The organism is Deinococcus seoulensis, assembly GCF_014648115.1.
GTDB lineage: Bacteria > Deinococcota > Deinococci > Deinococcales > Deinococcaceae > Deinococcus > Deinococcus seoulensis.
The window spans coordinates 1-57,671 of record NZ_BMQM01000008.1; the positions used below are offsets into that span (position 1 = coordinate 1).

The following is a 57,671-nucleotide window of genomic DNA, read 5'->3' on the forward strand; positions in this document are numbered from 1 at the left end:
GCAGCATTCCCGTGACCATCCAGGCAAGGGTGTGGACGTTGCGGACGTCATTCCACAGGGCACCCTGGAGATGCGGGAGGATGGCTTGGTAGAGTCGTGGGGCGTCCCCGGTGGCATTTTCGGTCTTCACAAACAGAAAGTGTCCCCTATCGGGGACGCTTTCTCATAATTTCTGTCAGGCGGTCAGCGCCTGGGCCTCAGCGTGGACGCTCTGCGGGCGCTGCGGGTCTCCCTGGACGCCCTGCGGCGCTGAATCCCTGCTGGCAGCCTACCGGTCCGGCGTGCCCCGCTGCCGGCCGGCGCGCAGATGGCCGAACACGTCTTTCAGGAGGCGGGCAGCCTCGTGGGCACGGACGCCGCCCGTGACGGTCGGGGTGTGCCCCCAGTGCGCGGCGAGCAGGTCGGTCAAGCCGCCCAGCGCACCGGCCTTGGGGTTCGCGGCGCCGTACACGACGTGCCCGACGCGCGCTTCGAGGGCCGCGCCCAGGCACATGGGGCAGGGTTCGAGCGTGACGACCAGCGTGCAACCGCTCAGGTACGGCGTGCCGAGGGTGCGGGCGGCGTCCCGCAGGGCGGCCAGTTCGGCGTGGCGGGTCATGTCGCCGTGCTCGCGGCTGGTGTTGCGGCCCCGTCCGACCACCTGCCCATCTGGGCCGAGGACGACCGCGCCGACCGGGACTTCCTGCGCGCGGGCGGCGTCGTGCGCCTGGGCCAGGGCCTCACCCATCGCGGCGTGCAGCGGGTCCGGGGGCTGGGCGGCCGCCTCCCGCGCCCCGACGGCCCAGACGGGCGGCTGAACGCCCACCCACTGCACGCCCTCGCCGCTGACCAGCAGCGGCACGCGGTCCCGGTCGGCGCGCGGCACGTGCCGGTCGGTCAGGACGTCGCTGAGCTTGCGCGTCCCGCCGGGCAGGGTGATGCGGTCGCCCCTCTGCCGGGTGCGCCTCTCCCAGCCGCCGGGAATCGGGAAGTCCGGTGCCGGGTACGCCTGCGGCGTCAGGTGCAACCGGCCCCCGGTGACGGTCACGTCGCGCCCGCCGGGCAGGGTGACGTGCGCGGTCTCCCCTGCCCGCAGCGCCCCGGCCAGCCGTTCCAGGTGCGGCGCGTGTACGTCCAGTCCGGCGCGGCGCACCTCGGCGCGCACCCAGCGGCGCAGCACGGCCGGTGGGACGTTGCCGCGCGGGGCGTGCGCGCTCAGGCGGGCGGCCTGATCGTTCAGCGCGGCGTCGTCCTCGGCCTGCATGCCCGCCACGCGGGCCAGGGCCTCCCCGGCGGCCGGGTAGCGGGCGGTCAGGACCGGCATGACCTCCCGGCGAATCCAGGCGCGGGTGTACGTGGGGTCGTCGTTGGTGGGGTCCTCACGCCAGTCCTGACCCTGCGCCCGCAGGAACGCCTCGATGTCGGCGCGCGGCACGTCCAGCCACGGGCGGCGCACCCGTCCCCGCGCGGCGGGAATGCCATGCAGGACTGCCTCGCCGCGCAGCAGGGCCGCCAGGACCGTCTCGGCCTGATCGCGCCGCGTGTGCGCCGTCAGGATCAGCTGCGCCGCGTGCGCCTTTGCCGTGCGGGTCAGGAAGTCGTACCGCAGGCGCCGGGCGGCGTCCTCGGTGTTCCAGCCGCGCCGCGCCGCGACCCCCGCCACGTCCACCCGCGTGGTCGCGAACGGCACGTCCAGCCGCGCCGCGAGCGCCTGCACCCACGCGGCGTCCGCCGCCGAGTCCGCCCGCAACGCGTGATCCAGGTGCGCCGCGACCGGCCGCGCCCCCGCCAGCCGCAGCGCCCGCAGCAGCGCCACGCTGTCCGCGCCGCCCGACACGCCCACCACCACGACCTCCCCCGCATAGGGACGCAGGGGCCGCAGCAGAGAATCAGCAACGTCAGACACCGGCGCATTGTAGGGCGGCGCGTACAATCGGGCGCATGAGCCTCCAAGTCGGACAGCCCGCCCCGGACTTCACGCGCCGCAGCGACGACGGCCGCACCGTCTCCCTGCAAGCCCGGCGCGGACAGTGGACGGTGCTGTACTTCTACCCGCGCGCCAGCAGCGCCGGATGCAGCATCGAGGCGCAGCGCTTCGAGGCGGCCCTCCCGGAATTCGAACGACACGGCGCGCAGGTGATCGGCGTCAGCACCGACACCGAAGCCCGGCAGGCCCGGTTCCGCGACACCTGCTCCCTGACGTTCCCCCTGATTCCCGACAGTGACCGCAGCCTCGCGCAGGCGTACGGCGTGATCGGCGGCCTGAGCGGCCTGCTCGGCATGACCGGCCGCGCCACGTTCCTGATCGACCCGCACGGCACCATCACCTGGATTCACCGCAGCCCCAACCCCATGACGCACGTCACAGGCGCCCTGAAAGAACTGGAAGCCGCGCCCCGCACCAGCGCGGCCACCAGCTGAAGGACTGCCACCACCCAGAAACCGAAAGTCATTCCCGAGGTCGGCTGCGCGTGGGTTCCGGGCAGTTTTCGCCCGTCCTGAAAGCATTCCGGCCCCTGCGGCATGATACGGGTTCCGTTTATTTCGTTGACAACCCGGAAGGACGCCGGGTTGCCAACTCCACGTCCGGAGGGGCGCTTCGACTCCTACTCGCTCTGCTGCGCCGCTCTCCGAGTCCGCTCGGATTGAGCGGCTTGCGACGGCTTACAGAGCCATTCAATCGGAGTCCGTATGGCCCGGCGCGCAGAGCGGTCACGGTCCGGTCACTGTTCGGCTGGCACCCTGCACTCACCCCAGGGGGAGACGCCGCGCGGGCCGGGAGTTCCAGCTCCGGGCGGTCACATGGGGCATGGAGGGAAACCATGAATCGAGCGCCACCTCTGACCGGCTGAACACGTCCGTTTCACAGCTGTCCTGACGCTGCCTGCGGGCGCGCGGACGTTCACGGTGCCCCGTTTCCGGGTGGGGCGCGTCCTGCCTGCTGTGCCTGCGACGTGCAGGCCGGGCCGCAGGGGCGCCGCGCGGCAACGGAAAGCACCCGACCAGACAAGGAGTGTTCATGCCGAGATTTCGATTGCTGCTGCTGAGTGCGGCGCTGCTCACAGCCTGTGGTGGGCCGGGCACGCCGCACACCACACCGCCGCCCGGCCCGTCCCCGACACCCGCACCCTCTCCAGCGCCCGCGCCCGCCAAGCAGTCGCGGCCCTTCCGGGTGACGGTCATGGGCCTGGGGTCGGGAGCGCCCACCGCGCAGGTCACGCGGCCCGGCCTGAGTACACAGGCGCTGAACGGACTGGATCAGGTGGAGATCGGGGACGTGCTGGTGCGCGCCACGACCGACCTGGTGCCGCCGGGACAGGCGCGCACGGCGGGCGCGCGGTACGTGTTCGTGACGCTGACCGTGAAGAACGGCGCGTACAACACCGTGCCGAACCTGACGGTGATCCCGGCGGGCCTGGACACGAACACCGCGCAGTCGGCGTTCACGGACCTGCAACGCTACCCCGGACTGCCCGCGTACTCGGCGGCCGAGGCGCAGGCACTGGCGCTGAGTATCCACCCGGCCAGTCCGGTCACGCAGGACCCCCTGACGCTGCAACCATCCCTGCTGCCCGGCGAGGAGGACACCCTGCAACTGTTCGACGAGTCCGAGGTGTCACTGCTGGGCATCGCGAACGGGTTCGGCGGCGAGAACCTGCCGTACGGCTTCGTGGCGCACAACCGCAGCAGCCGCACCATTCCGGGTTCCGACGGAACGAATCCGGGCGTGGGGACGGTCACGCTGGGCTTCCGGGTACCGTTGCAGGCGCAGGCGAAGGATGACCTGTACAGCCTGAGCGGCTGGTTCACGTTCGCGCAGGACACCGTCACGAGCGCGACCGAATCCCTGGAAGCGCAGCTGCCGGGGAACCGCGCGGCGTTCGACCGGATGCTGTCGCAACTGTTCCGGCAGTACGAGCAGCGGGAAGTGCGGGTGCTACCCGGCACGGCGCGGCGAAGCTACCGCGATCCCTTCGGTTACTCTCATGTGAACGTGAAGCCGGTGTGCGGCGTGCGCCTGGGCGGCACGGCCGCGAACCCCACGGGCCTGATGCTGAACGGCCCGGCCGTGTTCGCGCCGGACGGCCCGCGCCTGGGTCAGTCCTCGCCGCTGTCGCTGGCACTGTGCCGTACGAACCTGCTGGACGACACGTCGGTAGACGGCGTGACGGTCGTGAACCACTGGTCGCAGAACGCCCCGTCGCGCGGCACGCCGACCGTGGTGGGCAACCGCGTGACCGTGCCGGTCTGGACGGACAGCAACGGAAATCAAAATGGCGGCTTCACCTCTGGTCAGACGGTGGACGTAACGCTGACCGCTGGCGTGACTGCCGGGGGGCAACCCGCGCCGGGCCTGCCGTTCGTGTACCGCACCCGCGTGCAGACCGCACCCGCCAGCGGCACTTATGCCGATTACTACGGCTCCCAGGTCTACGATCCCACCAACAGTCAACAGCTGACCAACCTCTCTGCGATTGCCCTGGCTGACCTGAGCGGTGCGGGGGGTGGAGGCAATCACACGCTGATCACCAGTCGCACCGCAAACAGACTGTGGCTGGCATCCGGCAGCGTCTATGCCGTCGGTACGGCTCCCAGTGACGTGGGAACCGGTGACCTGAACGGCGACGGGCAGATGGACGCCTTCACCAGCAACGCGGGCAGCGGGGACGTCTCGATCCTGCTGGGCAACGGGGACGGCACGCTGCAACCCGCCACGAGTGTCGTGGTGGGGGCCGGGCCGGAAAGTATCGACCGGGCCGACCTGAACGGCGACGGGCAGCTGGACCTGATCACCGCCAACCGCACGGCAAACAGCGTGTCGGTGCTGCTGAACAGCGGCGGCACGTTCAGCGCGCAGCCTGCGGTCAGCGTCGGCGCGCAGCCGTCCGACGCGGTCACGGCGGACATGAACGGCGACGGGCGCATGGACCTGCTGGTCGCCGCGACCGGCGGGAACGCCGTGAACGTACGCCTGGGGGCCGGGAACGGCACCTTCAGCGCGGCCGCCGACATTCCGGTCACGGCCCCGATCCGCGTGGCGAGCGGGGACTTCAACAATGACGGCCGCGAGGACGTGGCGGCCCTGAGCAGCGCCGGTGTCCATGTGGCGCTGGGGAACGGGGATGGCACCTTCGCCGCGCCCACCACCCTGGGTGTGGGCAGCGACCCGCGCGACCTGCTGGTCGGGGACGCGAACGGCGACGGCTGGCTGGACGTGCTGACCGCCGATTACGGCAGCAGTTCCCTGAGCGTGCTGCTGGGCGGGGCGAACGGGTTCACCGCGCAGGCTCCCACGGCGCTGACGAAGGCTCCGAACCGACTGGCTCAGCTTGGAGGCTCTTACTACTACGGCAATCGCCTGATCCCCTACACGCTCGGTGACGACACGTACACGCAACTCACCCCCCAGTGACCACCGCAGTGACCGGCCCCCACCAGGGCAAAGGACCACGCATGAAACGACCCCTTCCGTTCCTGCTGACCACGGCGCTGCTGCTCGGCGCGTGTGCTCAGCCCGCCCACACCAGTACGCCCCCACCTCCCACCGCCAGCGTGCCCGGCGGTCCCGTGATGCCCGCCGGGGCGGCGTTCACGCTGCGCTTCAGCGGGCTGGGCACCCCGGACTTCGCGGCCAGCATCGAGCCCACGCTGGGCGGACAGGCCCTGACCAGCGAGCAGGGCAACGTGACGCCTGTGCGGGTCGTCTCGCGCGGCACCATGGATGTCCTGCCCGCCGCGGGCCGCCCGCGCACCGAGGGCTACCGGTACATCTACGCGGTGGTATCCGTCACCAGTCCCAGTGCGCTTGAGAACGTGTCGTTCCTGGGCGTGCGGACGCCCGGCACGCTGCCCGCCGCCACGCACGACACGGCGATCAGCACCTTCGTGCGGGCGCCCGGCGGGGCCGCGTACACGGCTGCCGAACTGGACGCCCTGGCCCTGAGTGTGCGGCCCGCGCAGGCCAGCGCCCTGAACACGGCCACCATGCGCCTGAGCACCATTCCCGGCAGTGACGACAGCGTGCAGTTCCTGCCGGAAGACGAACTGACCTTCACGCCGCCCGGTTTCGTGGGCCTCCTCCCGTACGGGTTCACGGTCCTGAATCCGCAGGGGGGCCGCACGCTGGCGACCGGCACGGAAGCGAACCGCATGATCGTCGGCATGCGCCTGCCGCTGCAGGCCACCCCGCAGGACGACCCGTACGGCTTCGCGTTCACGGCCGTACCCGTGCGCGACAGTACCCGCCGCGTCACGCAGACACCCGAGGGACTGCGCAGCGGCAACAGCCTGAACGTGCGGCAACTGGCCGCCAGCCTGAACGCCACGTTGCAGGTGCAGCCGTTCAGCCCGGTGCCGGGTGACCCCATGTGCAGCGTGCGCAGCGCAGGCAGCGCCGCCGCGCCCACCGGCACGGTGTTCACCGCGCCGCCCCTGGCGGTACCGGGCGCGAACGGGCACGCGGTGGGCCTGAATGACACCCTGACCGCCCGTTTCTGCGGCGTGACCCTGGACTCCGCCAGCGCGCAGGCGACCAGCGTCAGCGTGCGCCCCAGCCAGAGCGCCCCGGCAGCCAGCACGCCCAGCGCCACCGGTGACCGCCTGCTGATTCCCGCCCGGACCGGCGGCTACCACGCGGGAGAACAGGTCGAGGTGACGCTGCACAACACCCTGACCGCCGGGGGCAGCGCCGCGCCGGGCACGCCGTTCGTGTTCTCGTTCCGCGCCGCGACCGCGCCCGCCACCGCGACCTTCACGGATCAGACCGAACGGGCCGCCGGTCAGGACATACGTGACCTGCTGGCCGCCGACGTGAACGAGGACGGCAAACTGGACGCGATCAGCACCGACAGCAGCGCCAACACTGTCAGCGTGTTCCTCGGGAACGGGGATGGTACCCTACAGGCCCGCACCGCGTACACCGCCGGAACAGGTCAGGCCCCGACCGACCTGGCGGCCGCCGACCTGAACGGCGACGGGCGGCTGGACCTGACCGTACGCCGCAACGACGGTACGCTGGGCATCCTGATCAACAAGGGCCTGGGCAAGTTCAACCCCATGACCAGCCTGGAAATCGAGCCGGGTGTGACGGGGATGCTCGGGTACAGCCTGAAGGACGTAAGCGGCGACGGGAAACCCGATCTGGTCACCTGGATACAGGACGCCAGTTACGCCAGCTCCCGTCTACGCACACGCCTGGGCAACGGGGACGGCACGTTCGCCCCTGCCATCGACGCCCTGCCCAACTTGAGCAACCCCGCGTACTATTACGCAACCTACTCAGCGCCTCCACTGGCTGACCTGAACCATGACGGTCGCCTGGATCTCGCTGTCGGCTCGGGGCAGTTGTACGTCATGTCCGGCAACGGCGACGGGACCTTCGCCACAGAGGTGGCCGCCAGTGGGCTAGCAAATCTGTACAACAACGAGCTGATCTCAGCGGATGTCAACGAGGACGGGCACGTGGACCTGTACTCGCGTCAAACCTACACGCTGCTGCTCGGGAACGGGCGGATGGGCTTCACCGTCACGCAACTGGACTCCGGCGGCGCCGCTCTGGCCGACCTGGATGGTGACGGTCACCTGGACCTGATCAACAGTGGACAGCTGATGCGGGGCTTCGGGAACGGCACCTTCGACCGCACGCCAGCCAACATGAACTTCTACAGCAACACCGTTCAGCACAAGTCTCTCGGGGACTTCAACGGGGACGGCAAACTCGACGGCCTCATCAACAAATACTCATACACCCTGAACAGCCCCGCCGTGTCCGTCTCCCTCAACCAGTAAGTCTTCTCTCTGCACGTACAGGAGCGCACCATGAAACGAACGGCACTGATCATCACCGCCCTGCTGGGCCTGTCCGCCGCCGCCCACGCGCAGGAAGTCATCCCCACGCCCGCCGGCATGACCCTGACCTCCGCCGACGAAGGCAAGATCGTGATCGTCCGCAACGGGCAACTGGTCCTGATCGACCCGCGCACCGCACCCGAACTGAAAGTCATCCAGGGGCCAGCCGGTCCTGCTGGTCCTGCCGGTCCTGCCGGGCCGAAGGGTGATACGGGCGCAGCTGGACCCGCTGGACCCGCCGGAGCTAAAGGCGACAAGGGCGACACCGGCGCAGCAGGAGCCGCAGGCGCGAAAGGCGACACCGGACCCGCTGGACCCGCCGGAGCCAAAGGCGACAAGGGTGACACCGGCGCCGCAGGAGCCGCCGGCGCGAAAGGTGACACCGGACCCGCTGGACCCGCCGGAGCCAAAGGTGACAAGGGCGACACCGGCGCAGCAGGAGCCGCCGGACCCGCAGGTGCGAAAGGTGAGGTCGGCGCGACTGGCCCGATCGGTCCCATCGGTCCGCAGGGCGTGAAAGGCGACAAGGGTGAAGTCGGCGCCGTCGGACCGGCCGGTCTGACTGGTCCAGCCGGTCCTATCGGTCCGCAGGGCATCAAGGGTGAGGTCGGCGCGGTCGGACCTCAGGGTCCCATCGGCCTGACCGGTCCCGCCGGTCCCATCGGTCCGCAGGGCATCAAGGGCGAGGTCGGTGCTGTCGGCCCCATCGGTCTGACTGGTCCCGCTGGGCCCATCGGACCGCAGGGCATCAAGGGCGAACTCGGCGCCGTCGGGCCTCAGGGTCCCATCGGCCTGACCGGCCCCGCCGGTCCCATCGGACCGCAGGGCATCAAGGGTGAACTCGGCGCCGTTGGACCTCAGGGTCCCATCGGCCTGACTGGACCCGCTGGTCCTATCGGTCCGCAGGGCATCAAGGGCGAAGTCGGTGCTGTCGGCCCCATCGGCCTGACCGGCCCCGCCGGTCCCATCGGACCGCAGGGCATCAAGGGTGAACTCGGCGCCGTTGGACCTCAGGGTCCCATCGGCCTGACTGGACCCGCTGGTCCTATCGGTCCGCAGGGCATCAAGGGCGAAGTCGGTGCTGTCGGCCCCATCGGTCTGACTGGTCCCACTGGGCCCATCGGACCGCAGGGCATCAAGGGCGAACTCGGCGCCGTCGGGCCTCAGGGTCCCATCGGCCTGACTGGACCCGCTGGTCCTATCGGTCCGCAGGGCATCAAGGGTGAAGTCGGTGCTGTCGGCCCCATCGGTCTGACTGGTCCCGCTGGGCCCATCGGTCCGCAGGGTATCAAGGGTGAGGTCGGCGCCGTCGGACCGGCCGGGGCGACCGGACCTGCCGGGGAGAAGGGTGACGCCGGACCTCAGGGGCCGCAGGGCGTGAAGGGTGAGGTGGGCGCGACCGGCCCGATCGGCCAGACGGGACCGGCTGGGCCGCAGGGGGTGAAAGGCGACAAGGGTGATACCGGATCGGTCGGACCCGCCGGGGCGACCGGACCTGCCGGAGCGAAAGGTGACGCCGGACCTCAGGGGCCGCAGGGCGCGAAGGGCGACAAGGGGGACAAGGGCGATACCGGCCCGACCGGCCCGCAGGGACCTCAGGGACCCCAGGGACCTCAGGGGCCGGCTGGTCCGTCCGTGGTTCCGCTGACGGAACGCCGTGAGCAGGAGATGACTGGCCTGATCTGAACTCATACGGACTCCGATTGAATGGGCTGCAAGGCCCTTTCAGTCCGAGCGAAGCGAGTGGGAGCCATACGGGTTCCGGACGTGGAGCCGGCAGGGACGGTGAAGTTCCGGATTGTTGGCGAAACAAACGGTAGTCCGTATCACGTCCAGTCATGAACAGAGGACCGCACGCTCCGGCTGGAGGTGCGGTCCTCTGCGTGATCGGCGCAGCACCCGTGATCGGCGGCGGCTGACCGTGCTATTTCAGGTGGGTTACTTCAGGGTGCGCAGCGCGTCCCGCATGATGTCCAGGCCTGTCGCGGCTTCCTCGCGCGTGAGGATCAGGGGCGGTGAAATGCGGATGACGGCTTCGCCGCAGTCGAGGTTCAGCAGGCCGCGTTCGAACATGGCCATGCTGGCCGCATCGCGCAGTTTCCCGTCGGGGCTGCCGTCGGGTTTCACGAATTCCAGCCCGATGAACATGCCCGCGCCGCGCACGTCCCCGATGAACGGGAATTCCGCCTGCATGGCTTTCAGTTCGGTCATGATGAACTCGCCGACCTGCGCGGCGTTCTCCATCAGGCTGTCGCCGCAGCCGGGGTGCTTGACCACGCCTTCGAGCAGGTCCAGTGTCGCGTGTGCCGCTGCGGCCGCCACGGGGTTCCCGCCGTACGTGCTGCCGTGCGATCCGACCGGCCACGTCATGACGCTCTCTTTCGCCAGCATGGCGCTGATCGGCATGCCGGACGCGATGCCTTTGGCGACCGTGATGATGTCCGGCTGGCAGTTCATGCCGTTCTGCCCGTCGAAGTGCTGGAAGGAGTACATCTTCCCGCTGCGGCCCATTCCGGCCTGCACCTCGTCGAAGATCAGCATGATCCCGTGCCGGTCGCATAGCGCGCGCAGCCCCGGCAGGAAATCGGCGGGCGGCACGATGTACCCGCCTTCGCCCTGCATCGGCTCAATGATGATGGCGGCGACCTCGTCTGCCGGGATGATCGTCTGGAACAGGCTCTCGATGTGATCCAGGACGGCCTGACCGCACGTTTCCGGCGTGCTGCCCAGCGGCGGCCGGAACGGGTTCGGGTACGGCACGTGCGACACGTTCGGCAGCAGCGGCCCGAAGCCCCGCTTGTACTTCGTCTTGCTGCCCGTCAGCGTGATCGCCCCGTACGTCCGCCCGTGGAACGACCCGATGGTGCTGATGATGTGCGACCGCCCCGTATGGTTGCGGGCCAGTTTCACGGCCGCCTCCACGGCCTCCGCGCCACTGTTCCCGAAGAACACGCGCCACTTCTCACCGGGTTTCTCGACGTGCCGGACCATGCGCTCGGCGAGACTGGTGGTGATCTCCTGCGGGTAATCCGTCAGGCACACGTGCGTAAATTTCGTGATCTGCTCCTGCACGGCCTTCACCACATGCGGATGCGCGTGCCCGGTCGTGCTGACCGCAATCCCCGCAAAGAAATCCAGCATGGTGTTGCCGTCCACGTCGGTCAGCCACACGCCCTCCCCGTGATCCGGCACGAACGGATAAGGCCGCATGTACGAGGTCGAGAGGTGCTGGGCGTCGCGCTCCATGATCGCGGCGGTCTTCGGGCCGGGGAGCGAGGTCTTCAGTTCAGGCTGACGGGGTTTGGGAAGGGTGGTCATTGGGGTTCTCCTGGGGGTGGGACGGCAGAATCGCGGACGACCCCTCCGCCCCTTCGGGGCACCTCCCCTCAAGGGGAGGCGTGGTGTCTGGCTCCCCTTGGGGGAGCTGGCCGCGCAGCGGACTGGCTGGTACCCCTGCGAAGCAGAGGGGTTGCCCCTGCGCTCAGTCGCCGCTGACGGGTTGCGCTGCCTGCACCATGCCGTCGGGCGCGGTGTCGGTGACGGGCACGTCCAGGCCGATGCCGTGGGCGGCCCATTTGTCTTCGCGGCTGTTCAGGCGGTGCTTTGTGGCGCCTGGGCGGTTGCGGCTTTCGCTGAATTCCTTGGGTTCGATGCTGATGCGTTCGCCTTCCATCAGGCCGTAGATGCCGCTCTGGCCGGGTTCCTTACGCTGCCACTCCTGGGGGACGAGCATGTCGGGGCCCGCATAGTCGGTGGGTTCGCTGTACGCGGCGATGTAGCCCTCGAAGTTGCGCAGGATCAGTTTTTCGGGGCTGTGGCTCAGGACGTAGTTGGGGGCGACGGGGATCTTGCCGCCGCCGCCGGGCGCGTCGACGACGTAGGTGGGCACGGAGTAGCCGCTGGTGTGGCCGCGCAGGCTTTCCATGATTTCCAGGCCCTTGCTGACGGTGGTGCGCAGGTGCCCGGCGCCGTGCACAAGGTCGCACTGGTAGATGTAGTAGGGGCGGACGCGGATCTTGACGAGTTCCCGCACGAGTTTCTGCATGATGACGGGGTGGTCGTTCACGCCGCGCAGCAGCACGCTCTGGTTGCCCAGCGGCACGCCGGCGCGCGTCAGGCGGTCGCAGGCGTCGGCGACTTCGGGGGTGATCTCGCGGGGGTGGTTGACGTGGATGTTCATCCAGACGGGGTGGTTCTCGGCGAGGACGTCGCAGAGTTCCTGCGTGACGCGCATCGGCATGAACACGGGCACGCGCGTGCCGATGCGGATGATCTCGATGTGCTCGATCTTGCGGAGTTCCGCGAGCAGGCGGCCCAGGACTTTCGGGGCGAGCGTGAGGGGGTCGCCGCCACTGAGGAGCACGTCGCGCACCTGGGGCGTGTTGCGCAGGTAGTTCAGTTGCGCCTCGTACTCGGCGGGGTTGAAGGTCTCGCTGGGGTCGCCGACGATGCGGCTGCGGGTGCAGTAGCGGCAGTAGCTGGCGCACTGGGTCGTGACCAGCATCAGCACGCGGTCCGGGTAGCGGTGCACGAGGCCGGGCACGGGGCTGTGCTTGTCCTCGGCCAGACTGTCTTCCATCATGGACGTGAACGGTTCGAGTTCATGGTGGGTGGGGATCACCTGTCGCCGCACCGGGCAGGTGGGGTCCGTGGGGTGCATCAGGGACGCGAAGTACGGCGTGATGTCCAGCCGGAAGATGCCCTTGGCGCTGGCGCCCTGGCGTTCACTGTCGGTCAGGCGGATGACCGATTCGAGTTCCTCGACGGTGTTGATGCGGTTCTTCAGCTGCCATTTCCAGTCGTACCACTGCTCGTCGGGCACGTCGGCCCAGCGGGGCGCGCGGTGGTTGCGGGGAAGCATGGTCTGGCTGTCGGTGGTGGCGTTCGGGTGAATGGGCATGGCAGCCTCCGGGGTGCTGGGGGGCGAAGCGTGAATTGGGTGCCCGCCTATTGTCCTCGCCGGGCGACCCACTTTGGAATGTGCGCGCACCCCGCCTGCGGGCAGGTTTTGCCCACACAAAACTCTCAAACGCTACCCCTGACCTTCCAAATGCTAGGCTGGGGCCATGAGACAGTCCGGCGGCCACCTTGACCCCCTCGATCACAGCATCCTTCAGGAACTCCAGACCGACTCGCGCCTCAGCATGCGCGAACTCGGCCGCCGCGTCGGCCTGAGCGCCCCCGCCGTCACGGAACGCGTCCGCCGCCTCGAGGACGCCGGCGTGATCCTCGGCTACGGCGTGCGCGTCGCCAGCAAACCCCTGGGCCGCACCATCACCGCGTTCATCGGCGTGCAGGACTCGGGACGCAACGACCCCACCCTGGTCCGCTGGGCCACCAAACACGACGGCGTGCTGGAATGCCACTCCGTCACCGGGGACAACTCCTGCATCCTGAAAGTCGCCGTGCCCGACGTGGGCGCCCTGGAAAACATGCTGACCGAACTGATCAACATGGGCTTCACCTGCGACACCAGCATCGTCCTGAGCACCCCACTGGAAGGCAAACTACTGCTGCCGCCCCGCTGACCGATGCCCGCCCGGTAAGCTACTCGCATGCTGCCTGAATTGCGGGATCTGTTCGTGCGGGACCTGGAGAAGTTGACGCTGGAACTGGAGGCGTACCCGGACGAGGCGTCGGTGTGGGCCGTACCGGACGGCGTGCTGAATTCGGGTGGGACGCTGGCGTTGCACCTGATCGGGAACCTGTCGCAGTTCGTGGGCGCGGACCTGGGTGGCGTGGCGTTCGTGCGGGACCGGGTGGCGGAGTTCGCGCGGCGGGACGTGCCGCGCGCCGAGTTGATCGCGAGTCTGCGGGGGGTATCGGCGCTGGTGGCCAGTACGCTGGACCGGCTGGACCCGGCCGCGCTGGACGCGCCGCACCCGGCGCAACTGCCCGGTTTTCCGCAGGGCATGAGCACGCGGTTCTTCCTGGTTCACCTGTACGGGCACCTGAACTGGCACCTGGGGCAGGTGAATTACCACCGGCGGATGGTGGCGGCGGGCTGAAACCTCCTCTTGCCACAATTACGCTAATAACATAATATATGGGTATGACTCAGAGTCACCCGGCCTTTCTGCTGATCCGCAGACTCGCGCAGTTCAACGACGAGTGGTACGCCGACCACACGCTATCGCTGGAGGGCGTGAACCCAGCGGGCCTGTACGCCTCGCGCGAGGAGGCCGAGGCCGCCGCCCGCCGCCTGAGCATCCAGGCCATGCGCGGCGCGAACTTCGACGACCTCGAGGTGGACGAGGACGCCGACGCGGCCCTCACGGCGCTGCTGGACACGCCGGGCCGACTCGACCCGACCCTGCGGGCGGCGTACCGGGGATTCCAGTCACGGCAGCGTCCCCTGCCAGCGTGGCTGACCGACGAACAGCTCGGCGACCTGCTCGACCGGACCGGGCTGACCCTGTTCCACATCATCGACACGCGCGTACCGGCCTTCGAACTCGCCCTGGCGCAGTCCCTGCTGGCCCTGACGCCCGGACGGCCACCCATCGACCTGACCTTCGATCACGAGGACGACACCGGCGCGGAACTGGACGTGCCCCGTCAGGTGATCGAGGACAGTGACGACCCGGCCGTGCAGCGCCTGAACCGCGTGACGCGGCTGTTCGGGCGGCGCTACGCCAGCGGGCTGCCGATCTGACATGGCGCACCCCTGGCACCACGCGCAGAGCAGTGCCCGCCGTTTCGGGGGCGTGCCCGACGATTACCTGGCCGTGCACGGCTGGTTCGACCAGACCAAGGGGCACTGGGCCGACGCCCGGCACCGCGCCGTGCTGCACAGCACATTCGGGATCTTCCTGTGCGAGCAGTTCTTCGGGCCGACCGTGGTCCGCGCCAGCGACGGCCGGCACGTACCCACCCGCCTGATCGGCGAGCAGCACGTGCTCGAAGACCTGGGCCGCATTCCGACCGTGCAGGACTGGCTGGAGGGTCTGCTCATGCAGGGCTGGATGCTGCGCAACGCCTCCGCCCTGAGTCGGGAGAACTGGCAGGGGGAGGACGACCCGGCGGCCCCCTCCCCCACCGACCACGGCTGACGGTCAGTCCAGCAGTTTGTCCACGGTGATGGGCGTGCTGCGGATGCGTTTGCCGGTCGCGTGGTGGATGGCGTTGGCGATGGCGGCGGCCGTGCCGACAATGCCGAGTTCACCGGCGCCGCGCGCGCCGAGGGCGCTGGTGTGGAAGTCCGGGTGGCCTTCCAGGGTGATGGCGCGGACCTCGCGGATGTCGGCGTTCACGGGAATGTGGTAGTCGGCGAGGTTGCTGTTCAGCAGCAGGCCCGTGGCGGGGTCGGTCTCGCCCTGTTCGTGCAGCGCGGCGGACACGCCCCAGATCAGGCCGCCGGTCAGCTGGCTCTCGGCGGTCTTGGCGTTCAGGACCTGCCCCACGTCGAACGCGCCGACAATTCGGGACACGCGGGGCGTCATGAAGTCCGGGTCGACCCGCACCTCGACGAATACCGCGCCGAAGGAGTAGCGGGCGTGCGTGTCCGTGACGGCCTGGATCATGCCGTCCTGGCCTTTTTTCAGGGCGTCGAGTTCCTTCTGGCCGCCGCCGTTGGGGATGATCTCGCGGTACGCCTCGTGCTGGGTTTTCCCGGCGCGGGTCAGGACGGCGCTCAGGGTGTCGGTGCGGGTTCCGGCGTGCAGCGCGCCCTCCCGCGCCTCGATGTCGATGGGCGCCGCGCCGTGCAGGGGGCTTTCGGGGTCGTTCACGGCGAGGTCCACGAGTTCCTGCCGCAGGCCCTGCGCGGCGGCCAGGACGGCGCTGCCGACGCTGCCTGCGGTGCGGCTGCCGCCGCTGTACCCGTTCTTGGGCAGGCGGCTGTCCCCGAGTTTCACGGTCACGCGGTCCAGGTCCGTGCCGAGCGCGTCGGCGGCGATCTGCGCGAGGATGGAGTACGTGCCGGTCCCGATGTCGTGCGATCCGGCCTCGATGTCTATGCGGCCGTCGGCGTGCAGGCGGGCGCGGGCGGTGGCGGCGCTGGCGTACACGGGGTACGTGGCGGTCGCCATGCCCCAGCCGATCAGGGTGTCGCCGTCTTTCATGCTGCCCGGTTCGGGCGTGCGGTCCTGCCAGCCGAACGCCCCGGCGGCGCGGTCGTAGCATTCGAGCAGGTGCTTGCTGGAGAACGGTTTGCCGCTTTCCGGGTCGGTGTCGGCGTGGTTGCGGCGGCGGAATTCCAGGGGGTCCAGTCCGGCAGCTTCGGCCAGTTCGTCCATCAGGACTTCCAGGCCGAAACTGCCGCTGGCCTCGCCGGGGGCGCGCATCATGATGTTCGGCCCGGCGTTCGTCTGCACGAGCGTCTGCCTGAACTCCATGTTCGGGGTGTCGTACAGCATCTTGGGGACCGTCCCGACCTGCTCGGGGAACAGGTCGGCAGGGCCGGTCTGGGTGTGGGCGTGCAGTTCCAGCGCGCTGATGCGGTCGCCGTCCAGCGCGGCCCGGTACTCGCTGCGGGTGGCGGCGCGGTACCCGACGGCCGCGAACATCTGCGCGCGGGTCAGGACCAGTTTCACGGGGCGGCGCAGGGTGCGCGCGGCGAGCGCCGTGACCAGCAGGTGCGGCCAGCTGGTCGCCTTGCTGCCGAACCCCCCGCCCACGAACGGACTGACCACATGCACGTTCTCGGCTTCCAGGCCCAGCGCGGCGGCCAGGGTGCCCTGCGCGGACTGCATCCACTGGGTGGGTTCGTAGATCGTGACGCGCTCGTCGCCGTCCCAGTCGGCGATCACGGCGTGCATTTCCATGGGGTTGTGATGCTGGGTGGGCGTGTCGTACGTGCGCTCCGTCACGTGACCGGCCCCCTTGAGCACCTTCCCGGCGTTCCCGCGCGAGTGCCCCAGCGGCGGCATGGGCTTGCGGGCCAGCAACGGGCCGTCCAGCGCGGCCTGCAACGTGGCGTGGTGCGGGCGCTGCTCGTACTCGATCTCGACGAGCAGCGCGGCGTGCCGGGCAGCTTCCAGCGTCTGCGCGACGACCAGCGCGACCGGCTCGCCCCGGTACGAGATCTCCGGCCCCTGGAACGGCAGGAGGCTGGTCCCGGCCGGACCTTTCGGGTAGCCCTTGAGCTTGTTCATCTTCCAGCTGTCCGACTGGTAACTGAACACGTCCAGCACGCCCGGCACCTGCCGCGCCGCCTCCGTGTCCAGGCGGCTGATGCGGCCGTGCGCGCACGCGGCGCTGATCAGGACGGCGTGCAGCGCGCCGGGGATGTCATGCTCGGCGGCGAAGGTGGCCTCGCCGCGCACCTTGGCGGGGCCGTCCACGCGGCTGACGCGCGCACCCACGTACTTCTTCTGCTCTCCGGCGGTCATGCGGTTCCTCCCTGATCGGTACTCTGGCCGTCGCCGTGCCCGTCGGCCGGTTCGCCTGCCAGTGCGGCCAGCAACGCGCGGACGATCACCTTCGCGGTCAGCGTGACCTTGAAGGCGTTCTGCTCCAGCGGGGTCGCCCCGGCCAGCGCGGCGCGGGCGGCCGCCTCGAAGGTCTCACGGATGGCGGGCTGGCCGGTCAGGGCCGCCTCGGCTTCCGGGGACCGCCAGGGTTTCGTGCCCACGCCGCCCAGCGCCACGCGGGCCGCGCGGATCACGCCACCCTGCACGTCCAGCAGGGCCGCGCAGGAACTCAGCGCGAACTCGTAACTCTCGCGGTCGCGGACCTTCAGGTACACGCCGTTCCCGGCGGGCGGGGCGGGCAGGTTGAGCGCGGTGATCAGTTCGCCTTCCCGCAGGTCGTGTTCCAGGTGAGGCGTCTGACCGGGCAGCAGGTTGAAGTCCTGCAAACTCACCTCACGCTCGCCGTCCGGGCCGCGCAGGGTCAGGGTGGCGTCGTACGCGACGAGCGCCACGCTGGCGTCCGACGGGTGCAGGGCCACGCAGGCGTCCGACGTGCCCAGAATCGCCTGCTTGCGGTGGTTCCCTTCGATGGCGCCGCACCCGGACCCCGGCTCGCGCTTGTTGCACGCCGTGAACGACGTATCCCGGAAGTACGGGCAGCGGGTGCGCTGCATGACGTTCCCGCCCATGCTGGCCATGTTGCGGATCTGCTGCGACGCGCCCGCCAGCAGCGCGCTGCGCAGCGCCGGGTACCGCGCCGCGATCAGCGGGTGATCGGCCACCTGCGCCATACTCGCCAGCGCCCCGATCCACACGCCACCGCCGTGCTCGGCAATGTCCGCCAGGGGCAGCGCCGTGATGTCCGTCACCTGCGCCGGGCGTTCCACGTCCAGTTTCATCAGGTCGATCAGGGTCGTGCCGCCCGCCAGGAACCGACCGGGCTGCCCGGCCGCCTCGCTGAGCTCCTGCGCGCGGACGTACGCGAAGGGTCTCACTGGGCCGCTCCGGCGGTGCCTGCACCCTGAGCGGACTGCCCGGCCACGTCCTGAATGGCCGCCACGATCTGCGGGTACGCCGCGCAGCGGCACAGGTTGCCGCTCATGAACTCGCGGATGGCGTCCGCGTTCCCGGCCTGCGCCTGCTCCACGCACGCCACGGCACTCATGATCTGGCCCGGCGTGCAGTACCCGCACTGGAAGGCGTCATGCTCGATGAACGCCGCCTGCATCGGGTGCAGTTCCCCGCCCGCCGGAGCGAGGCCCTCGATGGTCGTGACCTCGCGGCCCTCGCAGCTCAGGGCCAGCGTCAGGCAACTCAGGTGCGTCTGACCGCCGACATGCACGGTGCACGCACCGCACTGCCCGTGATCGCAGCCTTTCTTCGTGCCGGTCAGGTGCAGCCGCTCACGCAGCACGTCCAGCAGGGTCGCCTGCACGGGAACATGGACTTCCTGCCGCTCGCCGTTCACCGTGAACGTAAGAGCCCGGTCGGCGCCGGGCGGGGTGATGCTCTGGGACATGGGGGTTCCTCCGACCCCCACGCTAAACGCCGCCCGCAGGGGCCGGAACCGGCGGGCATTCAGCCGGTGTTAACGCACGCCCGGCAGCCCCCGTTTCCGGCCGGACGTGTCACCAATGGTGCGGACACTGTTCGGGCGCCAGAGGGGAAAAGCCTGGAACACGTCTTCTGTAACGCCATTCCGGCTCACCCCCTCCCAACCTCCCCCCTCAAGGGGGAGGGGTAAACACTGCCTGTTCATCGCTGGTCTGCCCTGAAGTGATGAACCTGTCCTCACCATTGGTCATACGGACTGCCGTTTATTTCGCCCTCCACCCGGGACAGCGCCGCCCCCGCCAACTCCACGTCCGGCGCCCGCTTCGGCTCCTCCTCGCTCTGCGGCGCAGCTCTACGAGTCCGCTCGGACCCAGCGGCTTTGTAAGCCATTCAACCGGAGTCCGTGTCAGCTGCCGCGCGTGCGGGCCGCGTAGCGTTGCAGCACGTCCCAGCCTGCCCCGCTGCTCATGACCTCGCGGGCCAGTGCCACCCCGGCGCGGATGGAGTCGGCGGCGCCCGCCGTGCGCAGGGCCGCCCCGGCGTTCAGCGCCACGATGTCCCGCTGGGCGGGCGTGCCGCCGCCGGTCAGCAGGGCGCGGGTGATCTGCGCGTTCTCGTCGGGCGAGCCGCCCACGATCGCCTCTCTGGGGTGCAGGTCCACGCCGACCTCCTCGGGGTGCAGGGTCCGGTCGATGATCTCACCGTCCCGCAGGCCCGAGACGGTGTTCACGCCACTGACCGTGAATTCGTCCAGGCCGTCGCCGTACACGACGGTCGCGCCGCCCGCGCCGAGCAGGCGCAGCACCTCGGCCAGCGTGCGCGTCAGTTCGGGCCGGAACACGCCCACCACCAGGTGCGTCGCGCCCGCCGGGTTGCTGAGTGGCCCCAGGATGTTGAACACCGTCCTGGCCGCCAGGTCCGAGCGGACGGCCGCCGCGTGCCGCAGGGCCGGGTGGTAGTTGCGGGCGAACATGAACCCGATGCCCAGGGTGTTCACGGCGTCCGCCACGACCTCCGGGCTGGCGTCCAGGTTCACGCCCAGCGCTTCGAGCACGTCGGCACTGCCGGCGCGGCTGCTCGCGGCGCGGTTGCCGTGCTTGGCGACCGGCACGCCCGCGCCCGCCACCACGAACGCCGTCGTGGTGCTGATGTTGAAGGTGTGCGCGCCGTCGCCGCCGGTGCCGACCACGTCCAGCAGGACCGGGCGGGGGGTGACGTTCACGCGCACCGCGTTCTCCCGCATGGCCTGCGCGAAGCCCGCGATCTCCTCGGCCGTCTCGCCGCGTACCCGCAGGGCTGCCAGGGCCGCCGCGAGCCGCACGCCGCTCATGTCGCCCTCCATGACCTCGCGCATGAACGCCGCCGCGTCCTCCTGCGACAGCCGCTCGCCGTTCATCAGTCTGGCGTGCATCATGCGCCTGCCCCCGTCACCCGCGCGGCCCGCGCCGAGTGGAACGCGCGCACTTCCGCCAGGAAATTCCGGATCATGTCCATGCCGCCCTCCGTGGCGATGCTCTCCGGGTGGAACTGCACGCCGAACACCGGGAATTCACGGTGCCGCAGCGCCATCACCACCTCCTCGTCCGGGTCGGTCGTCCAGGCGGTCGCCACCAGTTCCGGCGGCAGGTCCCGCACCACCAGCGAGTGGTACCGCGTGACCGTCACCCCGTCCCGCAGACCCGCGAACAGCCCGGACCCGTCGTGCCGCACGGGGCTGGTCTTGCCGTGGACCGGCAGGACCGCGCGGCCCACCTGCGCCCCGAACGCCTCCCCGATACTCTGGTGGCCCAGGCACACGCCCAGCGTCGGCACGCTCGGCCCCAACTCGCGGATCACGGCCACGCTCTGTCCCGCCTCGGTGGGCGTGCACGGGCCGGGCGACACCACGATCGCGTCCGGGTTCAGGGTGCGCACCTCGTCCAGCGTGAACGCGTCGTTGCGCCACACGGTCAGGTCCGCGCCCAGCTCCCCGAAATACTGCACGAGGTTGTACGTGAACGAGTCGTAATTGTCGATCAGCAGGATGCGGGGCGCGGGGTGCGGGGTTTGGAGCGTGGGAACAGCGGGGGTGGTCATCGTGAGTGTCCTTTCATGCACGCGGAGCGGGTGTCCGGGTAGGTGACGGCACGGGAGTTTCGGCACTGAAGCTTGGGCACGGCAGCTCAGGCAGTTCGGGACGGTGGGCGCCTGAACGGCCGGGCCGGGTGGTGGGCCACTCCCGACTCCGCACTCACAGCCCTCCGGCGGCCAGTTCGACGGCGCGCATGAGGGCGGCGGCCTTGTTACGGGTTTCGAGTTCCTCGCTGGCGGGGTCGCTGTCGGCGACGACGCCCGCTCCGGCCTGGATGTGAACCTGCCCGCCCGTGATGACCATGGTGCGCAGCGTCAGGGCCATGTCCATGCTGCCGTCGAGGGCGATGTAGCCAAAAGATCCGCCGTAGGGGCCGCGGCGGGTGGGTTCGAGTTCGTCGATGATTTCCATGGCGCGGATCTTGGGTGCGCCGCTGACGGTGCCCATGGGTTGCACGCTGGCCAGCGCGTGCAGGGGCGTCTGGTCGTCCCGGAGGGTACCGGTGACGCTGGAGACGATGTGCATGACGTGGCTGTACCGTTCGATGGTGAAGGCGTCGTGCACGCGGACGCTGCCGTACCGGCTGACCCGGCCGAGGTCGTTGCGGCCCAGGTCGACGAGCATGAGGTGTTCGGCGCGTTCCTTCTCGTCGGCCAGGAGTTCGGCGGCCTGGGCGTTGTCGTGTTCGGGGGTGGTGCCGCGCGTGCGGGTGCCGGCGATGGGGCGGGTAGTGACCGTGCGGCCGTCGCTGGCCAGCAGGCTCTCGGGACTGCTGGCGACCAGCGTGACCGGCCCGAGTTGCAGGTACCCGAGGTACGGGCTGGGGTTCACGCGGCGCAGCGCCCGGTACAGCGCGAACGGGTGCAGGTCACCCAGGGGCGCGCTGAAACGCTGGCTGGGCACCACCTGGAAGATGTCTCCGGCGCGGATGTAGTCCAGGGCGCGGTTCACGGCGTCGCGGTAGGTGTCGGGCGTGAAGTTGCTGGTGAAGGTGGGGGCGGGCGTGGGGTTCTGGCCCGGCACGTAGGGCAGCGGACCGCGCAGGCGCTGCACGAGCGCGGCGACCTCGGCGTCGGCGTCGGCCTGCTGCGGGGCGGTGGCGACGGCGATCAGGCGGTGCTTGAGGTGGTCGAAGATGACCATGCCGCGCGGCGCGATGAAGCACGCGTCGGGCACGCCCAGTTCGTCCGGGTTGCTGTCCGGCAGGGTCTCGTACGCGCGGATCAGGTCGTACGCGGCGTACCCGACGGCCCCGCCGATCAGGGCAGGCAGTCCGGCCGGGACGGGGGCGGGGCGGGTGGCGGCGGCGTACAGGTGCGCCAGGGGGTCGGGCACGGGGCCGTCGTGCGTGCCGAAGGTGCCGCTACTGGTGACGTGCGTGCCGCGCGCCTCGAAACGGCCCTGTTCGCCCACGCCGATGAACGAGTACCGGCCGAGGGTCTCGCCCGCCTCGACGCTCTCGAGGAGGAAGGCGACGGGTTCGCCCTGCGCGGCTTTCAGGTACGCGGTGACGGGCGTGTCGAGGTCGGCGTTGAGTTCCTGCGCGGCGACGGCCAGCGCGTGCGGGGTGCGGGGGTGGGTGGGGTTCGTCATGACGCTCCTGGGGGTCGCCGCCGGGGGCCGGGTGGCCGGGTGAGGTGGGGTGGGCCGTACAGAGAACGCGCCCGGTGGAGTGATCCACCTGGGCGCGTTCCGTGCGGGAACAGCAGACGTGTCAAGCCCAGGGAAAACCGGGCCACCACCACTTGCCGTTCGCGTTCATGCGGCGCAGCATAGCGCCCCGGCCGGGCGGGACTCAAGCGGGGCGCGGGGGCCGGTCTACACCGCCCGGCCCGTCGGTGGGTGCGTCTCATACGGACTCCGATTGAATGGGCGGCAAAGCCCGTTGGGTCCGAGCGGATGCGAGCAGGAGAAAAACGGGTTCCGGACGTGGAGCTGGCAATCCGGTGAAGTTCCGGATTGTTGGCGAAACAAACGGCAGTCCGTATCACCGCCGGACCAGCACGTCCGGGCGGGTCAGGTCGCCGCCGACCCCGTCATCGTCGGCCCTGTCTTCATCGGCCCTGTCTCCGTCCGCCCCATCTTCATCGGTCCCGTCTTCCAGCGGCGCGAACAGGCGGTCCAGGTCGGCGGTGGTCAGTTGCGTGGCGTCGCTCAGGCCGCCGTCCAGGATGCCGCGCGCCAGACTGGCCTTGCGTGCCTGCAGGTCCAGGATGCGTTCCTCGACGCTGCCCGCCGCGATCAGCTTGTACACGAACACCGGTTTGTCCTGCCCGATACGGTACGCGCGGTCGGTCGCCTGATCCTCGGCGGCCGGGTTCCACCACGGGTCGTAGTGGATGACCGTGTCGGCCGCCGTGAGGTTCAGGCCGACCCCGCCGGCCTTCAGGGTGATCAGGAACACGTGCGTCCGGCCGCTCTGGAACGCCTCGATCTGACTCTGGCGGTCCTGGGTGCTGCCCGTGATCATGGAGTACGGAATGCGCTGCTCGCGCAGCCAGTCTTCCAGGTGGCCCAGCAGCGTGGCGAACCCGCTGAAGATCAGCACGCGGCGGCCCTCCTCGACCATCTGCGGCAGGTTGGTGCTCAGCCACTCGAATTTCGCGTTGCCTTCCACGCTGCGCGCCGCGTCCAGTTTCACGAGGCGCGGGTCCGTGACGGCCTGACGGAGTTTCAGCAGGGCGTCCAGGATGGCGATGGTGCTGCGTGACAGGCCCCGGGCGCGCAGTTCCTCCCGCACGCGGGTCTCGGTGGTGACGCGCACCGTCTCGTACAGGTCCCGCTGGTCGCCGTCCAGCGTGACGCGGACCGGAATCTCGGTCTTGGGCGGCAGTTCGCGCGCCACGTCGCGTTTCTCGCGGCGCAGGATGAACGGCCGGACCCGCGCGGCCAGCGCGGCGCGGCGGCCCGCCTCACCGCGCTTCTCGATGGGCGTGCGGTACAGCTCCCGGAAGGTCTTCTCGTCGTGCAGCAGGCCCGGCGCCAGGAAGTTGAACTGCGACCACAGCTCGCCCAGGTGGTTTTCCAGCGGCGTGCCGGTCAGCGCCAGCCGGTGCCGGGCGTTCAGGGCGCCCGCCGCCTTGGCCGCCGCGGTGCGGGCGTTCTTGATGTTCTGCGCCTCGTCCAGGATCACCAGGTGGTAGTTGAACGCGCCCAGTTCGTCGATGTCGCGCGGCAGCAGCGGGTACGTGGTCAGCACCAGGTCGTGCTGCGGAATCTGTGGGAACAGCGCGCGGCGGTCCTTGCCGTGCAGCGTCAGCACCCGCAGGTCCGGCGCGAACTTCGCCGCTTCGGCCTGCCAGTTCCCGATCACGCTGGTCGGCGCGACCACCAGACTGGGCCGGTCCGCGCGGCCCGACGCCTGCTCGACCAGCAGGTGCGCCAGGGTCATGACGGTCTTGCCCAGGCCCATGTCGTCGGCGAGGATGCCGCCCATGCCGTACTCGCGCAGGAATTGCAGCCACGCGAGGCCCTGACGCTGATAGGGTCGCAGGTCGGCGTTCAGGTTGGCGGGCGGGGTGACGTCGCGGATGCCGTTGAAATCCCGGAGTTTGCGCCCCAGTTCCAGCAGGCGTTCCGCGCCCAGCCAGCGGGCCTGCACGGCCTCTTCGAGTTGCGCGACGCGGGCGGCGTCCAGCAGCGGCAGGCGCAGCGGGCCGGGCGGCAGGTCACGCAGGTTGAGTTCGACCAGCACGCCCAGGATGGCGCGGATGCGTCCGGCGGGCAGGGCGACGCGGCGGCCGTCGTCGAGGGCGGCGTGCAGGGTCTCGGTGTCGTCCAGTTCGGCCAGCGCCTCGGGCGTGAACAATCCCGGCTGGCGGGCGATCAGGTCCGCCAGGACCGGGATCAGGCTGATGCGGGTGCCGTCCACGACGATGCCGAGGTCCAGCGTGAACCAGCCGCCGAAGGAGTCGTTCGTCTCGCCGTACCAGTCGGTGATCTCGGCGAAGTTCAGCGGGAAGTCCGGGTGGACGTGCACGGCCACGCCCTGCGCTTCGAGGTCGGCGCGGCCCTGGCGCATGAAGTCCATCCAGGCGTCCTCTTCACCCAGGGTCAGCAGGCTGCCCGGTTCGGGCACGGTGACGTGGTACGCGTCTGCAAGTGCTTCCTCGACCCGCATGAATCCGGCGAGGGCGACGGCGTGTTCGGCGTCCCGTTCGGCGTCCCGGTCGCGGGCCACGCGGGTCAGGACGCCGTCGCGGTACACGGTGGGTCCGGCGCCGCCCTCGGCGTGCGCGTCCGGGACGGTCATTCCGGCGTAGGCGTGCCGCAGGTGCGCGGTGGGCAGCGTGGTGGGTTCCGGGCGCATGCCGGGGGTGTGGTGCGTGGCGGGCACGGCACTCAGGTGCAGTTGCGGGGTGTACGGCAGGCGTTCCTCGCGCACGCGCACGGTCTGCGGGATGGGCAGGTTCAGCCCCGAAGCGGTGATGGCGTGCGCCAGCGCCACCGCCTGCGCGGGCGGCAGGACCGGGCCGGTCAGGAACCGGGCGACCTGATCGGGGGGCGTGTCGGTCTGCACGCGGCACAGCAGCGTGGCGGGTGTGGGCGCGGCCCGGCGGCGCGACTGCGGCCCGGCGGCCCCTGACTGGGCCGTACCCGACTGGGCCGTACCGGGCTGGCTGTCCAGGGCGGGGCGCTGCACGGCCCAGGGGCGCGGGGTGGGCAGGATCACGGTGTCCGGGGCGTCCGGGACGTGCAGGGTGGGCGTCTGCGCGCCGCGCGCGTCGGACATCCAGGCGAGATGCCCGTGCAGGTCCGGGCCGCGCGTGAGGAGCGTGTCCGGGCGTTCCCAGCACAGACGGCCGGCTTCGAGCATGCTCTCGATCAGCAGGTCGGCGGCCGGGTGGTCACCCAGGACGTGCAGTTCGTCCTGCCAGCGGCCGGGTTCGTGCGTGGCGGTCGTGGCGACGTCCAGCAGGCGCAGCAGGTGCGTGTCGCGCCGCACGAAGGCGGGCGCGCTGGCGAGGTTGCGGGGCAGCGAGTACCGTTCGGCGCCGCTCAGGTCCGGCAGGTCTCCGCGCAGCGGCACGCGCGTGAGTTGCACGGCCACGCGGCGCGTGCCGCCGACGCTGGTGCCGGGCGGCAGGAAGCGCAGCACGTACCGCAGCTCGAACTGCCGCCCACGGGCGGGCGCGCGGACTTCCGTGAACGACGCCAGCCACTGCTGCGTGCGGGCGTCCAGGGGTTCCTCGGTGGGCGGGGCGTCACCGGCGGGTTCGGTGGGTGCGGGGCGCGGCCCGTCGGGCGGGTCGGTCGCCAGGACCAGCGCGGCCACGTGGCGGCAGCGGTACCGGCCGCAGGTACAGGAACTGCCGCGCAGTTGCGGGTCCGGTGGGGGCAGCAGGTCCACGGTGGCGTGGTAGGCCTGCCCGGCGTCCATGACGGTCGCCTCGGCGTGCCAGCCGGCGTCGGTCCAGTGGCGCGTGACGTCCTGCACGCTCTCCTCGCGCAGCGAGAGGCCCTGCGCGGCCGTGTCGAGCGCGAAACCCGGCGGCAGGCGGCTGAGCTTCACGGCTTCACCCGGCGGGGCGGGTGCCCGGCGGGGCCGCCCAGTTCAGGCGTCCGGCGGCCGGGCCGGAACGGGAAGGACTGAACGCCAGTAACAAACACGCTCTCCAGTCTAGCGCGAGCCTGCCCAGAACGAAGCTGCACACCGACACGAAACGCGCGCCCGCTCTGAACGGGCGCGGGCAGCGGGGCAGGGCAGCGGGGCAGATCAGCGGGCCTGAATCCGCCAGACGCGTCCGGCGCCGTCGTCACTGAGCAGCAGGGCGCCGTCGGCCGCGACGACCAGATCGACGGGGCGGCCCGACACCGTCTGCCCTTTCAGGAAACCGGTCAGGAAGTCCGTGGTCTTACCGCTCTGCGGGTCGATCATGATGACCTTGTAGCCGCTCTTGACGCTGCGGTTCCAGCTGCCGTGCAGCGCGGCGAACATCTGCCCCCGGTACTCGGCCGGGAAGGTCTTGCCGTCGTAGAACGCCAGTCCCAGCGGCGCGGAGTGCGCGGTGGTCAGTGAGAAGGCGGGCGTGGCGGCCTTGCAGGTGTCGGCCGACTTGCGGCCAAAGTCCTTGTCCCAGACCTGCGCCTGTCCGGGCTGGGTGGTGTAACAGTACGGCCAGCCGTAGAATCCGCCGTCCTTCACGCGGTAGAAGCCTTCGGGCGGCAGGTCGTCACCCAGTTGATCACGGCCGTTGTTCGTGGCGAACAGCTGACCCCCGAACCACTCGATACCGACCGCGTTTCGCAGGCCCGTCGCGTAGGGCTTCCCGTTCTTTCCGTCGGCGTCGTACACCCAGATCGCGGCGCGTTTCGGGTCGCTCTCCTCGCAGACGTTGCAGGTGCTGCCCACCGACACGTACATCCGCCCGTCCGGGCCGAACTCCACGGTGCGGGTGGAGTGCCCGCCGCCGCCCGGCAGGTTCACCACCTTCTGCGGCGCGGCGCTGGCCTTCGTGTCCCCGGCCCTGTACGGGAAACGCACCACGCCGTCCGTGTTCGCCACGTACAGGAACCCACCCTGGATGGCGAGGCCGTGCGGCTGGTTCAGTCCGCTGGCGTACACCTGCCTGCTGTCGGCCTTCCCGTCGCGGTCACGGTCCGGCATGACCGTGACCGTCCCGGCGGACGGGTCGCTGATCAGCACGTCACCGTTACTGGCGACGACCATGAACCGCGGTTTCTTGAACCCGTCGGCGAACAGCGTGACCTTGAACCCGTCCGGGACGCTCAGCCCGTCCGGCGAGGCACCCTGCGCGCCGCCGGTACCTGCTGCGGCCAGCGCCGCCGCCAGCAGGGCCGTACCGGCGGCGCGGCCCAGCCTGCGGACAGGTGGCGCAGACGGAAAGGACGGCAGCGGGCGGTCAGCCTGAAGCGTAGTTTGACGCGTGGCAGCGCGGCGCATGGCAGCGTGAGTTGAGGACATACCCCAGCAGAGCAGGCCCTCATGAGCCGCGTCCACCAGCGGCCTCAAGTCGAGCTTCACGCCACCCGCAGGGACCGCAGGCAGCAGAACGGCGCCTCTCCCCTGCCCGCCTCATACGGACTCCGATTGATCAGCTTTCGAACTTGCTGAGCACCTGCTCGGTGCGGGCGCTCTTGACGCGGTTCACGAGCCGTTCGTACTCGTGCTTGTCGCGCAGGCTCTTGGAGAGCGTCAGGGTGCTGGCGGTCAGGAACAGGGTGCCCATGTACAGGTACCCCTTGACCCACCAGTCCACGGGAATGAAGAAGATGCCCAGCAGCATCAGGCTGATGCTGACCAGAAACGCGATCCAGATGAAACTGAGCCAGGCGGGGGAATCACCGACGACATCGGGATTACTGAACTGAGTCATGATTGGAACCTCCTGTGAACACTCCCGTGGATTGTGCCCTGACCGGCACGCGCCGCGCCGCTCAGGTGCCCTTGCACCGGGCCGGAACAGGTGCTAGTGACCCGCCGTCCGGCTACGTCCGGTACGCCCCAGCATAGGAGCGGGACAGACGTCCCACCCCGGCTTCTGAACGCACTCCAGAAAAGCCCCTCCAACCCGCCACCAGACACGAAAAAGCCGCCCCGTTCAGGGCAGCTTTCCGGTGTCCTGAATGTCAGGCGCGCGTGGCTTCCGGGTACTCAAACCTCGCCCCGAGGGATTCGAGGTGACGGAAGAACATCGGGTAGCTCTTGCGGATGTGATGCGCGCCCGTGATGCGGATGGGTGCCTGGGCGCTGAGGCCCAGCACGGTCAGCAGCATGATCATGCGGTGGTCGCCGTGCCCGTCTGCGGTGACGCCCCCGGCGAGGCTGGGTGTGCCCGTGACGGTCAGGCTGTCCTGCGTCTCGGTGACGGTCAGGCCCAGAGCCTCCAGTTCGCGGCGCGTGTCGCTGATGCGGTCGCATTCCTTCAGGCGCAGCGTGTACACGTTCTCCCAGGTGGTCGTGCCGTCCGCCAGGGCCGCCGCCGCCGTCAGGGCCTGCACGGCGTCCGTGAAGCCGTCCCCGTCGCGCGTGACCGCGTGCAGGGGCCGCCCGCCACGCACGACCACGGTGTCGCCCTCGCGGGTCAGGTCCGCACCCATCTCGCGCAGGACGTTCAGGGCCTCGCGTTCACCCTGCAGGTCATGCTCGCGGAGGTTCGACAGGCGCAGCTCGCCGGGCCGGGTGGCCGCCGCCGCGAGGATCGCCGCGCTGCCCGGATAATCCCCCGGCACGAGCACGCGCCCCGCCCGGAACGCCTGCCCACCCGGAATCGAGACGCGGCTCAGGTCGTCACTGGCGGACGCCTGCACCCCGAACGTCGCCAGCGTATCCAGCGTCTGCCGCAGCGGCGCGTGACTCTTGATGTCCCCCGTCAGACGCAACTCCAGCCCGTCGGGCAGCAGCGGCCCCAGGAACATCAGCGCCGACGCGTACTGACTGCTGCGCTCCGCACTGACCTCCACCACACCACCCCGCACCGGCCCCGAGATGGACAGCGGGAACATCCCGTCGCAGCTCTGCACGCGCGCCCCCAGCCGCGACAGGGCCTCCAGCAGATCCCCCTGCGGCCGCTTTCCGAGCGAATCCGGGTAGTCCGTCACGAACGACGTGCCCGTCGTCAGGGCCGCCACGCCCATCAGGAACCGCGCCACCGCTCCCGCATTCCCCGGATTCAACGTCACACCCGCACGCGGCCCCGCCCCGAAGCCCCGGATCACCGCGTCCCCACCTACCAGCTCCACACCCGCGCCCCAGTCCCCCAGGCAGCGCAGCATCGCCCCGGCATCCTCGCTGGTCGCCACGCCCACCACCCGCGACTCCCCGTCCGCCAGCGCCGCCGCCAGCAGGTACCGCGTCGTGTAATTCTTACTCGGCTGCGCCCGCAACTCCCCACGCAACTCCGCCGCAGGATGCACGATCACGTCAAACTTCTCCGGCAGACCATCAACACTCATGAGGCCAGCGTAGCCCGCACGCAGGAACCGGGCCGGGGTGCTGTACAGGAAGGGGGGCGTGGGAAGGGAGGCTGCTGCGCAGCGGGACCCCTCAGTCAGCTTCGCTGACAGCTCCCCTCAAGGGGAGCCAGGAGGCTGGCTGACCTAACCGTCGTCACCACCAAGCCCGTCGTGCGCGCAGCGCGCGGGGCGCACGCGGCGAAATCGGAGGATGGCGTGTGAGGCGTGGCCGTCCCCGCCCGATCCTCACCACGAACGCCCGCGAAATACCTGCCCAGTGCCAACGACTGCTCCCCCTGCCCCTCTGGGGTAGGGGGCTGGGGGGTGGGGAAGCACGCCGCAAGGCGCAGACCAGCAACCGTTACAACTCCCAGATCACCCCCCCCGCAATCAGCCCCGCGCCCGTCCCGACGAGCAGCGCCGTGTCCCCCTCCTTCAGTCGCCCGGCTTCCACGGCCTGATGCAGCGTGAGGGGGAGGCTGGCGGCGATGACGTTGCCCAGGGTGCGCAGTGTCACTTCGACCTGTTCCTCGGGCCAGTTGTAGCGGCGCAGCAGGTCGAGGCCCGCCTGGCTGGCCTGGTGCGGGATGACGCGCGTGATGCCGGGTAGGCCGCTGCTGAGGCCGGGGCGGAGGCGTTCGAGGAAGGGCGGGACGACGCGGCTGGCGAGTTTGAGGACCTGGAGGCCCTGCATGTCGAAGGTGAAGTCGGTGGGGGTGGCGCCGGGGTGGTTGGGGTGGCGGAGGGTGCCGCCGCCGCGGATGCGGGTGTGGTCGGCTCCGGCGGGGTGCGTCTCGGTGCGCGTGGCGTGCAGGCCCTGGCTGGGGCGGGTGGGGGGGCCGAGGAGGACGGCGGCGGCGCCGTCGCCGATCAGGAGGGTGCTCTCGGGCTGGGCGGGGTTCAGGCCGACGCTGCCGCCCTCGCTGCTGATGATCAGGACGTGCCGCGCCCGAGCGGTGTGGATGAGCAGCGCGGCGTGCTGGAGGGCCAGCAGGAAGCTGAGGCAGGTGCCGTGCAGGGAGTACGTGGCGGCGCCGCTCAGGCCGAGTTCGCGGGCGTAGAGGGCGGCGCCGTCGGGGATGGGTTGCAGCTGGCTGCCGCTGGCGTTCAGGAGGACGTCCACGTCGTTGACGTTCAGGCCCGCGCGGTGGAGGGCTTCGTGGGCGGCCTGCGTGCCGAGGGTCAGGGCGGTTTCCTGGCCGGACAGCCAGCGTCGTTCGTGGACGCCGCTGCGTTTCAGGGCGATGGCTTCGGGCACGCCGCACAGCCGGGCGACCTCGGCGGTGGGGACGCGGCGTTCGGGCAGGGCCTGCGCGGTGGCGAGGAGGCGCACGCCGAGGACGGTGTCGGATGGGTTCACGTGGGCCTCCAGGTTCGGGTGACGCGGCGGCGTTTCGTGCCGGGCGGGGTGGGGTCGAGGGGGCGGGTGTCGAGGATCAGCTGATCAGGGTCGGCATGGCTGCGGTGCAGGGCGTCCCGGACGGCGTTCCGGGCGTGGGTCTGGGTGTCCGGGGTGTGCGGGTCGAGGTGCAGCGTGATGTGGTGGGGGCCAGTCTGCTCGGCGCGGTACTCGCGCAGGTCCGGCACGGCGGCGAGGGCGCCGCGCAGGAAGTCCGGCCAGACGGTCACGCTCTCCCCTGCCGCGCCGGGCAGGTGCAAGGCGTCGTCCTGGCGGCCCGCGATGCTGTGCACGCGGCGCGCGGCCTGTCCGCAGGGGCACGGGTCGGGGTGGAGGCGCAGGGCGTCGTCGAGGCGGTGGCGGATGAACGGTTGCGCACGGCGGCGCAGGTCGGTGATGACGGGGCGGTGCAGCCCGTCCCCGAGGGGTTCGAGGTCGAAGTGGACGTGCGCCTCGTTCAGGTGCAGCGACCCGTGCGGGCACGGCAGGGCCAGCAGGCCCTCGGTGGCCTGATAGACCTGCACGACGTCACCCCAGCCGCGCAGGGCGGCCTCGTCGTCGGGGTCGAGGACTTCCGCGACGCCGATCACGCGGGCACGCAGCTGAACGCCGGTGCGGTGCAGGGCGCGCAGCACGCCGGGCGGCCCGACGATCAGGGTGGGCGCGTAGGCTTGGGCCTCGGCGGCCAGTTCGGGGAGGGGGCGCAGCAGGTCGAAGAAACGGAACTCCAGCTGGCGGCGGCGGACGCTGCGGTACAGGGGGCTGTCGGCCCGCAGGAAGAACGCGACCCGCTGCGGGCGCAGGAGGCCCCATAGGCCGCCGGGCAGCAGGTGGCGCAGGACGGTTCCGGCCCAGCGGGCCTGCTCGGCGCGGCTGACGAGGAAGACGCCCTGCGTGCCGCTGGTGCCGGTGGACAGACCGACGGTGACGGGTCCGGCGGGCGTGGCGAGGGTAGGCGTGAAGTCGCGGGTGCGTTCCGCCTGCCGCCCAACCGCCAGCGCGCCCTCCAGCGTGACGCCCACGGTGTTCAGCGTGTCGAACGTGGCGAGCATGGCGGCCTTGTCGGTGGGCGGCAGCTCGCGCCAGCGGCTCAGGGGGAGCCCGGCGGCGCGGAAGCGGGCGGCGACGGCGGGGCTGTGCGCCGCCACCCAGCGCAGGTGATCGTGCGCGAGGTGGTCCTGATGCCGGTCCAGCGCCGCGCGGGTGCGGAAGGTCAGGCGGGCGTCGTCCAGCGCGCCCAGCAGGGTCAGGACAGCACTCACGGGGCGGTCCAGCCCTCGGGCTCGTCGTGGCTGACGTGCAGCCTCGCGGCGGGATTCGCGTGCAGGAAGGCGCGCAGGGCCGCGCCGCTGGTGGCCTCCTGCGCGGGGTCGTGGAACGCCACGCGGGCCAGCGGGTGCACCGGGCGTTCCTCGCGGCCCGCGCGGACGCTCCAGGCGGCGTCGGCAGCCAGGACGGTCAGGCCCGCCTCCTCCTGTGCCAGGAGGCCCACCATGCCCGGCGCGTGACCGGGCAGCGGCACGGCGCGCAGCAGGCCGTCCCCGAACACGTCCGCGACCTCCGGGAAGGGGTGCAGGGCGTCCCCGGCGTCCGTGAAGTCCAGCCACGCGCAGCGGTCCTCGAAGTCGTCCGGGAGGAGTTCCGGCATGAACGCACGACGCACCGCCCGCACTCCGCGCAGGGCCCGCAGGGGCTCCCAGGCGCGGCGGTCGAGGTGGAAGGTCGCGTGCGGGAAGTCTCGCAGGCCCCCCACGTGATCGGCGTGCAGGTGCGAAACGATCACGTGCCGGACCTCCTCCGGGGGGAAGCCCAGGACGCGCAGTTGCTCGCGGGCGGAATCGTGTGGGCCGAACTGCACGGGCGTGATCAGGCCGTAGATCAGGCCCGGCCAGCGGCGCATGGCGGTCACGACGTCCGCGCCGTAACCGGTGTCGAACAGCACGGGGCCGCGCGTGGGGTGCAGGATCAGCGTGAAGCCCGCCGGGTACGCCTGCACCCGCCACGGCGCGCCGCGTTCGGTGATCGCCGCGAGGTTCAGGCACGACCCGGCCCGCATCGGGACGACCCGGACGGTCATGCGGCCCCTCCGCGCAGCCCGGCGAACACGTCCGCGAACCCCTGCTCGGGCGTGACGACCGGCGCGTAGCCCAGCCGCTCGCGGGCGCGGGTCAGGTCCAGCGTCATGGGCCGCGTCAGGAGGCGCACGCCGCTGGCCGTCAGGGGCGGCTCAGGCCGGTCGGGGTGCAGGCGCGCGCCGAGTTCCAGCGCCGCCGCCACCCCCTCCAGCAGTCGCGCGGGCACCCGGCGGGTCGGTCTGGGGACACCCAGCGTGTCGGCCAGCCGGTCCAGCGTCGCCCACAGCGGGATGGCCTGCCCGTCGGTGATGTTGAACACGCCGGACGCGGGGCGGGTCAGGGCCAGCGTGATCGCGTGGGCGACGTTGCGCACGTCGGTCAGGTCCGTCCAGACCTCCTGATACGGACTCCGGTTGAAAGGTTTGCAAAAACGTTCAACCCGAGCGGAGCGAGCAGGAGAAAAACGGGTTCCGGGCGTGGAGTTGACAGATCGGTGGTCTTCCGATCTGTCAACGAAACAGACGGAATCCGTATGAGCCGTCAGGCGCGGCAGGCGACCGGCACGCAGGGCGGCAGCCAGCCGGGGCACGATGCTGGTGTCCCCCACCCCGTAGATGCCGCGCGGGCGCAGGATGGTCGCGTCGGGCAGCGCGGCGCGCACCTCCTGCTCCGCCTGCCACTTGCTGCGGGCGTACAGGCTGTCGAAGCGCGGGCCGACCGGGGTGTCCTCGCGCACCTGATCGGTCACTCCGGTGGCGTTGTACACGCTGGGCGTGCTGACATGCACCAGCCGCACGCCCCGCCGCGCGCACGCCCGGGCCAGCGCGGCGCTGGGGTCCACGTTGTCCGCGTGGAAGTCCGCCGCGTGCCCCCACAGTGTCGAGCGGGCCGCCGCGTGCACCACCCCCTCCACCCCGTCCAGCAGGGCGTCCCAGTCCGCGCCGCGCAGGTCGGCCGCCACGAAACGCACGCCGTCCGCCTCCAGCGCCGCGCCCCTGTGTACGTCCCGGCCCAGACCCGTCACGGTGTGCCCGGCCCGCGCGAGTTCACGGGCCGTCACCCCGCCCAGGAAGCCGGTCGCGCCCGTCACCAGAATGTTCATCGCCCGTGATTATGGACGCCCGGCCCGCGCGGCGCTGCCAGATCTGAACGGCGTTCAGGCCAGAGCACGTACCGACCACTGCGCCATTCGGGTGAGGGAACACCCCGGCGCCGCCCGGTACGCTGCGTCCCATGACGACTTCCGATGTTCAGATCGACTTTCAGGCCGGTCAGCGCTGGACGTACCGCACCCGCCCCGGCGAGGACACCAGCACCGTGCTGATCCTGCGACGCGACGACGAACCGACCGGCACGGTGCTGCACATCGCTCTGGACGGGCTGCGGCTGGGGAACCCGCACCTGCGGGGCGGCGTGCAGCCGCACCTGGGCCACGCCCCGGTCACCGCAGAAGCCCTGCGCACCAGCGTGCTGGAACTGATCCAGACCGGCGCTCCCCTCCCGACCGACGAGGGTGGCTACCGCCAGTGGCGCGAGGCCGCCGACCGGGGCGAGGCGGGCGTGTTCACACTGACCCTCGCGGAGATCCTGGACGTGATCGGGCAGGTGGTCCCGGCACCCGTGGACGGCCTGTTCGGCAAGACGAACCGCCGCTGAACGCCCCGCTCATACGGACTCCGATTGAACGGCTTTATAAGCCATTCAATCCGAGCGGATGCGAGTAGGAGAGAAACGGATTCCGGACGTGGAGTTGACAGATCGGTGGTGTTCCGATCTGTCAACGAAATAAACGGAATCCGTATCAGGTCGTCAGGTACCGCGCGGGGTCTTTCAGGAAGCGGGCCTTGCAGTGCGGGCAGCAGAAGGCGTACGTCTGCCCGTCCAGCTCGGCGGTGTGCCGGGCCGGGAGGGTGACGGTCATGCCGCACACGGGGTCCACGGCGCTGCCCGCCTCTGCCGGGGCGGCGGGTTCGGCGTTCAGGACGGTCAGGGCCGGCAGGTCCATCACCTGCGCCAGCAGCGTGGGCGGCACGGGGGACGGTTCGCCGGGGGTCGGAACGGGCGCGGCCGGTGCCGGAACAGCGGTGGGCGGCACAGAGGCCTGCCGGTCCAGTTGCACCAGTTCTGCCAGGACGCTCAGCGCCACCTCGTGCGGGGTGCGGGCGCCCACGTTCAGGCCTACGGGCGCGCGGATGCGGCCCAGGTCCGCGTCCCCGAAACCGCTCAGCATGGCCAGCGTCTCGCGGACGTTCGCGGCGCGTTTCGGGCTGGCCAGCAGGCCCACCGGGTTCGGCTGGGCGCGCAGCAACGCCTCGATGGCGGTTTCGTCGTAGTGCCCCTGCGACGCCACCACGCTTCGCACCCGCGCGCGCTGAGCGGCGGGCAGGGCCGACAGGCGGGCCGTCAGGGTACCCAGCGGCACGGCGTCCGGTTCGCCCGGCACCTCGTCGTCGTCCAGCACGCGCCACACGCGGTCGCCCATCAGGCCAGCGTGCGCGGCGATGGCCCGCGCGACCGGCGTGCGGCCCACCACGACCAGCAACCTGGGCGGCAGCAGCGGTTCGAGGAACACCTCGCTCTCCCCTTCCGACGCGCAGTTCATGGGCACCGTGACCCGCTCGGCGAAGGCGTGCTCGGCGTCCGGCGCGGCGCCCGGCACGATCCGCACCAGCCGCGCCTGCCCACCCTGCAACGCCAGCAGCGCCTGCCGCCGCACGATCTCGCGGGAGCACGCGCCCCCCACGAAGCCCTCCATGCGGCCGTCCGCGTGAATCAGGGCCTTGTCACCCACCTGCGCCGACACCGGCGCGCGGCGCGACACCACCGTCGCCACGACCGCCGACGCACCCTCACGCGCCAACTGCGCCAGCCGCTCGGGCAGGTCCGGAATGAATTCGGTGTCCCCGGTGGGACGCTGGGGATCAGGGGTCATACGGTCTCCGATTGAATGGGCTGCAAAGCCCGTTCAATCCGAGCGGAGCGAGTGGGAGCAAAGAGGGTTCCGGGCGTGGAGTTGGCAACCCGGCGCCCTTCCGGGTTGGTGACGAAACAGACGGAATCCTCGTCATACGGTCTCCAATGGATACACCCGCCCGGTCAGGGGCGGGGGAAGAAGGTTGATGTCGGGGGCAACTCCTGGGTCACCTGCAACCCCTCGGTCACCTGCAACCCCTCAGTCACCTGCGGTGACAGCTCCCCTTAAAGGGGAGCCACTTCAGTTTCAGCCTCCCCTTTAAGGGGAGGTGGCCCGCAGGGCCGGACTCGCAGAGCCGCGAAGCGGAGGGGTCAGGGGGGCAGTTGGTCAGTCGCTTGCGGCGGCGGCTTCTGCGTTGCGGATGGCGCGCCAGACTTTCTCGCGGGTCAGGGGCATGTCGATGTGCGTGACACCCAGGGGCGCGAGGGCGTCCATGACGGCGTTCACGAACGCGGCGGGACTGCCGACGTTGGGGCTCTCGCCGACGCCCTTGGCGCCGATGGGGTGGTGGGGGCTGGGGGTGACGGTGCTGCCGGTCTCCCAGACGGGCGCCTCGACGCTGGTGGGGATCAGGTACTCCATGAAGTTCGGGGCCATGTTGTTGCCCTGTTCGTCGTAGGGGATTTCCTGCATGAAGGCGATGGCAAAACCTTCGGTGAGGCCGCCGTGCACCTGTCCCTCGACGATCATGGGGTTGATGACGGTGCCGCAGTCGTCGATGGCGAGGAAGCGGCGGACCTTGACCTCGCCGGTCTCGGCGTCGACGTCCACGACGGCGATGTACGCGCCGTGCGGGAAGGTCATGTTGGGCGGGTCGTAGTACAGGCTGGCTTCCAGGCCGGGTTCGTTGCCCTCGCCGGGGTTGGTGTACGCGGCGAACGCGACTTCTTTCATGGTGACGCTGCGGCTGGGGACGCCCATCACCTGGAATCGATGCTCGACCCATTCGATGTCCTCGGGGGCAGCTTCGAGCAGGTGCGCGGCGACTTTCCTGGCCTTCTCGCGCACGCGGCGGGCGGCGAGGGCCAGCGCGGCTCCGGCGACCGGGGTGCTGCGGCTGGCGTAGGTGCCCAGGCCGTAGGGGGCGGTGTCGGTGTCGCCCTCCTCGACCAGCAGGTTCTGGGGGTCCAGGCCGAGTTCCTCGGCGACGATCTGCGCCCAGGTGGTTTCGTGACCCTGGCCCTGGCTTTTCGTGCCGGTGCGGATGATGCCGGTCCCGGTGGGGTGGATGCGGATCTCGGCGGAGTCGAACATCTTGATGCCCAGGATGTCGAAGTGCTTGCTGGGGCCGGCGCCGACGACCTCGGTGAAGGTGCTGATGCCGATGCCCATGTACTCGCCACGGGCGCGTTTCTCGGCCTGCTCGCGCCTGAGTTCGGCGTACCCGATCTGGTTCAGGGCCTTGTCCATGGTGCCTTCGTAGTCGCCGCTGTCGTACGTGAAGCCCAGGGCGCTGTCGTACGGGAACTGGTCCTTGCGCACGAAGTTCTTGCGGCGCAGTTCGGCGGGGTCCATGGTGAGTTTCTGCGCCAGGATGTCCATGCCGCGCTCGATGGCGTAACTGGCCTCAGTCACGCGGAACGAGCAGCGGTACGCGACGCCGCCCGGCGCCTTGTTCGTGAAGTACGCGTCGAGTTCCGCGAACGCGACCGGGAACTGGTAACTGCCGGTCACGACGCCGAACATCCCGGCCGGGTACTTGCTGGGGTCGGCGGCCGCGTCGAACGCGCCGTGGTCGGCGACCGTCTTGACTTTCAGGGCGGTGACGGTGCCGTCCTTCTTCGCGCCGATGGTGACGTCCATGTGGTAGTCGCGGGCGAAGCCGGTGGTGGTGAGGTTCTCGGTGCGGGTCTCGATCCACTTGACGGGCGTCTTGAGGATCAGGGCGCCCACGATGGCGCACACGTAGCCGGGGTACACCGGGACCTTGTTGCCAAAACCCCCGCCGATGTCCGGGGAGATCACGCGGATCTTGTCCTCGGGAATGCCGGTCACGAGCGAGATGGCGGTGCGGTACACGTGCGGCGCCTGACTGGTCACCCAGAAGTGCAGGCGGCCCATGGCGTCGAACTGCGCGACGCAGCCGCAGGGTTCCAGCGGGGCGGGGTGGCAGCGGGGCGCGTAGATGCGCTCGGTGACCACGACCTCGGAGTCGTCCAGCGCGGCCTGCGTGCCGTCCCGGTCGCCGCTGTCCCAGTGGTAGATGTGGTTGGTCCTGTCCTCGCGGTCGTCGCGCAGGATGACCTCGTCCTTCATGGAGTCGAAGGGACTGATGACCGGGTCCAGGGGTTCGTAGTCCACGTCCACCAGTTCGGCGGCGTCGCGGGCGGCCTCGCGGGTCTCGGCGAACACGGCCGCGACCTCCTGATGCTGGAACAGGACCTTGCCGACGGCCAGGACCATCTGCTTGTCGAAGCCGTGGAAGGTGGGCAGCCACGCCAGCGACGCGGCCACGAGGTCCTCGCCGGTGATGACGGCCTTCACGCCCGGCACGGCCAGCGCGGCCTCCTTGTCGATGCTCTTGATGTTCGCGTGCGGGTAGGGGCTGTGCACGATGGCCATGTACAGCATGCCGGGCAGGCGCATGTCGTCCACGTAGTTGCCGTTCCCGGTCAGGAAGCGGGGGTCTTCCTTGCGTTTCATGCCCTTGCCCATGGTCAGGGTCTGCGGGCCTGCGTTGTTGGTGGCGTCGGTTTCGATGCTCACTGCGCTCCTCCTTCGGCGGTGCTGGGAACCATGCCGGCCAGGGCCTGCGCCTGCGCCTCGTCACGCATGACGCGCGCGGCCTGCTGCACGGCCTTGACGATGTTGTTGTAGCCGGTGCAGCGGCACAGGTTGCCGCTCAGGAACTCGCGGACTTCCTGGTCGGTGGGGTCCGGGTTGTGTTCCAGCATGGCCTTGGCGGTCATGAGCATGCCGGGCGTGCAGTACCCGCACTGCAGGCCGTGCTGGTCCCAGAAGGCCTGTTGCAGGGGGTGCAGGTCGCCAGGGCTGCCGAGGCCCTCGACAGTGGTGATCTGGTGGCCTTCGGCCTGCACGGCGAACATGGTGCAGGACTTGGCGGGCGTGTCACCGTCGAGCAGCACGACGCAGCAGCCGCACGAGGAGGTGTCGCAGCCGACGTGCGTGCCTTTCAGGCCGGCGTCACGCAGGGCGTAGGCGAGGAGGGTGCGGGATTCGACTTCCTGGCGGATGGTCTGCCCGTTCACGTTCAGGGTGACGGTGCGCAGGGTGGTGTCGGTGGTTTCGGTGGCGGTCATGCGGTCACTCCCGTGCCCAGGCGGGCGGCGCTGGCGCGAAGGCCGCGCGCGACGAGCACGCGGGCCATGTCTTTCTTGTACTCCACGCTGCCGCGCGTGTCCGCGAAGGGGTCACTGGCGGCGCGGGCTTCCTCGCTGGCGGCGCGGATGACGTCCTCGGTCAGCAGCTGGCCCAGCAGCAGTTTCTCGGCGGCGTCCACCCGGACCGGGCGGGGGCCGGCGGCGGTCAGGGCGACCCCGGCGTGCGTGACGCGGCCGTCCTCGCCCAGCGTGATCTGCACGGCGGCGGCGGCGGTGGCGTAATCCCCGACCTTGCGTTCGATCTTCTGGTACGAGCCGTGCGTGCGGCCGTCCGGGGTGGGAAAGCGCACCTCGACGGCCAGTTCGCCCTCTTCCAGCGAGGTCTGGAAGGAGTCCACCAGGAACTCGTCGATGGGGATCAGGCGTTCGCCGCTGGCGCTGCGGGCGACCATCACGGCGCGCGCAGCGAGGGCCGCCGCGCCCCAGTCGCCGCTGGGGTCGCTGTGGCACAGGCTGCCGACGACCGTGCCCAGGCAGCGCACGACCGGGTCCGCCACGACGGCGCCGGTGTCGGTCAGGAGGCTGTAGCGGGCGCGGACGTTCGCGTCGCGTTCCAGGGTCACGTCGCGGGTCATGGCGCCGACGCGCAGTTCGCCGCCTTCCTCGTGCAGGTAGCCCAGGTCCTTCACGCCGCCCAGGTCGACCAGCACGGCCGGGCGGGCCAGGCGCAGGCGCATGGCGGGAATCAGGCTCTGCCCGCCAGCCAGGATGCGGGCCTCGGCGCCGTGCTGGGCGAGCGCGGCCAGGGCCTCCTCTGCGGAGTGGGCGCGGATGTAATCGAATGCAGCTGGAAACACGTTCTCCCCCTTGCCGGACGTGGCCCGGCACGTGAAACTTCCCTGGTCGGTGATGCGATAGGACTTCTGGCCGGTCAATCCGGCATCAATTGCGCTTGATTCACCATTCAGTATGAAGCCTTTCTGAAGATTTGCAAAGCGAGAATGACCACAACAGAGGCCCTGCACCCGCGCTGGGAGAAAGAAAAACCCGCCCGGCCCGGCAGCGGGCGCGTGCAGGCGCGGAAAAAAGGCGTGCAGTACGTACTCCATCAGCCGGGCAGGCTGCGGGAAGAGGCTCGCGGCAACAGCAGAACAGAACGGCAGACAGCACAGAGGTGGACCTCCGGGCGTTCACCCAGGGTCCACCTCTGTGCTGTCTGCTCTTGCTGTCGCCTGCTCAGGACCGGATCGGAAGGCCGCGCGGGCCTGTCAATCCGGGCGGCGGGTCATACGGATTCCGTTTATTTCGTTGACAGATCGGAACACCACCGATCTGTCAACTCCACGTCCGGAACCCGCTTCAACTCCTACTCGCTCTGCTTCGCAGCTCTACGAGTCCGCTCGGACCCAGCGGCTTTATAAGCCATTCAATCGGAGTCCGTATCAGTCGTCGGCGCTGACGGCCATCTGGGGTTTCTGGTCGCCGCCGGCCGCGTGGGTGTGCGTTTCGGTCAGCAGGTCGGTCAGTTCGGGTTTGGCCATGGCGCGCTTCTTTGCGATGCCGTCGCGGACGCCGCTGGACAGTTCGGCCGAGACTTTCTCCAGGTGGCCCACGAAGCGGTCCACGATGAAGTCCGGCACGCCTGCCAGCGCTCCGGCGAAGTTCATGGCAAGGCGACCGCGTTCGCCCTCGCTCATGACGCGGTACAGCTCGCGCGGCTGGCCGTACAGGTCGGCGTCGTCCTCGGGCCAGCCGTAACGGTCGGCCATGCTGCCCAGCGGCATGGGGGGCTCCTGCAGGGTGTCGGCGGGCACGTCGGGGCCACCGTACGAGTTGGGTTCGTACACGGGCGTACCGCCGAAGTTCCCGTCGAAACGGGTCTGGCCGTCGCGGTGGTAGGTCATGACGGGGCAGGCGGCCTTGTTGACGGGCAGCGCGGCGTAGTTGATGCCGATGCGGTAGCGGTGGGCGTCGGCGTAGCTCATCAGGCGGGCCTGGAGCATCTTGTCGGGGCTGGCCCCGAAACCGCGCGGCATGTTGCTGGGCTCGAACGCAGCCTGCTCGATCTCGGCGAAGTAGTTCTGGGGGTTCTCGTTCAGTTCGAACTCACCGACCTGCATCAGGGGGTAGTCGGCGTGCGGCCAGACCTTCGTCAGGTCGAAGGGGTTGATGTGGTACGTCTCGGCGTCCGCCTCGGGCATGACCTGGATGCTGACGGTCCACTTGGGGTAGTCGCCCTGGTCGATGGCGTCGAACAGGTCCTGGAAGTGGTAGTCGCTGTTCTCGGAGGCGATCTTCGCGGCGAGGTCCTCGGTGAGGTTCTGCACGCCCTGCTGGCTGTGGAAGTGCCACTTGACGTAGAAGCGTTCGCCCTGCTCGTTCCAGAGGCTGTAGGTGTGGCTGGAGTAACCGTTCATGAAGCGGTAGGAGCGGGGCAGGCCGCGGTCGCCGAACAGGTACATGACCTGATGCAGGCTCTCGGGGCGCAGGCTCCAGAAGTCGAACTGCATGGCGTTGCTGCGTCGTCCCGTGACCGGGTGGCGTTTCTGGCTGTGGATGAAGTCCTGGAATTTGATGGCGTCACGCACGAAGAAGATGGGGGTGTTGTTGCCCACCATGTCCCAGTTGCCGTCCTCGGTGTAGAACTTCAGGGCGAAGCCGCGCGGGTCGCGGACGGTGTCGGGGAAGCCGCGTTCACCGGCGACGGTGCTGAAACGGGCCAGCATGCGGCACTCGGTGCCTTCCTTCTGGAAGAGTTTCGCGGCCGTCAGTTCAGGGATGGCGCGCGTGACACGGAAAGTCCCGAAGGCGCCGCTGCCCTTGGCGTGCACGACGCGCTCGGGGACGCGTTCGCGGTTGAAGTGCGCCATGCGTTCGAGCAGGTGCCAGTCCTGCAGCAGCACGGGGCCGCGCTGTCCGGCGGTCAGGCTGTTGGTGTTGCTGGGGGCGGCGTTGCCGGAGTGGTTGGTCAGGCGTCCCTGGGGGGCCTGGGGGGCGGTGGTTTTCATGTCGGCGGACTCGGTGGGCGCGTATGCGGTGTCCTTCTGGTCGGGCATGGTCTGGTCGGGCATGGTGCTCTCCTGTGTGGACGGGCGCCTGGGGGGCAGGGGCCGCTGCGGGGACCGGGAGTGGGTGGACGCTGAACCCTCCTACCTTAATAGGAAGGCTTCTCAATAGCGTGAGGGAATACTAAGGCAAGAGTCAAGCCCAGACTCACCCGGATCGCACCCCGGCGTGAACGCCGACCCGTCCTGCCTGACAGCCCAACCTCACGGCGCCCGATTCACGGCGTCAGCTTCACGGCGCGGCGGCCGCTTTCGGCGCCAGCCGGAACTCACGGTCACGCTCCAGCTGCATCAGCACCGACACCTGCCCGCTACTGACCTGCACCTCACACGACAGCACCCCGGACGGCAACGCCCCCGGCAGCGCGTCCACGCACGGCTGCCCGTACGACACGTTCACGGACGGCCCGGTCGCCAGCACCGCCGTCTGCACCCGCACCGCGTACTCCCGCAGCGCGCGCCCCTGCACCGACAGGACCGCCACCATCAGCGCAATCCCCGCCGCGAAGCCCACGATCACCCACACGAACGTCCGGAGTGTCCGCGCCCGCATCTCCGGCGTCACCTCACGCACACCACCCGCCCCGGACGGAACGCCCCCACCGGGCCGGACCTTCTGGGCAGACTGGACCTTCTGACTGTTCTGGGCTTTCTGACTGTTCTGGCCGGGACGCTTGCTCACGCCTCACACCCTACCCTGACCAGCGGGCCGCACCCGGCACGGTAAGATGCGCGCCATGAGCAAGGTCATCATTATCGGAGCGGGCGGCGTCGCCAACGTCGTCGCCAAGAAATGCGCCCAGAACGACAGCGTCTTCACGGAAGTCCTGATCGCCACGCGCACCGTCGCCAAGGCAGACAAGATCGTCGCCGAAATCAAGGAGCACATGCCTGACAGCCGGGCCGTGTTCACCACCGCCACCGTCGACGCCGACAACGTCCCCGAACTGGTCAAGCTGATCAACGACTTCGGACCCGTCATGGTCATCAACGTCGCCCTGCCCTACCAGGACCTGACCATCATGGACGCCTGCCTGGAAACCGGCGTGCACTACCTGGACACCGCCAACTACGAACCCAAGGACGTCGCCAAGTTCGAGTACTCCTGGCAGTGGGCCTACCAGGACCGCTTCCGGGAGAAGGGCCTGATGGCGCTGCTCGGCTGCGGCTTCGACCCCGGCGCCACCCAGGCGTTCACCGCTCACCACGCCAAGCACCACTTCCAGGAAATCCACTACCTGGACATCGTGGACTGCAACAACGGCAACCACGGCAAGGCGTTCGCCACCAACTTCAACCCGGAAATCAACATCCGCGAGATCACCGCCAACGGCCGCTACTACGAGAACGGCGAGTGGGTCGAAACCCAGCCCCTGGAAATCAGCCAGGACATCTACTACCCCAAGGTCGCCACCCGCAAGAGCTTCGTGCTGTACCACGAGGAACTCGAATCCCTCGTCAAGCACTTCCCGACCATCAAACGCGCCCGCTTCTGGATGACCTTCGGCGAGGCGTACATCAAGCACCTGAACGTCCTTGAAGGCATCGGCATGACCTCCATCGAACCCATCGACTTCCGCGGCATGAAAGTCGCCCCGATCGAGTTCCTGAAAGCCGTGCTCCCCGCCCCCGAAAGCCTCGCCGCCGGGTACAGTGGGCAGACCTGCATCGGCGTGCAGGCCAAGGGCATCGGCAAGGACGGCCAGCCCAAGGTGCACTTCGTGTACAACGTCAAGGACCACGCCGACTGCTACCGCGAGGTGCAGGCGCAGGGCGTCAGCTACACCACCGGCGTGCCCGCCATGATCGGCGCCATGCTGATGCTGAACGGCAACTGGATGCAGCCCGGCGTGTGGAACGTCGAACAGCTCGACCCCGATCCCTTCTTCGACGCCATGAACCAGTGGGGCCTGCCCATCAGCGAACTGACTGACATCGAACTCGTCAAGGACTGACCCTGACCGTCAGGAACGCGCGCCGCCCGGAGATGGGGCGGCGCACTTTCTGTTCCCGCTGGCCTGACGACGCAGTGGGCTGCGTCAGTCGGTGGCGACGTGCGCGGCGACCTGAGAGCCACCGACCGGCAGCGGCTGCTGTCCCAGGATGAAGTCAGCGGCCTTCTCAGCGATCATAAGGGTGGGGGCGTTCGTGTTGCCGCGCGTGATGGTGGGCATGACGCTGGCGTCAGCGACCCACAGGCGGCTGATCCCGTGGACGCGCAACTGGTCGTCGACGACGGCCAGGTCGTCGTGGCCCATGCGGCAGGTGCCGACCGGGTGGTAGATGGTCATGGCTTCCTGCCGGATGTACTCCTCCAGATCGGCGCGCTGCGTGAGATTCTCGCCGGGCATCACCTCGTCCAGTCGGTAGGGGGCCAGGGCGGCGGTAGCGCCCACCTGCCGGGCCAGTTCCACGCCGCGCACCAGGACGTCCAGGTCGTGCGGGTCCGAGAGGTAGTTGGGTTCGATGCTCGGGCGGGCCTGCGGGTCGGCGCTGGTCACGCGGATCTCCCCACGGCTGCGGGGCGCGACCAGGGACGGGAGCAGCGTGTAGTGATGGCCGTCCAGTTCCCGGAACCCGTGGTCCACGAACAGGGCCGCGCCGTTATGGAATTGCAGGTCCGGGGCGGGCAGTGACGGGTCGGTTTTCATGAAGCCGCCCGTCTCGCCGACGTTGCTGCACAGCATGCCGCGCTGCTCGCTCATGTACAGGCTCATCTGGGCCTCGCTGGTGGCGTCTTTCAGGCCGGGCGTCTCGGTGGCGTACACGACCGGCACGAACAGGTGATCTTGCAGGTTCTTGCCGACGCCGGGCAGGTCGTGCAGGACCGGGATGCCGGCGGCTTCCAGTTGCGCCCGCTCTCCGATGCCGGACAGCATCAGCAGGTGCGGGCTGGTGATCGCGCCCGCCGCGAGAATCACGCCCCGGCTGGCCGTGACCTGCCGCGCGCCCGCGCCGTCCTGGTACTCCACGCCCGTCGCCTGCCGGCCGTCCAGCAGGATGCGGGTCACGTGCGCGCCCGTCCGGGCTTCCAGGGTGCCGGGGCCGCTGCGGGCCAGGGCGGGACGCAGGTACGCCACGGCCGCCGAGTGCCGCGCCCCGCCCTTCTGCGTGACGTGGTAGCGGCCCACGCCTTCCATCTGCGGGCCGTTGAAGTCGTCGTTGGCGGGGTGGCCCAGTTCCTCGAAACCGGCGGTGATCGCGTCGCAGATCTCATGCGTGTAACGGCGGTTCTCGACGTGCAACGGGCCGCCCGCGCCGTGATACTCGCTCTGGCCGCCCTCGAAATCCTCGCCCCGCCGGAAGTACGGCAGCACATCGTCGTACCCCCAGCCCCGGTTGCCAGCGGCGGCCCAGGCGTCGAAATCGGCGCGGTGACCGCGAATGTAGATCATCGCGTTGATGGAACTGCTGCCGCCCAGCATCTTGCCGCGCGGCCAGTACAGGCGGCGGCCGTTCAGGTGCTCCTGGGCCTCGGTCTCGTAGTTCCAGTCGAGGGGCGACTTGAACAGTTTCGGGAAGGCCGCCGGAATGTGAATCTCGGGCGTCTCGTCCGGCACTCCGGCCTCCAGCAGCAGGACCTGCGCGCCGCCTTCCTGCAACCGGGCCGCGACGGCGCACCCGCCGGAACCCGCGCCGATCACCACGTACTCGAACTGCTCTTCCCCGGCGGCATGCGCGGACTGCTCCTGACTGACACTGACCTGCTGATCGTGGGTTGACATGACTGACCTCCCTGATGCAAAGCGAGCAGCGAGCGCAGCCGGGCCTCCCGGGTGGGCCGGGCCTGGGTCGCCTGTTTGTGTGTGCAGGCCAGTATAGGACGCCGGAGGTTGGTATCAGGCTGGCGGACAGGCAGAGGGGGAGAACATCGGGTATCCGGGTCCGGCGCAGGTTCGCTGCCGCGCGGAACCGGGAGAAGGTAGGGTCAGGGCATGACACCCGCCTACGATCAGGCCGCCGACGGGTACGTGACCCTGGTGGACCGCCTGCTGGCCGACCCGGACAGTTTCTGGCAGCCGCTGCTGGCGCGGCATGAGGCGGTCGCGGCCCCGCACCTGCCGGGCGCGCGGGTGCTGGACCTCGCGTGCGGCGAGGGGCACCTGTCGCGCCGCCTGTGCGCCCACAATCCCGCCCGGGTGCTGGGCGTGGACCTCTCAGGGCCTCTGATCCGCCACGCGCAGGCCAGGGCCACCGACCCGCGCCTGACCTACCGCGTGGACGACGCGCACACGCTGAGCAGCGTGCCGGATCACTCGGCCGACGTGATCGTCTCGAAACTCGCGCTGATGGACATCACCGACCACCGCGCCCTGTACCGCGCCGCCCGCCGCGTCCTGGTCACAGGAGGACACTTCAGCTTCTCCGTCCTACACCCCTGCTTCGAGACGCCCTTCCATGAAGTGGACGCCCCACGGTTCATCCTGGACGCTCACGGGGAACGCCTCGCCTACCGCGTGCAGCAGTATGCGCGCGAAGGCCACTGGCAGTCCGGCGGCAGCGGCATCCGAGGACAGCTCGGCGCGCAACACCGCACCCTGAGCACACTGACTGGCGACCTGATCACCAGCGGCTTTACCCTGCGGGGCCTGCACGAGATCTACGGCGCACACGGCCTGCACGCCCAGGTGCCGCAGACGCTGCTCATTGAGGCGCAGGCCGGGTGAGACGCGGCGCACGGATGGCGCCGGTACACTGCCCTTATGCACTTCCTGCTGCTGTACCGCGATCTCGTTCCCGACTACGTCGCGCGGCGTGAGTCGCTGCGGGGAGCGCACCTCGCGCACGCGCAGGCCGCCGCCGACCGGGGCGAGCTGCTGCTCGCAGGCGCGCTGGCCGACCCGGTGGACGGCGCGGCGCTGCTGTTCCAGGGCGACGCGCCGGACGCCGCCGAGCTGTTCGCCCGCACGGACCCGTACGTGCTGGGCGGACTGGTGGGCACCTGGGAGGTGCGCCGCTGGCACACGGTGGTCGGGGCGGGCGCCGCGCACCGGCCCTGACGGTCACTCCAGCCGGTCGAGGCGTTGCCAGCCGGTGCGGAGGCTGAGGTATGTGCCGAGGATGGTGGCGAGCAGCAGGCCGATCAATCCCAGCACGCCTTCCGGGGTGGTCAGGGCGCTGTACCCGGGGTACAGGTCGGGGCGCAGGACGCTGCCGGCGGCGGGCCGGGCGAGCAGCAGCAGGCACAGCACGGAGTAGGCGAGGCTGAGGCCCATGAAGGCGAGGCCGCCGGGGCTGACGCCGATCTCGGCGGGGTTGTCCGCGTCGAATTTGGGGGCGGCGGCGCCCAGCCCGACGCCGAGCGCGGTGATGACGAAGGCGTTGCTGACGCTGACGAGTACGCTGAGCAGCAGCAGGGTGGGGCCGAGGCTCATGCTCAGGGCGCTGGCGACACCCATGACGAGGCCGACGGTCAGCGTGATGGGCAGCACGCCCAGGAACTTGCTGAGGACGATCTGGCGCGGGTCGATGGGCGCGGTACGCAGCAGCCAGTACGCCTTCGCCTCGGTGGACACGGCGGGGAAGGCGAGGCGCACGGCGATCCCGGCGATGATGAACCCCTGGAAGGCCAGCTGGATGTACCCGAGGATGCCCCGGAACTGCGGCACCGGGATGGGCACCGCCTTGACGCTCACGAGGTACACGCCGGCCAGCGCGACGACGACCAGCAGCTGGCTCCACTGGGTGGGGTCGCGCAGGGTGACGCGCAGGTCCTTGGCGGCCAGCGCGCCGCCGGGGCCGAGGCGGGTCAGCAGGCGTTCGGTGCGTCCGGCGCGGCGGGGGGTGGGGTCCAGGCGGGGGGTGCTGGAGTCCAGGGCGCGTGCCCAGCCTTCCTGGTAGGCCTTCGTGGCGAGCAGGGTCGCGGACAGCAACAGCGCGCCCGTCAGCAGCAGCAGGGGCAGCAGGGGCGCGGCGAGGTGTCCGTGCGCGGCCTGCCAGATGCCCTGCGCGGCCCAGGAGGGCGGCAGCAGCGGGCTGGACGGCCCGGCGAAGTCGCGCAGCAGCGCCTCGACCTTGGTGGGGTCCTGGAGCTTCTGGACGAGCACCTCGGGACGCAGGGCGCGGATGGCGTACACCAGTCCGGCGCTGATCAGCACGCCCAGCGCGGTGCTGACCTCGCGGACCCGGCCGACCGGCGCGAAGCGCATCAGAGCGACGGCCAGCAGCGCGCCCAGCCCGACGGGCGCGGCGAACACCAGCAGGTCGGCGAGCAGCATGACCGGGTACGCCCAGACGGGTGCCTGAAAGTACGCGGCGATCGTCAGCAGCAGCGGCAGCGTCAGGAACACCGGGACGAGCGCGGCGTTCAGGAAGGTCTCGCTGACCTTCATGGCGAACACCCGCCAGGTGGGGACGGGCTGCGTGAGCAGGAAGTTCAGGTCGTCGCTGAGGTACAGGGTACTGATGGCGGCGGTGGTGGCGCTGAAGGTGACGCCGCTGGCGAGGGTGATCAGGCCGATTTCCAGGACGCGGGAAAAGACGTTCGTGCCGATGTCCCCGAAGGTGCCCAGGAAGGTCAGCGCCCGCCAAGTGCCGATCACCTCGCCCACGACCAGCAGCGCGGCGAGCGTGCCGACCAGCGCGTACCCCCATTTCGGGCCGCGTTGCAGGGTGTGCCGCAGGGACAGCAGTTTCACGCGCAGCAGGCTGGGCCGCGCCGGTGGGCGCGCGGACGCCGGGGCGGGAGTGGGCGCCGGGGTGGGAGCGGTGGTCACGCGCGCTCCGCCGCTCCGGCCTGATCCCCGGCCCGGCCCTGCGCGTGGGCCTGCGCCTCGGCCTGTTCCTCCTCGATCAGGCGGAAGAAGATGCGTTCCAGGGAGTCGCCGTGCACGCCTCCGGCCTCGGTGCCGGTGCGGGCGCGCAGGTCGTCCATGGTGCCCTGACCCAGCACCTTCCCGCGATCCAGTACGACCAGCCGGTCGCACACCGCCTCGGCCAGTGGCAGCGAGTGCGTGGTGAGCAGCACCGTGCGGCCCCGGTCGGCGTGCGCGCGGAACAGTTCACGCACCTGCCGCGCGGCGTGCGGGTCGAGGCCCACCATGGGTTCGTCCACGATCAGCACGGGCGGGTCGGGCAGCAACGCGGCGATGATCGCGACCTTCTGCCGCATCCCGTGCGAGTACGTCTCGATCAGCTCGTTCCCGAAGTCGGTCAGGCGGAAGAACTCCAGCCAGCGGTCGATCTCGGCGTCGGCCCCAGCCACCCTGTACAGCTGGGCCACGAAGCGCAGCAGTTCCCGCGCCGTCAGTTTGCCGTACAGGTACGGGCGGTCCGGGATGTACCCGAACGCCGCCTTGGCCCTGATGGGGTCCTTCCAGACGTCGAACCCCTGCACGCGCACCGTGCCGCTCGTGGGGCGGGTCAGGCCGACGAGCGCGCGGATGGTGGTGGTCTTCCCCGCCCCGTTGCTGCCCAGCAGGCCGAACACCGCGCCGGGCTGCACGTTGAAACTCAGGTCGCTGACGGCCTCGTGCCGCCCGTAGCGTTTGGTGTACCCACTGACCTCGATCATGCCCGGCAGCGTACCGGGACGGCTCTGACGGAAACCTTAGCCCACGCGTCCTGCAGGCAGCCCCGGCTCAGGGCACCGGCCCCCATGACACCGGCCCTATGGCACCGGCACCGGTTCGCTGCCGCCTTCTTGGTACGTCAGGTCGCCGGTCACGCGGACGGCCAGGGCCTCCAGCGCCGCCTGCCGCGCCCCGGCGTCCGGGGTGGTCAGCAGCGTGCGCAGGTCGTGGGCGGCGGCCGGGTCGCGCTCCTGCAACGTGGGCAGCCAGCGCTGGGGCTTGACCCGCCACCAGCCGCGCACGCCGAACAGGCCTTCCAGGGCCAGTTCCGCCGCGCGGCAGGCCAGCAGCATGTGCAGCGGGTCGCCCGCGTCGGCCAGGGCGCGGGCGTCCATGACCTCCTCGATCAGCCGGAAACGCTCCTGCCCCGTCGGGGGGCGCGGGGCGGGACCGGCGGCGTGCAGGGCGCGGGCCTCGGCGGTCAGGGCGTCCAGTTCCGGGTGCGGCAGCACGGTCCGGCCCTCGGCGAACATGGTGATGGTGTCGCCCTGCGCGGCGGCGAACATCGCCCGGACCTTGCGGGCCGGGTTGTGAAACGCCTCGACCGGCACGCCGTCCACCACGTAATTCGCCCGCCAACGCCGGTCGCCTTCCACCAGCACGTGAAAATCCAGGTCGCTGTGCGCGTTCGCCTCGCCGCGCGCGGCGCTGCCGCACCACAACGCGCCCAGCACGCCGGGCGTCTGCCGGATCCGCTCCAGCGCGGCGGGCAGGGCGGCTTCCAGTCGGGCCTGGGCATCGGCGGGCGGGTCGGTCGGCATGCCCCGGAAGATACCCGGCCCGGCCACCCTCACGGGACGCAGGTTCGCGCGGGCAGTCGGTCAGGCGGCGTCCGGATCAGGCGAGGGCGGCCGCGTCGCACCAGTGCAGGTGCAGGTCGCGGCGGGCCAGCCAGTCGGGCAGCACGTAGCGGGCGCGGCCCAGCCCGGACAGCGCCGTGTGCGCGATGGCGACGGCGCGGTGCATCTCGGTTTCGGTCAGGTACCCGGCCTCGCGCGCGGCGAGCAGTTCGTCCGTGTCGGCAATCTCGGCCATCAGACCGTCGTGAACGATCAGGTCCAGGTACAGGTCCCGCACCTGCCACACGTCGCCCTGGCGGGTGATGTCGGCCACATCCAGGTAGTAGTCGTGTTCGCGCCGCCCGTGAAAGTCGTAGCGGCACACCACGAGGTTCAGGGCCGGGATCAGGTGCGCCTGCCAGTGCCGGATGCGTGGGTGCGCGTGGAATTCGCGGGCCACGAACAGCCCGAACGGCGTCTCGCGGTAGGTGTGGACGGCCCTCGCGCCGGTATTGGTGTAATGGCAACGTGCCGACACGTCGTGTCTTTCCACCTTCACCGGATGCGCCTGTCGGGTCATGACCCAGCGTACAGAACCGGCCGCAGCATGGATGAGACCTGACATGAGAACCGCGCCGCCCCCACCGGGGGGGAAGGCGCGTCTGGCGGCGGGCGGCGGGCACAGGCCCCCGTTCATCGTTCCTGAAGATTTGCGGGCCGGTCAGATCCGGGTCAGCCGGGCAGGGTTTACAGGACCGGCAGGGCGTCCAGCGTGCCGAAGTCGTGCGGCACGAACAGGCTGCCCTCGGTCACGCCGGACCCGGCAGACAGGGCGTCCAGGGCGTCCTGAAGCGCGGCGGCCGACAGTTCGCCCGCCAGGAACGCGCGGTGCGCCTCGATGACGCCCGTGACCTGCTGCGGCGTCTCGTGCACGAATTCCAGACGCAGGTCGCAGATACCGGCGCGCAGCCACGCCCCCAGGTGCGGCGCGGCCACCTGCGGGCGGCCCTCGAACACGGTGTTGCGGCAACCCACGTCCGCCATGACCGGGTGCGTGTGGCCCCGCTCGTCGCGCAGGGCGACCCGGTGCGTCTCGCAGGGGTGCCCGCAGTTGGTGTAGTCGGTGCCGCTGCTCAGGAAGCGGCAGAACACGCAGTGCTCGGTATGGAAGACCGGCAGGTGCCCGTACGCGATGACTTCCAGGTGCTGCCCGCCGACCAGTCCGGCGAGTTCCGTGATCTGCTGCGCGTTCAGGTCGTGGGTGGGCGTCAGGCGGGTCAATCCCAGGTCCAGCAGCGCGCGGGTGGTCAGGACGTTCGCGGCGTTCAGGCTGAAATCGCCGGTCAGTTCCGCCCCGCCCGACGCCTGCCCGCCCGACTCCGCCCCGCCCGACTCCGGCCCGCCCGACTCCGGCCCGCGCTGTTCCTGCAGGCCTTCGAGCAGGCCGCCGCTGCGGACCAGAATGCCCGCGTTCAGGGACTGAAGGAACTTCTGGAGGTTCTGCTCGGTGGGTTTCAGGATGCGGGGGCTGGCGACCCGGACGGGAATCCCGGCGGCCCGCACGCGTTCCACGCTGGGTTTCAGGCCGTACAGTTCCAGGTAATCCAGCGTGATGGAATCTGGGTTCTGATCCAGCGCGGCGTCCAGCTGTTCGGGCGTGCGGACCAGCACGTGCAGGCGCGGGGTCGCCGGGGCCGACGCACGCTCGGTGCGGGGCAGGGCGGCCAGGGTGCTGTCCAGGCGGGGCGCTGCGCGGCGCTCGGGCGCCTGGGCGCGCAGGTCGGTCAGTTGCGCGGCCGCGTCGCGGCGCAGGGCGTTCAGGGCGCTGATCGGCAGGAACCCCGCGCCGCTCAGGTCGGTGGTCAGGTCCTGAAGGTGGAACGGCGTGCCGCCCAGTTTGCCCAGTTGCTCACGCAGGCCCGCCGCGTCCAGCGCGCGGTTGCGGGCCTCGCCCAGCGCGCCGGGCAGGGTCGCGGTGACGCTGTGGCCGTGCTCGTCGGTCAGGGTCAGGGCGGGCGGGAAACCCACGTGCCCCATGAAGTGCGCCGTGACCGGGCGGGTGTACACCGGGTCCGCCGCCTCGACCAGCGGTCGGACACGCGCGGCCAGCGTGGGGTCCTGGGTGCGCCAGACCGGGTCGCCCTCGCGCACGCGGCGGCCATCGACGGCGCCGCGCCCGAAACGCAGTTCGTACACGCCGCCCGCACGGACGCGGGCCAGCGCCGCGTCGTCCAGCTGCTGACCGTCCTGCCACAGGCCGTACAGGAAACCGCCCTCCTCGCGGCCCTCGGGGGCGCGCCAGTTGGCCGGGTCGAACACCAGTCCGTCACCGGGTTTCAGGGGTTCGCTCAGTTCGACCAGCACGCCACGTTCGGTCACGCCGCGCACGGTGCCCACCCGCACGCCCCGGTGCCTGGGCGCGCGGCCCCGCACGACCGTCTGGTGGTTCGTGCCCGCCATGAAGTGCGGCGCCAGCCCGCGCGAGTACACCTGCTCCAGGTCCTGCTCCTCCTGCCGGGTGACGCTCAGCGGCAGGCCCGCCCAGGCCTCGTCCACGGCCTTGCGGTACGCGGCGGTGGTCAGGGCGACGAACTCGGCGTCCTTGTAACGGCCCTCGATCTTCAGGCAGTCCACGCCGATCCGCACGAGGTCCGGCACCTGATGCAGCGCGTACAGGTCACCGGGCGACAGCAGGTAACGGGCGTCACCCAGGTCGCGTTGCAGGCCGTCCACGAACAGGTCGTACGGCAGGCGGCAGGCCTGCGCGCACTGCCCACGGTTCGCGCTGCGGCCCCCCCAGGCCTCGCTGGAGAAGCACTGCCCGGAGTAACTGACACACAGCGCGCCGTGCACGAAGGTCTCCAGTTCGATGTCCGTCTGCCCCGCGATGCGTTCGATGTCCCGCAGGCTCAGTTCGCGGCCCAGCACCACCCGGCTCGCCCCGAAGCGCCGCGCGAGTTCCGCGCCCTCGGCGGACGTGATGCTCATCTGCGTGCTGCCGTGAATGGGCAGGTCCGGGCAGATCTCATGCGCCAGCCGCGCCACCCCGTGATCCTGCACGATCAGCGCGTCCACGCCCGCCTCGGCCAGCGCGATCAGTTGCGCCTCGGCCTGCCGCAGTTCCCGGTCGAACACCAGCACGTTGAACGTCACGAACCCCTGCACACCCCGCGCGTGCAGCCCCCCCATGATCTCCGGCAGGGCCTCCAGCTCGAAGCCCACCTTTGCGCGCGCGTGAAAGCCCGCCCCGTCGGCCCGGCCAGCGCGGCCCACCTGATCACGGGCGGGATTCACGCCAAAGAACACGGCGTCCGCGCCGGCCTCGACGGCGGCGCGCAACTGCGCCTCACCGCCCACGGGACTCATCACTTCGGGTTTAACGGGAACACGCGGCATAACGCGCCAGTGTACCGAACCCCCGCGCGGGCAACGGTGACCTGACACCGGACCACGCGGAGGTTCCGCCCGCCACCGCCTACGCAGTGGGCGTGTGCCGCGCCGCCGGGCGATCCGGTTCCGTCGCCGCCCACACCGCCGGAACCTGCCCCGCACGGACCAGCATCACGGGCACCGGCGCGTGGTGCGCGACCGCCTCGGCCACGCTGCCCAGCAGCGCCCGGCCCAGCCCGCCCCGCCCGTGCGTGCTCATGACGACCAGCGCGGCGTTCTCCTCGCGCGCCACATCCAGAATGGCGCGCACCAGCGTGCGCCCGGCCGCCGGTTCCACCCGCACCCGCGCTTCCGGCACCAGCGCCTGCAACTCGGCCCGCAACGCGCTGGCCTGCGCCGCAAACTCGGCCGGGTCCACCGGCGGCACGTACGCGAACTCACCCACCAGCGCCACCGCGTCCGCCTGCACGCACAGCACCGTCACCGCCGCGTGCGCCGCCCCCGCCAGCGCCTGCGCGTGCCCCAGCGCCCCGTGACCCAGCTCGCTGCCGTCCGTCGTGACCAGGATTCTCGTCATGATTACCGCCTCCTGCCCGCAGCGTGCGCCCCCCCCATTACGGGGGCGTTACGGGGGCCTGGGCTGCCCTGACCGGCTTACCGGTAAAGCGCGGTAGCCTGCGCGTCATGATCAGGTTGTTGTTTGTGGGGGATGTGTTCGCTTCGCCGGGGCGGCGGGTGCTGGGGTCGCACCTGCCGTCGCTTCGTTCGCGGGCGGATTTCATCGTGGTGAACATGGAGAACGCGGCGGGTGGCTTCGGAATGCACCGCGAGGCGGCGGACGGGGCGCTCAGGGCCGGGGCGCACTGCCTGACGCTGGGGAATCACGCGTGGCATCACAAGGACATCTACGTGCTGATGCAGGACGAGGGGAAGTACCCGATCGTGCGGCCCCTGAATTACAGCGATCCGGGCACGCCGGGCGTCGGCTGGCGGTCCTTTGACGTGAAGACCGCGCAGGGCACGGAGCGGTTGACGGTCGTGAACCTGCTGGGGCGGGTGTTCATGGAGGCGGTGGACAACCCGTTCCGGGCGATGGATACGCTGCTGGAACGGGATGATCTGGGCAGTGTGTTCGTGGATTTTCATGCCGAGGCGACCAGTGAGAAGCAGGGGTTGGCGCGGTACTTGGACGGGCGGGTGGCGGCCGTGATCGGCACGCATACGCACGTACCGACGGCGGATACGCGGATTCTGCCGGGCGGGACGGCGTTCCAGGCGGATGCGGGGTTCACGGGGCCGTTCGAGTCGATCATCGGGAGTGATCCGCACGGCCCGATCGAGCGCTTTGTGACGGAGCGCCCGCACCGGTACGGCGCGGCGGACGGCCCGGCGGAGCTGAACGGCGTGTTTGTCCAGATAGAGGCGGGGCGCGCGGTGGGCATTGAACGGTACCGTTACGTGGAAGAGGCGTGAAGGCGGCCACGCTGGAACTCCGCCGCGCACCCACTCTCTGCAAGCGAGGTAACCCATGAGCATTCGAAGTGACGTGAACCTGCTGGGCCGCACGCTCGGGCAGGTTCTGAAGGAACAGGAAGGCGAGGCGTTCTTTGATCTGGTCGAGCGGACGCGGGCGCTGGTCCGTGAGGTCCGCGCGGGCGGTGACGACCGGGAGTTGCAGGCGATGCTGGCGGGCCTGTCCGGTGAGGACGCCGGGAATCTGGCGCGGGCGTTCACGTGGTACTTCCAGCTGGTGAACCTGGCCGAGGAGTACGAGCGGGTGCGGGTCCTTCAGGGCGCGACCGGGGTGCGGCCGCAGAGTCTGGAGCAGGCGGTGCTGGACCTGAAGGAGCAGGGCCTGAGTGCCGAGGAGGTCGAATCTCTGCTGGCGCGGCTGGATCTGGGCCTGACGTTCACGGCGCACCCGACCGAGATGCGCCGCCGGACCATCCGCAACCATCTGGTGCAGGTGGCGCAGGCCATTCCGGGCCTGAGTGCCGGTGGGATCGACGGGCCGGACGCGCAGCGGATCACGGCGCACGTGGAGGCCATGTGGAACACGCCGGAACTGCGGCGGCTGAAACCGACCGTGCTGGACGAGGTGAAGGGTGGCCTGAACTACATCACGAACATCGCGCAGGCGCTGCCGGAGTTGCAGCGGGACCTGCGCGGCGCGTTCCGTGAGGCGTTCGGGCGGGACACGGACGCCACGTTGCCGCTGAGTTTCTCGTCCTGGATGGGCGGGGACCGCGACGGGAACCCGTTCGTGACGCCGGAAGCGACCCGTGAGGCGCTGGAACTGCACCGCGAGCGGGCGCGCGAGGTGCTACTGGGCGGCATCCGCGAGGCGTTCGCGGACCTCAGTCAGGAGGAGGACGGGCAGGAGGTCTACCGCGCGGAGTTGCAGGCCCTGCACAACGCCGTGCGGGACGGGCAGAACGTGGCGCTCGTGCCGCGCCTGGAGGCGCTGGAGGCCCGCCTGATCGCGGACGGGCAGCGCCGCACGGCCGATCAGTTGCTCTCGCCGCTGCTGACGGTCGCGCGGGTGTTCGGGCAGCATCTGGTCAGCCTGGATGTGCGTGAGCACAGCGGGCAGACGGGCGCGGCCGTCGCGGAACTGCTGCGCGCGTCGGGCGTGGAGGCCGATTACCTGGGCCTGCCGGAGCACGCCCGCCTGGAACTCCTGACCCGCGAGTTGCGGTCGCGCCGCCCGCTGTGGCCGGCCGGGGAGGCCCTGACGGACACGCTGGAAACCGCGATCGGGCCGATCCGTGAGGTGCAGCGTGCCGTGGCGCTGGCCGGGCCGCGTGCGTTCGGGCGGTACGTGATCAGCATGGCCGAGAGTGTCAGTGACGTGCTGGAGCCGCTGCTGCTGGCGCGTGAGGTGGGGCTGGCGATCCTGCCGGTGCCGCTGTTCGAGACGCTGGACGACCTGACCCGCGCGCCGCAGGTCGTGTGGGAACTGCTGTCGCTGCCCGAGTACCGCGCGGTGCTGGGCGACAGCGTGCAGGAAATCATGCTGGGCTACAGCGACAGCAACAAGGACGCCGGGTTCCTCGCGGCGAACTGGGCGCTGCACGAGGCGCAGCGGAACATCAGTGACGTGTGCCGCCGCGCGGGCGTCCGCTGGCGGTTCTTCCACGGGCGCGGCACCAGCATCGGGCGTGGGGGCGGCCCGGCCAGCCGCGCAATCCTGGGCCAGCCGGCCGGAACGATCGATGCGGGCCTGCGTATCACCGAGCAGGGCGAGGCGCTGGCCGACAAGTACAGCCACCCGGTCCTGGCGCGCCGGAACCTGGAGCAGGCGCTGTACGGTCTGCTGCTGTCCGCCGCGCGCCCGGCCGGGAACCTGAAGCCCGAGTGGACGGACGCCATGAGCCGCGCCGCCCGCCGCAGCGCGCAGGCGTACCGTGACCTCG

The 57,671-nt window shown here is 70.3% G+C and carries 44 protein-coding genes (1 of these 44 running past the window's edge); 14 read left to right on the forward strand and 30 right to left on the reverse strand.

Features of this window, described 5'->3' with window-relative positions; translation table 11 throughout:
• Positions 1 to 268: 268 nt before the first annotated feature.
• On the reverse strand, positions 269 to 1,885 hold the full coding sequence (tilS, locus tag IEY70_RS07690; RefSeq protein WP_229777746.1) for a tRNA lysidine(34) synthetase TilS: 1,617 nt from the start codon (positions 1,883 to 1,885) through the stop codon (positions 269 to 271).
• 35 nt (positions 1,886 to 1,920) lie between these two features.
• Here tilS and IEY70_RS07695 point away from each other — a divergent pair, with 35 nt between their 5' ends.
• The 4 genes from IEY70_RS07695 (at position 1,921) to IEY70_RS07710 (ending at position 9,513) form a co-directional block, all read left to right on the forward strand.
• Entirely contained in the window at positions 1,921 to 2,400 is a 480-nt protein-coding gene (locus tag IEY70_RS07695; protein ID WP_189064430.1) for a peroxiredoxin, read from the forward strand.
• 598 nt (positions 2,401 to 2,998) lie between these two features.
• Entirely contained in the window at positions 2,999 to 5,392 is a 2,394-nt protein-coding gene (locus tag IEY70_RS07700) for an FG-GAP repeat domain-containing protein (protein WP_189064431.1), read from the forward strand.
• Between the two features lie 41 nt (positions 5,393 to 5,433).
• Entirely contained in the window at positions 5,434 to 7,767 is a 2,334-nt protein-coding gene (locus IEY70_RS07705; protein ID WP_189064432.1) for an FG-GAP repeat domain-containing protein, read from the forward strand.
• Between the two features lie 30 nt (positions 7,768 to 7,797).
• The gene (locus tag IEY70_RS07710; RefSeq protein WP_229777748.1) at positions 7,798 to 9,513 is read left to right on the forward strand and encodes a collagen-like domain-containing protein; all 1,716 of its coding nucleotides are present in this window, start codon (positions 7,798 to 7,800) and stop codon (positions 9,511 to 9,513) included.
• A gap of 252 nt (positions 9,514 to 9,765) precedes the next feature.
• Here IEY70_RS07710 and IEY70_RS07715 read toward each other — a convergent pair whose 3' ends face one another.
• On the reverse strand, positions 9,766 to 11,145 hold the full coding sequence (locus IEY70_RS07715) for an acetyl ornithine aminotransferase family protein (RefSeq protein WP_189064433.1): 1,380 nt from the start codon (positions 11,143 to 11,145) through the stop codon (positions 9,766 to 9,768).
• A gap of 163 nt (positions 11,146 to 11,308) precedes the next feature.
• Entirely contained in the window at positions 11,309 to 12,727 is a 1,419-nt protein-coding gene (locus tag IEY70_RS07720) for a KamA family radical SAM protein (RefSeq protein ID WP_189064434.1), read from the reverse strand.
• 166 nt (positions 12,728 to 12,893) lie between these two features.
• Between IEY70_RS07720 and IEY70_RS07725 the strand changes: the two genes are divergently transcribed.
• Genes IEY70_RS07725 through IEY70_RS07740 form a run of 4 tightly spaced genes read left to right on the forward strand, consistent with a single transcriptional unit; the run spans position 12,894 to position 14,879 of the window.
• On the forward strand, positions 12,894 to 13,355 hold the full coding sequence (locus IEY70_RS07725) for an Lrp/AsnC family transcriptional regulator (protein ID WP_055362353.1): 462 nt from the start codon (positions 12,894 to 12,896) through the stop codon (positions 13,353 to 13,355).
• Positions 13,356 to 13,382: 27 nt separating this feature from the next.
• Positions 13,383 to 13,835 (forward strand): DinB family protein, encoded by a 453-nt coding sequence (locus IEY70_RS07730; RefSeq protein WP_189064435.1) that lies wholly within the window; start codon positions 13,383 to 13,385, stop codon positions 13,833 to 13,835.
• A 44-nt stretch (positions 13,836 to 13,879) separates the two neighbouring features.
• A complete protein-coding gene (locus IEY70_RS07735; RefSeq protein WP_189064436.1) occupies positions 13,880 to 14,482 on the forward strand; it encodes a hypothetical protein in 603 nt (200 codons plus the stop codon).
• Between the two features lies 1 nt (position 14,483).
• On the forward strand, positions 14,484 to 14,879 hold the full coding sequence (locus IEY70_RS07740) for a DUF6915 family protein (RefSeq protein WP_189064437.1): 396 nt from the start codon (positions 14,484 to 14,486) through the stop codon (positions 14,877 to 14,879).
• 3 nt (positions 14,880 to 14,882) lie between these two features.
• Here IEY70_RS07740 and IEY70_RS07745 read toward each other — a convergent pair whose 3' ends face one another.
• The 14 genes from IEY70_RS07745 to IEY70_RS07810 form a co-directional block, all read right to left on the reverse strand.
• Positions 14,883 to 17,159, reverse strand: coding sequence for a xanthine dehydrogenase family protein molybdopterin-binding subunit (locus IEY70_RS07745; protein WP_189064438.1), 2,277 nt, complete (start codon positions 17,157 to 17,159; stop codon positions 14,883 to 14,885).
• Positions 17,156 to 18,175 (reverse strand): FAD binding domain-containing protein, encoded by a 1,020-nt coding sequence (locus IEY70_RS07750; RefSeq protein ID WP_189064439.1) that lies wholly within the window; start codon positions 18,173 to 18,175, stop codon positions 17,156 to 17,158. Before IEY70_RS07750 ends, IEY70_RS07745 begins: the two co-directional genes overlap by 4 nt.
• Positions 18,172 to 18,699, reverse strand: coding sequence for a (2Fe-2S)-binding protein (locus IEY70_RS07755; protein WP_189064440.1), 528 nt, complete (start codon positions 18,697 to 18,699; stop codon positions 18,172 to 18,174). The genes IEY70_RS07750 and IEY70_RS07755 overlap by 4 nt, the downstream gene beginning before the upstream one ends.
• A 441-nt stretch (positions 18,700 to 19,140) precedes the next feature.
• Positions 19,141 to 20,148: an anthranilate phosphoribosyltransferase gene (trpD, locus tag IEY70_RS07760; RefSeq protein WP_189064441.1), complete on the reverse strand. Its 1,008-nt coding sequence runs from the start codon at positions 20,146 to 20,148 to the stop codon at positions 19,141 to 19,143.
• Positions 20,145 to 20,810: an anthranilate synthase component II gene (locus IEY70_RS07765; RefSeq protein WP_189064442.1), complete on the reverse strand. Its 666-nt coding sequence runs from the start codon at positions 20,808 to 20,810 to the stop codon at positions 20,145 to 20,147. The genes trpD and IEY70_RS07765 overlap by 4 nt, the downstream gene beginning before the upstream one ends.
• 154 nt (positions 20,811 to 20,964) lie before the next feature.
• On the reverse strand, positions 20,965 to 22,398 hold the full coding sequence (gene trpE, locus IEY70_RS07770; protein ID WP_189064443.1) for an anthranilate synthase component I: 1,434 nt from the start codon (positions 22,396 to 22,398) through the stop codon (positions 20,965 to 20,967).
• A gap of 394 nt (positions 22,399 to 22,792) precedes the next feature.
• Positions 22,793 to 26,317 carry a DEAD/DEAH box helicase gene (locus IEY70_RS07775; protein ID WP_189064444.1) on the reverse strand — a complete coding sequence of 1,175 codons (3,525 nt, stop codon included), beginning with the start codon at positions 26,315 to 26,317 and terminating at the stop codon, positions 22,793 to 22,795.
• A 204-nt stretch (positions 26,318 to 26,521) separates the two neighbouring features.
• Complete coding sequence (locus IEY70_RS07780; RefSeq protein WP_189064445.1) at positions 26,522 to 27,709, reverse strand: PQQ-dependent sugar dehydrogenase; 1,188 nt, start codon at positions 27,707 to 27,709, stop codon at positions 26,522 to 26,524.
• 151 nt (positions 27,710 to 27,860) lie between these two features.
• Positions 27,861 to 28,142 carry a YiaA/YiaB family inner membrane protein gene (locus tag IEY70_RS07785; RefSeq protein ID WP_189064446.1) on the reverse strand — a complete coding sequence of 94 codons (282 nt, stop codon included), beginning with the start codon at positions 28,140 to 28,142 and terminating at the stop codon, positions 27,861 to 27,863.
• A gap of 253 nt (positions 28,143 to 28,395) precedes the next feature.
• The gene (aroA, locus tag IEY70_RS07790) at positions 28,396 to 29,721 is read right to left on the reverse strand and encodes a 3-phosphoshikimate 1-carboxyvinyltransferase (RefSeq protein WP_189064447.1); all 1,326 of its coding nucleotides are present in this window, start codon (positions 29,719 to 29,721) and stop codon (positions 28,396 to 28,398) included.
• Between the two features lie 361 nt (positions 29,722 to 30,082).
• Positions 30,083 to 31,081, reverse strand: a complete 999-nt coding sequence (locus IEY70_RS07795) for a 3-oxoacyl-ACP synthase III family protein (RefSeq protein WP_189064448.1) — start codon at positions 31,079 to 31,081, stop codon at positions 30,083 to 30,085.
• Positions 31,078 to 32,382: a F390 synthetase-related protein gene (locus IEY70_RS07800; protein ID WP_189064449.1), complete on the reverse strand. Its 1,305-nt coding sequence runs from the start codon at positions 32,380 to 32,382 to the stop codon at positions 31,078 to 31,080. The genes IEY70_RS07795 and IEY70_RS07800 overlap by 4 nt, the downstream gene beginning before the upstream one ends.
• Positions 32,379 to 33,197, reverse strand: coding sequence for an MBL fold metallo-hydrolase (locus tag IEY70_RS07805; RefSeq protein WP_189064450.1), 819 nt, complete (start codon positions 33,195 to 33,197; stop codon positions 32,379 to 32,381). The genes IEY70_RS07800 and IEY70_RS07805 overlap by 4 nt, the downstream gene beginning before the upstream one ends.
• Complete coding sequence (locus tag IEY70_RS07810; protein WP_189064451.1) at positions 33,194 to 34,297, reverse strand: NAD-dependent epimerase/dehydratase family protein; 1,104 nt, start codon at positions 34,295 to 34,297, stop codon at positions 33,194 to 33,196. The genes IEY70_RS07805 and IEY70_RS07810 overlap by 4 nt, the downstream gene beginning before the upstream one ends.
• A gap of 131 nt (positions 34,298 to 34,428) precedes the next feature.
• Between IEY70_RS07810 and IEY70_RS07815 the strand changes: the two genes are divergently transcribed.
• On the forward strand, positions 34,429 to 34,851 hold the full coding sequence (locus tag IEY70_RS07815) for a hypothetical protein (RefSeq protein WP_189064452.1): 423 nt from the start codon (positions 34,429 to 34,431) through the stop codon (positions 34,849 to 34,851).
• A gap of 145 nt (positions 34,852 to 34,996) precedes the next feature.
• Here the strand turns inward: IEY70_RS07815 and IEY70_RS07820 are convergent, their stop codons facing one another.
• The 6 genes from IEY70_RS07820 to IEY70_RS07845 form a co-directional block, all read right to left on the reverse strand.
• Positions 34,997 to 36,127 (reverse strand): XdhC family protein, encoded by a 1,131-nt coding sequence (locus IEY70_RS07820; protein WP_189064453.1) that lies wholly within the window; start codon positions 36,125 to 36,127, stop codon positions 34,997 to 34,999.
• A 369-nt stretch (positions 36,128 to 36,496) separates the two neighbouring features.
• Entirely contained in the window at positions 36,497 to 38,875 is a 2,379-nt protein-coding gene (locus IEY70_RS07825; protein ID WP_229777749.1) for an aerobic carbon-monoxide dehydrogenase large subunit, read from the reverse strand.
• Positions 38,872 to 39,429, reverse strand: coding sequence for a (2Fe-2S)-binding protein (locus IEY70_RS07830; protein ID WP_189064454.1), 558 nt, complete (start codon positions 39,427 to 39,429; stop codon positions 38,872 to 38,874). The genes IEY70_RS07825 and IEY70_RS07830 overlap by 4 nt, the downstream gene beginning before the upstream one ends.
• Positions 39,426 to 40,307, reverse strand: coding sequence for an FAD binding domain-containing protein (locus IEY70_RS07835; RefSeq protein WP_229777750.1), 882 nt, complete (start codon positions 40,305 to 40,307; stop codon positions 39,426 to 39,428). Before IEY70_RS07835 ends, IEY70_RS07830 begins: the two co-directional genes overlap by 4 nt.
• A 585-nt stretch (positions 40,308 to 40,892) precedes the next feature.
• Positions 40,893 to 42,521 carry a catalase gene (locus tag IEY70_RS07840; RefSeq protein WP_229777751.1) on the reverse strand — a complete coding sequence of 543 codons (1,629 nt, stop codon included), beginning with the start codon at positions 42,519 to 42,521 and terminating at the stop codon, positions 40,893 to 40,895.
• A 226-nt stretch (positions 42,522 to 42,747) separates the two neighbouring features.
• Positions 42,748 to 43,197: a hypothetical protein gene (locus IEY70_RS07845; protein ID WP_189064456.1), complete on the reverse strand. Its 450-nt coding sequence runs from the start codon at positions 43,195 to 43,197 to the stop codon at positions 42,748 to 42,750.
• 55 nt (positions 43,198 to 43,252) lie between these two features.
• Between IEY70_RS07845 and IEY70_RS07850 the strand changes: the two genes are divergently transcribed.
• Positions 43,253 to 44,470 carry a saccharopine dehydrogenase family protein gene (locus IEY70_RS07850; RefSeq protein WP_189064457.1) on the forward strand — a complete coding sequence of 406 codons (1,218 nt, stop codon included), beginning with the start codon at positions 43,253 to 43,255 and terminating at the stop codon, positions 44,468 to 44,470.
• An 84-nt stretch (positions 44,471 to 44,554) separates the two neighbouring features.
• On the opposite strand, the gene IEY70_RS07855 is transcribed toward IEY70_RS07850, so the two are convergent.
• Positions 44,555 to 46,240, reverse strand: a complete 1,686-nt coding sequence (locus tag IEY70_RS07855; RefSeq protein ID WP_189064458.1) for a GMC family oxidoreductase — start codon at positions 46,238 to 46,240, stop codon at positions 44,555 to 44,557.
• A gap of 210 nt (positions 46,241 to 46,450) precedes the next feature.
• On the opposite strand from IEY70_RS07855, the gene IEY70_RS07860 reads away from it, so the two are divergent.
• Both IEY70_RS07860 and IEY70_RS07865 read left to right on the forward strand, forming a co-directional pair.
• Positions 46,451 to 47,182 (forward strand): class I SAM-dependent methyltransferase, encoded by a 732-nt coding sequence (locus IEY70_RS07860; protein WP_189064459.1) that lies wholly within the window; start codon positions 46,451 to 46,453, stop codon positions 47,180 to 47,182.
• A 36-nt stretch (positions 47,183 to 47,218) separates the two neighbouring features.
• Complete coding sequence (locus IEY70_RS07865) at positions 47,219 to 47,515, forward strand: YciI-like protein (RefSeq protein WP_189064460.1); 297 nt, start codon at positions 47,219 to 47,221, stop codon at positions 47,513 to 47,515.
• A gap of 3 nt (positions 47,516 to 47,518) precedes the next feature.
• On the opposite strand, the gene IEY70_RS07870 is transcribed toward IEY70_RS07865, so the two are convergent.
• The 6 genes from IEY70_RS07870 to IEY70_RS07895 all read right to left on the reverse strand — a co-directional run bounded on the left by IEY70_RS07870 (position 47,519) and on the right by IEY70_RS07895 (position 54,832).
• Entirely contained in the window at positions 47,519 to 49,231 is a 1,713-nt protein-coding gene (locus tag IEY70_RS07870; RefSeq protein ID WP_229777752.1) for a putative ABC transporter permease subunit, read from the reverse strand.
• Positions 49,228 to 50,028, reverse strand: a complete 801-nt coding sequence (locus IEY70_RS07875; RefSeq protein ID WP_189064461.1) for an ABC transporter ATP-binding protein — start codon at positions 50,026 to 50,028, stop codon at positions 49,228 to 49,230. The genes IEY70_RS07870 and IEY70_RS07875 overlap by 4 nt, the downstream gene beginning before the upstream one ends.
• 96 nt (positions 50,029 to 50,124) lie before the next feature.
• A complete protein-coding gene (locus IEY70_RS20970) occupies positions 50,125 to 50,847 on the reverse strand; it encodes a nucleotidyltransferase domain-containing protein (RefSeq protein ID WP_229777753.1) in 723 nt (240 codons plus the stop codon).
• 76 nt (positions 50,848 to 50,923) lie between these two features.
• Positions 50,924 to 51,445 carry a DUF402 domain-containing protein gene (locus IEY70_RS07885; RefSeq protein ID WP_189064462.1) on the reverse strand — a complete coding sequence of 174 codons (522 nt, stop codon included), beginning with the start codon at positions 51,443 to 51,445 and terminating at the stop codon, positions 50,924 to 50,926.
• A gap of 167 nt (positions 51,446 to 51,612) precedes the next feature.
• Positions 51,613 to 54,261 carry a U32 family peptidase gene (locus IEY70_RS07890; protein WP_229777754.1) on the reverse strand — a complete coding sequence of 883 codons (2,649 nt, stop codon included), beginning with the start codon at positions 54,259 to 54,261 and terminating at the stop codon, positions 51,613 to 51,615.
• A gap of 79 nt (positions 54,262 to 54,340) precedes the next feature.
• On the reverse strand, positions 54,341 to 54,832 hold the full coding sequence (locus tag IEY70_RS07895; protein ID WP_189064463.1) for a universal stress protein: 492 nt from the start codon (positions 54,830 to 54,832) through the stop codon (positions 54,341 to 54,343).
• A 107-nt stretch (positions 54,833 to 54,939) separates the two neighbouring features.
• On the opposite strand from IEY70_RS07895, the gene IEY70_RS07900 reads away from it, so the two are divergent.
• The gene (locus IEY70_RS07900; RefSeq protein ID WP_189064464.1) at positions 54,940 to 55,728 is read left to right on the forward strand and encodes a TIGR00282 family metallophosphoesterase; all 789 of its coding nucleotides are present in this window, start codon (positions 54,940 to 54,942) and stop codon (positions 55,726 to 55,728) included.
• 55 nt (positions 55,729 to 55,783) lie between these two features.
• On the forward strand, positions 55,784 to 57,671 hold the 5' portion of the coding sequence (locus IEY70_RS07905; protein ID WP_189064465.1) for a phosphoenolpyruvate carboxylase. The gene runs 605 nt beyond the window's last position; only the first 1,888 of its 2,493 coding nucleotides appear in the window; its start codon is at positions 55,784 to 55,786; the stop codon falls past the right edge of the window.

Coding starts and splice junctions, on each gene's coding strand:
- IEY70_RS07695 (WP_189064430.1), top strand. CDS start 1,921: ATGAGCCTCCAAGTCGGACAGCCCGCCCCGGACTTCACGCGCCGCAGC.
- IEY70_RS07700 (WP_189064431.1), top strand. CDS start 2,999: ATGCCGAGATTTCGATTGCTGCTGCTGAGTGCGGCGCTGCTCACAGCC.
- IEY70_RS07705 (WP_189064432.1), top strand. CDS start 5,434: ATGAAACGACCCCTTCCGTTCCTGCTGACCACGGCGCTGCTGCTCGGC.
- IEY70_RS07710 (WP_229777748.1), top strand. CDS start 7,798: ATGAAACGAACGGCACTGATCATCACCGCCCTGCTGGGCCTGTCCGCC.
- IEY70_RS07715 (WP_189064433.1), bottom strand. CDS start 11,145: ATGACCACCCTTCCCAAACCCCGTCAGCCTGAACTGAAGACCTCGCTC.
- IEY70_RS07720 (WP_189064434.1), bottom strand. CDS start 12,727: ATGCCCATTCACCCGAACGCCACCACCGACAGCCAGACCATGCTTCCC.
- IEY70_RS07725 (WP_055362353.1), top strand. CDS start 12,894: ATGAGACAGTCCGGCGGCCACCTTGACCCCCTCGATCACAGCATCCTT.
- IEY70_RS07730 (WP_189064435.1), top strand. CDS start 13,383: ATGCTGCCTGAATTGCGGGATCTGTTCGTGCGGGACCTGGAGAAGTTG.
- IEY70_RS07735 (WP_189064436.1), top strand. CDS start 13,880: ATGACTCAGAGTCACCCGGCCTTTCTGCTGATCCGCAGACTCGCGCAG.
- IEY70_RS07740 (WP_189064437.1), top strand. CDS start 14,484: ATGGCGCACCCCTGGCACCACGCGCAGAGCAGTGCCCGCCGTTTCGGG.
- IEY70_RS07745 (WP_189064438.1), bottom strand. CDS start 17,159: ATGACCGCCGGAGAGCAGAAGAAGTACGTGGGTGCGCGCGTCAGCCGC.
- IEY70_RS07755 (WP_189064440.1), bottom strand. CDS start 18,699: ATGTCCCAGAGCATCACCCCGCCCGGCGCCGACCGGGCTCTTACGTTC.
- trpD (WP_189064441.1), bottom strand. CDS start 20,148: ATGATGCACGCCAGACTGATGAACGGCGAGCGGCTGTCGCAGGAGGAC.
- IEY70_RS07765 (WP_189064442.1), bottom strand. CDS start 20,810: ATGACCACCCCCGCTGTTCCCACGCTCCAAACCCCGCACCCCGCGCCC.
- trpE (WP_189064443.1), bottom strand. CDS start 22,398: ATGACGAACCCCACCCACCCCCGCACCCCGCACGCGCTGGCCGTCGCC.
- IEY70_RS07780 (WP_189064445.1), bottom strand. CDS start 27,709: ATGCGCCGCGCTGCCACGCGTCAAACTACGCTTCAGGCTGACCGCCCG.
- IEY70_RS07785 (WP_189064446.1), bottom strand. CDS start 28,142: ATGACTCAGTTCAGTAATCCCGATGTCGTCGGTGATTCCCCCGCCTGG.
- aroA (WP_189064447.1), bottom strand. CDS start 29,721: ATGAGTGTTGATGGTCTGCCGGAGAAGTTTGACGTGATCGTGCATCCT.
- IEY70_RS07805 (WP_189064450.1), bottom strand. CDS start 33,197: ATGACCGTCCGGGTCGTCCCGATGCGGGCCGGGTCGTGCCTGAACCTC.
- IEY70_RS07810 (WP_189064451.1), bottom strand. CDS start 34,297: ATGAACATTCTGGTGACGGGCGCGACCGGCTTCCTGGGCGGGGTGACG.
- IEY70_RS07815 (WP_189064452.1), top strand. CDS start 34,429: ATGACGACTTCCGATGTTCAGATCGACTTTCAGGCCGGTCAGCGCTGG.
- IEY70_RS07820 (WP_189064453.1), bottom strand. CDS start 36,127: ATGACCCCTGATCCCCAGCGTCCCACCGGGGACACCGAATTCATTCCG.
- IEY70_RS07830 (WP_189064454.1), bottom strand. CDS start 39,429: ATGACCGCCACCGAAACCACCGACACCACCCTGCGCACCGTCACCCTG.
- IEY70_RS07840 (WP_229777751.1), bottom strand. CDS start 42,521: ATGCCCGACCAGACCATGCCCGACCAGAAGGACACCGCATACGCGCCC.
- IEY70_RS07850 (WP_189064457.1), top strand. CDS start 43,253: ATGAGCAAGGTCATCATTATCGGAGCGGGCGGCGTCGCCAACGTCGTC.
- IEY70_RS07855 (WP_189064458.1), bottom strand. CDS start 46,240: ATGTCAACCCACGATCAGCAGGTCAGTGTCAGTCAGGAGCAGTCCGCG.
- IEY70_RS07860 (WP_189064459.1), top strand. CDS start 46,451: ATGACACCCGCCTACGATCAGGCCGCCGACGGGTACGTGACCCTGGTG.
- IEY70_RS07865 (WP_189064460.1), top strand. CDS start 47,219: ATGCACTTCCTGCTGCTGTACCGCGATCTCGTTCCCGACTACGTCGCG.
- IEY70_RS07875 (WP_189064461.1), bottom strand. CDS start 50,028: ATGATCGAGGTCAGTGGGTACACCAAACGCTACGGGCGGCACGAGGCC.
- IEY70_RS20970 (WP_229777753.1), bottom strand. CDS start 50,847: ATGCCGACCGACCCGCCCGCCGATGCCCAGGCCCGACTGGAAGCCGCC.
- IEY70_RS07885 (WP_189064462.1), bottom strand. CDS start 51,445: ATGACCCGACAGGCGCATCCGGTGAAGGTGGAAAGACACGACGTGTCG.
- IEY70_RS07890 (WP_229777754.1), bottom strand. CDS start 54,261: ATGCCGCGTGTTCCCGTTAAACCCGAAGTGATGAGTCCCGTGGGCGGT.
- IEY70_RS07895 (WP_189064463.1), bottom strand. CDS start 54,832: ATGACGAGAATCCTGGTCACGACGGACGGCAGCGAGCTGGGTCACGGG.
- IEY70_RS07900 (WP_189064464.1), top strand. CDS start 54,940: ATGATCAGGTTGTTGTTTGTGGGGGATGTGTTCGCTTCGCCGGGGCGG.